The sequence below is a fragment of the Pseudomonas sp. HMSC066A08 genome, from assembly GCF_001813025.1.
GTDB lineage: Bacteria > Pseudomonadota > Gammaproteobacteria > Pseudomonadales > Pseudomonadaceae > Pseudomonas > Pseudomonas aeruginosa.
Map to the genome: position 1 here is coordinate 111,310 of NZ_KV811348.1, position 57,231 is coordinate 168,540.

The following is a 57,231-nucleotide window of genomic DNA, read 5'->3' on the forward strand; positions in this document are numbered from 1 at the left end:
GCTGGAAGCGGTAGGCGTCGGCGAGGATGCCGTGCTCCTCGAGGATCAGGGCAACGATCCGCGGCACCGTGAGGTGCTGGAAGATGCGCTGGTTGTTGCGCTGCGCGAGGTAGGCCAGTTGCGGCACGAGGGTGAGGCGATAGCGGGTCAGGCGCTTGCCCGCGTCGGCCTGGGCGGCGCCGTAGATCAGCCCGTGGACACCCTGGCCCTGCGGGGTGAAGGCGAGGAAGGCGGGTCGGTGCATGAGCGCTTCGAGGTCGAGGCCGGCGCGCTCGCTGACCAGTTCGAGTTCGAAGCGGTAGGGCCGGCTGATGCCTTCGTGGCCGCTGAATTCGAGGACCTGCAGGTCGTGACGGAGGCCGTCGAGGCTGAGGCTGAAGTGGGTCTGGTTGGCCGGGTTGAACATCCGCTGTCCCCTGTTTCTCGAAAAACCTGCACGGCTGGCGTCCCTGTTCGCCGTGCTCGATCCGAAGTGCGTGATCGCGCGGATGCTACGTCAAAAAAACTGTGCAAATTGTTGCGCACATCGCCGGAAAACCGCGGCGCGCCTGACCCTCGACAGTATGTAACAAAACATTTCAGAGAAATCCGACGAGCGAAGGACCGCCCCCGACCCGGGCCGGCCCATGCGCAATCAGCCTTGCAGACGCTGCGCCAGACGCTCCTGAAGTTGTGCGAGCACTTCCCGGTCGCCCTGCTTCGCCGCATGGATGCCGAGGTTCTCGCCGCTGAAGCGCGGGATGACGTGGAAATGGATGTGGAAGACCGTCTGCCCGGCGGGAGCGCCGTTGAACTGGGCGACCTGCACGCCGTCCGGCTGCACCTCCTCGACCAGGGCGCGGGTCAGGCGCTGGACCACGGCCATGACCTTGGCCAGGTTCTGCGCATCGATCTCGAGCAGGTTGCGCGCCTCGGCGTGCTTGGGAATCACCAGGGTATGCCCGTAGGACTGCGGGAACAGATCGAGGAAGGCGAGCACGTCCTCGTCTTCGTAGACCTTGTAGCAGGGAGCTTCGCCGCGAATGATCTTGGCGAAGATGTTCTGGGAATCGTAAACGCCGTGCAGACTCATGGAGGCTTTCCTTGAACGAACCGGAATAGACCTGCGCACCATACCGGCTCGCTCCCCGCTCGTCACGACGTGATGCGTCGCGCGCTCCACACACTTCGAAAGAAATTGTCACAAGCCCGTCATCACCCTTCCCTACTTTCGTAGCACTCGCCGGATGGCCCCGCCGTCTCGCACAGTCACCTCCTCAACATAGGGAAATGCGTCATGACCCCAGGTTATCCCCTCGCCCTCTCTCTTGCCGTCTCCATGGCCGTGCTCGGCAGCGCCTTGCCGGCCCAGGCGCGCCAGGACGATCCGTCGCTGTTCAACCGCCAGGCCCGTGGCGAACTCAGCGAATACGGCGGCGCACGACGCGTCGAGCAGGACCTGACCCAGGCCCTGAAGCAGTCGCTGTCGAAGAAGAAGGCGAAGAACGTGATCCTGCTGATCGGCGACGGCATGGGCGACTCCGAGATCACCGTGGCGCGCAACTACGCGCGCGGCGCGGGCGGCTACTTCAAGGGCATCGACGCGCTGCCGCTGACCGGCCAGTACACCCACTACTCCCTGCACAAGGACAGCGGCCTGCCGGACTACGTGACCGATTCCGCCGCCTCCGCCACCGCCTGGGCCACCGGGGTCAAGTCGTACAATGGCGCGATCGGCGTGGATATCCACGAACAGCCGCACCGCAACCTGCTGGAGCTGGCCAAGCTCAACGGCAAGGCCACCGGTAACGTCTCCACCGCCGAGCTGCAGGACGCCACCCCCGCCGCCCTGCTCGCCCACGTCACCGCTCGCAAGTGCTACGGTCCCGAGGCCACCAGCAAGCAGTGCCCGAGCAATGCCCTGGAGAACGACGGCGCCGGCTCGATCACCGAGCAGTGGCTGAAGACCCGCCCTGACGTGGTCCTCGGCGGCGGTGCCGCGACCTTCGCGGAAACCGCCAAGGCTGGCCGCTATGCCGGCAAGACCCTCCGCGCCCAGGCCGAAGCCCGCGGCTACCGGATCGTCGAGAACCTCGACGAACTGAAAGCCGTGCGCCGCGCCAATCAGAAGCAGCCGCTGATCGGCCTGTTCGCGCCAGGCAACATGCCGGTGCGCTGGCTCGGTCCGACCGCCACCTACCACGGCAACCTGAACCAGCCGGCGGTGAGCTGCGAGGCGAACCCGAAGCGCACCGCCGACATCCCGACCCTGGCGCAAATGACCAGCAAGGCCATCGAGCTGCTGAAGGACAATCCGAACGGCTTCTTCCTGCAGGTCGAGGGCGCGTCCATCGACAAGCAGGACCACGCCGCGAATCCGTGCGGCCAGATCGGCGAGACCGTCGACCTCGACGAAGCCGTGCAGAAGGCCCTGGCCTTCGCCAAGGCCGATGGCGAGACCCTGGTGATCGTCACCGCCGACCACGCCCACTCCAGCCAGATCATCCCGCCGGAAACCGCCGCGCCAGGGCTGACCCAACTGCTCACGACCAAGGACGGCGCGCCGCTGGCGATCAGCTACGGCAACTCCGAGGAAGGCTCCCAGGAGCACACCGGCACCCAGTTGCGCATCGCCGCCTACGGCCCGCAGGCCGCCAATGTCACCGGCCTGACCGACCAGACCGACCTGTTCTTCACCATCCGTCGCGCACTGAACCTGCGCGACTGATCGGACCAGAACGAAAAAGGCGCGCCGGTTTCGACCGGCGCGCCTTTTTCATTTCGCGCGGTACCCCTGGAACTAGCCCTCGACCTGGCTCCACTGCTTGGCCAGGCGCTTGTCCGAGACCGGCAGCCGGGTCCCCAGTTGCTGGGCGAACAGCGAGACCCGGTACTCCTCCAGCATCCAGCGATACACCTGCAACTCGGCGTCGCGCTTGCCTTCCTGGGCGTGCTTGGCGAGGCGCGCCTGGTATTGCGCCCAGAGTTCGCCCAGCTCGCCGCTCCACACCCGGTCGCGCTGGACCTGGCCGGCGACCTTGTCCAGGCGCTGCTCGATGGCCTTGAGGTAACGCGGATACTCCTTCAACCACTCCAGCGGGGTGGCGCGGACGAACCCCGGATACACCAGGTTGGCCAGCTGGCCCTTGACGTCGTTCAGCGGCACCGTCATGGCCAGCTCGACCTTGCCCTTGAAGCGCTTCTGCAGGCCGTGCCAGAGCTTGAGGATATCCAGCACCAGGCGTGCCAGGCGCTCGGCGTGCTCGTTCCAGGCAGCGCGCTTGCGCTCGGCCAGCGCGGCCAGGGCGGCGCCGTCGCGCGGCAGGCTTTCGCCCTGCAGCACGCAACTGTCGAGACTGGCCAGGAGGATGTCCTCGACCAGCGCCTCGACCCGTCCCAGCTCGCGGTACAGCAGGCCCATCTCGGTCTGCCCCGGCAGCTTGGCGCGCAGGTACTTGGCCGGCTCGGCCAGTTGCTGCAACAGCAGTCGTTGCAGGGCGCGGCGGTGTTGGTAGTCGGCCTCGGCCTGGGTCGGGAAGCGCCCTTCCTTGACCTCGCCCTGCTCCTCCACCAGCGCCGGGTATACCGTCATCGACAATCCGGCGACCTTCTGCTGGGCCTTCTCGGCGACGCTGGCGAAGGCCTTGGCCTCCACCGGACGCTGCTGTTCCTTGTCGGCCTGGGGAATCGCCAGGGCCGCCTGGCTGGCTTCGGCGAAACGCGCGGTGAGTTCGGCCAGGTCGCGGCCCTCGCCGAGGAACTTGCCCTGGGCGTCGACCACCTCGATGTTCATCCGCAGGTGATCGTCCAACTGCGTCGCCGCCTCGGCCCAGGCCTCGTCGGCTACCCGCACGCCGGTCATGCGCTGAAGCTCGCGGCCCAGCGCCTGCGGCAGCGAACCTTCGCCGAAGGTGATGCGCTCCAGGGCGGCACGGACGAAGTCCGGTACCGGCACGAAGCTCTTGCGGATCGCCTTCGGCAGGTTGCGCACCAGCGCCACCGCCTTGTCGTAGAGCAGGCCGGGCACCAGCCAGTCGATGCGTTCGGCCGGCAATTGCGGCAGCAGCGGCGCCGGTACCCGCACGGTGACGCCGTCGCGCGCGGTGCCGGGCTCGAACTGGTAGCTCAGCGACAGGTGCAGATCGCCCAGGCGCAGGCGATCCGGGTACTGCGCCGCAGTGACTTCGCTGGCTTCGCGGGCCAGCACGTCTTCCTCGCGCATCAGCAGCAGGTCCGGCTGGTTCTGTCGCTCGCGGGCGTACCATTTCTCGAAACTGGCGGTCTGGTAGATATCCGCCGGCAGGCGCGCGTCGTAATAGGCGAACAGGGTTTCCTCGTCGGCCAGGATGTCGCGCCGGCGTGCCTTGGCTTCCAGCTCGTCGAGCTTTTCCAGCAACTGCCGGTTGGCGCTCAGGCACTTGGCGCGGCTGTTGATCTCGCCGCGCACCAGGCCTTCGCGGATGAACAGCTCGCGCGCCACCGGCGGGTCGATCGGACCGTAGTGCACCGGACGCCGACCGATGACGATGAGGCCGTAGAGGGTGACCTGCTCGAACGCCACCACCTGGCCGCGACGCTTCTCCCAGTGCGGCTCGAAGTGGTTGGTCTTGATCAGGTGCCCGGCCAGCGGCTCCAGCCAGTCCGGCTCGATCTTCGCGACCATTCGGGCGAACAGCTTGGTGGTCTCCACCAGTTCCGCGGCCATGATCCATTGCGGGCGCTTGCGAGCGATGCCGCTGGACGGATGGATCCAGAAACGTCGCTGGCGAGCGCCGAGGTAGTCGCCTTCCTCGGCCTTCTGCCCGATCTGGCTGAGCAGGCCGGACAGGATCGCCTTGTGGACCGCCGCGTAATCGATCCCCGGTACCACGCGTTCGTTGTCGGCCGACGCGCCTTTCTTCGCCTCCGGCTTGCGCGCCTCGGCCTTGGCCGGGCGCCCGAACGGCAGCTTCAGTTCGCGGCAGATCAGGGTCAGTTGGCGGTGGGCGTCGCGCCACTCGCGCAGGCGCAGGTAGTTGAGGAAGTTTTTCCGGCACCAGCTGCGCAGGGCGTTGGAGCCCAGCGCCTGGCGCTGCTCCTCGAAGCCACGCCAGAGATTGATCAGCGCGGCGAAGTCGGAATCCGGATCCTTCCATTGCGCGTGCGCCTGGTCGGCGGCCTGCTGCCGCTCCACCGGACGCTCGCGCGGGTCCTGCACGGACAGCGCGCTGGCCACCGTCAACACTTCCTCGAGGCTACCCTGCTGGGCCGCCTCCAGCAGCATGCGGCCGAGCCTCGGGTCGATCGGCAGGCGCGCCAGTTGGCGCCCCAGCGGGGTCAGCTGGCCTTCGCGGTTGACCGCCGACAGTTCCTGCAGAAGGGTGAAGCCGTCCTTGATCGCCTTGCCGTCCGGCGGCTCGATGAAGGGGAACGCCTCGATGTCGCCGAGGCGCAGGTGCAGCATCTGGAGGATCACCGCGGCCAGGTTGGTGCGGAGGATTTCCGGGTCGGTGAAGGCCGGACGCGCGTTGAAGTCCTCCTCGCTGTAGAGACGCACGCATATGCCCGGCTCGACCCGTCCGCAACGGCCCTTGCGCTGGTTGGCGCTGGCCTGCGATACCGCCTCGATGGGCAGCCGCTGGACCTTGGCGCGGTAGCTGTAGCGGCTGATCCGCGCGGTGCCGCTGTCGATCACGTAACGGATGCCCGGCACCGTCAGCGAGGTTTCCGCGACGTTGGTGGACAGCACGATCTTGCGTCCCGGGCGCGGCTGGAAGATCTTCTGCTGCTCGGCCGGGGTCAGTCGCGCGTACAGCGGCAGTACCTCGGTGTGGCGCAGGTTGGCCTTGCGCAGCATCTCCGCGGCGTCGCGGATCTCCCGCTCGCCGGGGAGGAACACCAGCACGTCGCCGGGCCGCTTGCCGACCTCGCGTTCGTGGGCGGCGATCTCGTCGAGGGCGGCGAGGATGCCCTGGTCCACCGACAGGTCGTCCTCGACCCGGTTGCCCTCCTCGTCGGTTTCCGCCGCCAGCGGCCGGTACCAGGTCTCCACCGGATAGGTACGGCCGGAAACCTCGATCACCGGGGCGCCGTCGAAATGCCGGGAGAAACGCTCCAGGTCGATGGTCGCCGAGGTGATGATCAGCTTCAGGTCCGGACGCCGGTGCAACAGGGTCTTCAGGTAGCCGAGAAGGAAGTCGATATTCAGGCTGCGCTCGTGGGCTTCGTCGACGATCAGCGTGTCGTAGCGCTCCAGGTAGCGGTCGTGCTGGGTCTCGGCCAGGAGGATGCCGTCGGTCATCAGCTTGACCAGGGTGCTGTCGTCGCTCTGGTCCTCGAAGCGTACCTGGTAGCCGACCAGCGCGCCCAGCGGCGTGCCGATCTCTTCCGCGACCCGCGTCGCCACGCTGCGCGCCGCCAGCCGACGCGGCTGGGTATGGCCGATCAGGCCGTGGATGCCGCGACCCAGCTCCAGGCAGATCTTCGGCAACTGGGTGGTCTTGCCCGAGCCGGTCTCGCCGGCGATCACCACCACCTGGTGGGCGGCGATGGCGGCCTTGATCTCGTCGCGCTTGGCGGCGATCGGCAGGCTGTCGTCGTAGCGGATCACCGGCACGCTGGCGCGCCGCGCCTCGACCTTGGCGCAGGATGCCTGGAAGCGCTCGACCCACTGCGCCAGGCGCGCGTCGTCGGGCTGCTTGCGCAGTTCGTGAAGCTGCCGGCGCAGGCGGTGGCGGTCGCTGATCTGGGCCTGGTCGAGGCGCCGGACGAGTTGGTCGAGGGAAGGAGTCTGGTCGGTCATCTAGGCTTTTCGAATGCTGTGAGCGTGCCGCAGTCGCGGAGGACGGAAAGAAGCTCCGGCCACTGCCGAGGCGAAAAATATTCGGAATTGTCGCAGATTTGAGCGGAAGAGGACGAATCCCGGTTAACGCTCGCTGCCGCGATACGGCCGAGGCTGCTGGTGGGCGATGGCCCTCTCAGCGCCCCAGTCGCTTGAGCACCTCGGCCACTCGCAGCCATTGGCGCTCCACCTCGGGGCCGGCGCGATCCAGCAATGCCTCGATCAGTTCCAGACGCCGGCTGATCGGCAGACGGCGTATTTCTTCGGCCAGGGCAGGATCGAGGCGGGCCATGGGGTTTCCTCCGACAGGTGATGCGCTACAGGCATGCCCCCACAGGCCCGCTCCCCCCGCAACCGACTGCCTGCAACGAAGAAGCCCCGCATCGGCGGGGCTTCTTCAGGCAACGGCGGACTTACTTCTGGCCCGCTTTCTTCAGCTCTTCGTCGCGCAGTTCGCGGCGCAGGATCTTGCCGACGTTGGTGGTCGGCAGGCTGTCGCGGAACTCCACGGCCTTCGGCCGCTTGTAGCCGGTCAGGTTGTCATGCATGTGCTGCATGACCTGTTCCTTGGTCAGGGTCGCCCCCGGCTTGACCACCACGAAGACCTTGATCGACTCGCCGGACTTCTCGTCGGGGATGCCAATCGCGGCGCACTGCAGGACGCCCGGCAGGGTCGCCAGCACGTCTTCCAGCTCGTTCGGGTAAACATTGAAGCCGGAGACCAGGATCATGTCCTTCTTCCGGTCGACGATGCGCATGTAGCCGTCTTCCTGGATGATCGCGATATCGCCGGTCTTCAACCAACCATCGGCGTCGAGGATCTCGTCGGTGGCTTCCTGGCGCTGCCAGTAGCCCTTCATCACCTGCGGACCCTTCACGCAGAGTTCGCCGCGCTCACCCAGGGGCACTTCCTGGCCGTCGTCGCCGATCACCTTGCACAGGGTCGAGGGCACCGGAATACCGATGGTGCCGACCTGGATGTTCTGGAACGGGTTGACCGATACCACCGGCGCGGTCTCGGTCATGCCGTAGCCTTCGCAGATGGCGCAGCCGGTGACTTCCTTCCAGCGCTCCGCGGTGGCCAGTTGCAGCGCCATGCCGCCGGAGAGGGTCAGCTTCAGCGCGGAGAAGTCCAGCTTGCGGAAGGTCTCGTTGTTGCACAGGGCGACGAACAGGGTGTTCAGGCCTACGAAGCCGGTGAACTTCCACTGGCCGAGGTCCTTGAGCATCGACGGCAGGTCGCGCGGGTTGGTGATCAGGATGTTGTGGTTGCCGGTGAGCATCATCGCCATGCAATGGAAGGTGAAGGCGTAGATGTGGTACAGCGGCAACGGCGCGATCAGGATCTCGCAGCCCTCGTTGAGGTTGGCGCCCATCAGCGCCTTGCACTGCAACATGTTGGCCACCAGGTTGCGGTGGGTCAGCATGGCGCCCTTGGCGACCCCGGTGGTGCCGCCGGTGTATTGCAGCACGGCGACGTCGTCGGCCTGCGGCGCGGCTTCCTGGAACGACTTGCCGGCACCCCTGGCCAGCGCGTCGGTCAGCTTGGTGGCTTGCGGCAGGCTGTAGGCCGGCACCATCTTCTTGATGTGCTTGACCACGAAGTTGACGATGAAGCGCTTCAGCGGCGGCAGGATGTCGCCGACTTCGGTGACGATCACCTGCTTGACGCCGGTCTTGGGCAGTACGCCCTCGACCAGGTGGGCCATGTTGGCCAGGCAGACCACCGCCTTGGCGCCGGAGTCGTTGAACTGGTGTTCCAACTCGCGCGCGGTGTACAGCGGGTTGGTGTTGACCACGATGAGGCCGGCGCGCATGGCGCCGAAGACCACGATCGGGTACTGCAGGACGTTGGGCAACTGGACGGCGATGCGGTCGCCGGGCTTGAGATCGGTGTGCTGCTGCAGGTAGGCGGCGAAGTCGCCGGACAGCTTGTACAGCTCGCCGTAGGTCAGGGTCTTGCCCAGGTTGGTGAACGCGGGCTTGGTGGCAAAACGTTGGCAGGACTCCTTCAGTACCGACAGGATGTTCGGGTACTGGTCGGGATTGATCTCGGCAGCAATACCCGCTGGGTACTTGTCCTTCCAGAAGTTTTCGATCATGGAAGCCCACTCCTAAGCAACAGCTAATCTTCACCGCTCATGGCGGCATCTTGTTGTGATCTGCTCGCTAACCCTGGACCCAGGGCTATTAGGCGCGCCGAGATTATCAGCTTTGCCAGAGGCAGACCAGCACCAAACATGACCTATTCGGTCAAAAAAATGACCGAGACATTAGTCTCGGTCACGGTCTTTCCTGTCCCCGGCAAATGCCCGTTTCAGAGCCTTGTAAGGCTATCAGGCGATTTCGCGCAGCTCACGACGGAGGATTTTACCCACAGGCGTCATCGGTAATGCATCCTTGAGCACAATCTGTCGCGGAATTTTGTATCCGGTGAGGTTTTCCTTGCAGTAGGCCTTGAGTTCCTCGACCGACAGGCTGGGGTCGCGGGCCACCACGAACAGCTTCACCGCCTCGCCGGACTTCTCGTCGGGAATGCCTACCGCCGCGCAACTGGCCACCTTCGGATGGGCCATCACCACGTCTTCGATCTCGTTGGGGTAGACATTGAAGCCGGAGACCAGGATCAGGTCCTTCTTGCGATCGACGATGCGCACGAAGCCGTCCTCGTCGATCACCGCGATGTCGCCGGTCTTCAGCCAGCCTTCGGCATCGAGAATCTCCTCGGTGGCCTCGGGACGCTGCCAGTACCCCTTCATCACTTGCGGACCTTTCACGCAGAGTTCGCCACGTTCGCCGACAGGCAGCTCGTTGCCCTCCTCGTCGATCACCTTGAGCGCCGTGCCCACGACCGGAATCCCCACCGTACCCAGGCGTGCCTGCTCGCCGTAGGGGTTGGTGGTCACTACCGGCGAGCATTCGGTGAGGCCATAGCCTTCCACCACGGTGCAGCCGGTGACACCCTTCCAGCGCTCGGCGGTGGCGCTGACCAGTGCAGTGCCGCCGGAGTTGGTGAGCTTCAGGTTGGAGAAATCGACGTCCTTGAACCCGGGGTGCTCCATCAGCGCGACGAACAGGGTGTTGAGGCCGAGCAGCGCGGAGAAACGCCACTTCTTCAGTTCCTTGACGAAACCGGGGATGTCGCGCGGGTTGGTGATCAGCACGTTATGGTTGCCGCTGACCATCATGCACATGCAGTTCGCGGTGAAGGCATAGATGTGGTAGAGCGGCAGCGGCGCGATCATCACCTCCTGCGCCTCCTTCATCAGCGGCAGGCCATCCTTGCCGAGCTGGGAAAGCTGGGCGTGGACCTGCAGCATGTTCGCCACGAGGTTGCCGTGGGTGAGCATCGCCCCCTTCGAGACCCCGGTGGTGCCGCCGGTGTACTGCAACACGGCGACATCCTCCAGGCCGACCCTGACCGGCTGCAGGGCATGGCCCTGGCCTTGCTTCAAGGCCTGCCTGAACGGCAGCGCCTGGGGCAAGCGATAATCGGGGACCATCTTCTTCACCGACTTCACCACGCTGTTGACCAGCCAACCCTTCAGCGCCGGCAACAGGTCGCCCATGCGCGCCTCGATCAGGTACTCGATCCGCGTATCCGGAAGCACTTCCTCGACCAGCTTGCCGAACACGTTCAGGTAGACCAGCGCACGCACGCCGGCGTCCTTGAACTGGTGGCGCATTTCGCGGGCGGTGTACAGCGGATTGGTGTTGACCACCACCAGCCCCGCGCGCAAGGCGCCGAACACCGCGATGGGATATTGCAGGACATTGGGCATCTGCACCGCGATGCGGTCGCCGGGCTTGAGATCGGTCTGTTTCTGCAGGTAGGCGGCGAAGGCGGCGGACAGACGATCGAGTTCGGCGTAGCTGAGCGTCACGCCGAGATTGCTGAAGGCCGGGCGGTCGGCGAATTTCTTGCAGGAGCGCTCGAAGACCTCGACCACGGAACGGTAGGCGGCGAAGTCGAGACTGTCGGGTACGCCGGCCGGGCGTTTGTCGTTCCAGAATTCAGGTTGCATTTATTCTTGTCCTCTTACCTGAGCGGGTCTGGCCCGCATGTGCGGGGCATCGGGCAACTTAGCAGTTGCGTCGGACAGCGCAAATACTCCTCCTGCCCTTATTGATAGTGTGAATCTCCAGCCTGTCACTCTTCGCCGTCCGCCATTCCAGAGCGACCTATGCCCAAGGTTGGCGCTTTTCCGGGACGAAACCGCGCACGCTGCTAGAATGCGCCGGAACGCGTCCGCCCGGCACAAGGAACGAACATGCCCGCCGCTGCCTACTGGCTCCCCGCCAGCGACGAAACCCCGCTGTACACCCGCCACTGGCCGAGCGCAACGGCCGTCGGCGCGGTGATGCTGTCCCACGGCATGGCCGAGCACGCCGGTCGCTACGAGCGTCTCGCCGCCGCGCTGAACGCTGCCGGCTACCACTTCTATGCGATCGACCAGCGCGGCCACGGCCGGACCGCAGAAGCCGAAGAACTGGGCCACTTCGCCGACCAGGGCGGCTGGGGCAAGGTGGTCGGCGACCTGGCCAGCCTGAACCACCATATCCGCCAGCAGCACCCGGAACTGCCGATCTTCCTGCTGGGCCACAGCATGGGCAGCTACATCTCCATGGCCTACCTGCTGCACCACAGCTGCAGCCTGCAAGGGGCAATCCTTTCCGGTTCCAACTACCAGCCGCAAGCGCTCTACCGGGTCGCCCGCCTGATCGCCCGCTTCGAGCGCTGGCGCCAGGGGCCGCTGGGCAAGAGCGCGCTGATCGACTTCCTCTCGTTCGGCTCGTTCAACAAGGCGTTCAAGCCCAATCGCACGGCCTTCGACTGGCTCAGTCGCGATGCGCAGGAAGTCGACAGGTACGTGGCCGACCCGCTGTGCGGCTTCCGCTGCAGCAACCAGTTGTGGGTGGACCTGCTCGGCGGCCTGGCCGATATCACCCCGCCCACCCACCTGCGGCAGATCGATGCCGACCTGCCGCTGCTGGTCATCGGCGGCGAACGCGACCCGGTCAGCCAGGGCAAGCGCCTGGGCGACCTGGCCGACGCCCTGCGCGGCGCCGGGCTGCGCCAGGTGACCCTGAAGACCTATCCCGAGGCCCGTCACGAGCTGTTCAACGAGAGCAACCGCGACGCGGTCACCCAAGACCTGATCGACTGGCTGGAACAGGCCCTGCGCCACCGCCGGGATCATTCGACAAAGGAGAGAACATGAGCCAGGTCCAGAACATTCCCTACGCTGAGCTAGAGGTCGGGCAAAAGGCCGAGTACACCAGCAGCATCGCCGAGCGCGACCTGCAGTTGTTCGCCGCGGTCTCCGGCGACCGCAACCCGGTGCACCTGGACGCCGCCTACGCGGCCACCACCCAGTTCAAGGAACGCATCGCCCACGGCATGCTCAGCGGCGCCCTGATCAGCGCGGCGATCGCCACCGTGCTGCCTGGCCCAGGCACCATCTATCTCGGCCAGACCCTGCGCTTCACCCGTCCGGTCAAGCTCGGCGACGACCTGAAGGTCGAACTGGAAGTCCTCGAGAAGCTGCCGAAGAACCGCGTGCGCATGGCCACGCGGGTGTTCAACCAGGCAGGCAAGCAGGTGGTCGACGGCGAAGCGGAAATCATGGCGCCGGAAGAGAAGCTCAGCGTCGAGCTGGCCGAACTGCCCCCGATCAGCATCGGCTGAGCAGCCTTCCCTGCCGTCGGGCCATGCGGCCCGGCGGACTTGCCGGGCCGCCGCGCGCTGCTCTACCCTGTCCGCTGTCTTACCTCAATCACCAGGGATAACCGAAGGCACTCCAGCGCCCGAAACCCCTTACCGGGAATCGGAGCCGCCATGGACCTTCGCTTGCTGTTGCTATCCCTGACCACCTTCGCCGCCGGCCTGGCGGAAAGCATCCTGATCGGCATCCTGCCGCCCCTGGCCGAAGACCTGCGGGTTTCCATCAGCCTGGCCGGCCAGCTCACCACCCTGTTCTCCCTCGGCTTCGCCCTCGCCGCACCGCTGCTCGGCTGGCTGACCCGGCGCATCGAACGCCGCCGCCTGCTGCTGGCGACCCTGCTGCTGTTCGCCCTCGGCAACGCGCTCGCCGCCCTCGCTCCGGGCTATCTCGGCCTGCTCCTGGCTCGCCTGGGAATGTCGGCCTGTTGCGGGCTGCTGATCGTCCTCGCCAGCCTGCTCGCCGCCGAGCTGGCCGCTCCGGCCCAGCGCGGCCGGGCGATCGGCCTGATCTTCATGGGCATCAGCGGTTCGCTGGTGTTCGGCGTGCCACTGGGCGTACAGATCAGCGACTGGTTCGGCTGGCGCTGGATCTTCGCCGGCATCGCGGCCTATTCGCTGCCCTTGTGCCTGCTGCTCTGGCGCTACCTGCCGCAACGCCAGGCCGGCGACCTGCCCGGCCGCGAAGGCTACCTGCGGCAGTTGCGCCAGCCCGCGCTGTGGCTCGCGCAGCTGGTATCGATCCTGTTGCTCGGCGGGCACTTCACCCTGTTCGCCTATTTCACCCCGTACCTGGCGAGCATGGCCGGTATTCGCTCGCCCAGCGAGATCAGCCTGATCCTCCTGCTGATCGGCCTGGCAGCGCTGAGCGGCGGCTATATCGGCGGCTGGCTGGCCGACCGCCTCGGCCACCGGCGCGCCCTGCGTCTGGTGCCGGCGGCCTTCGCCCTGGCGCTGGCGGCGGTGCCGCTGAGCCTGGGCAGCATCGGGTTCCTGCCGGTACTGATGGTCTGGAGCGCGATCAGTTGGATGATCTCGCCGGTGGTGCAGAGCTTCCTGCTGCGCAGCGATCCAGCCAGCGGTTCCGCCGGCGTCGCCCTGAACACCTCGGCCATGCACCTGGGCGTGGGCCTCGGCGCGGCGCTGGGCGGCCTGGTGGTGGCGGCACTGGGAGTCGCCGCGACGCCCTGGGTCGGCCTCGCCCTGGTGCTGGCGGCGCTGGCCTGCGCGCTCGCCGCCAGCACGCTGGATGGCGCCACTCAAGCGCTGCCGCTCAGTCCCCCTGCACGGTGACGCTGGCGGTCATCCCGGCGCTCAGGTGGACATCCGCCGGCACCTGGTCGAGGCGGATGCGCACCGGAATGCGCTGCGCCAGGCGCACCCAGTTGAAGGTCGGTTCGACATTGGCCAGCAACTGGCCGTCCGGCGTCGAGTTGCGGTCGGTGATACCGCTGCTGATGCTCTCCACCGTGCCGTCGATCGGCTGGTCGCCGCTCATCAGGCGGACCTGGGCGCGCATGCCGACGCGGATGCCGGGCAGCTTGGTTTCCTCGAAATAGGCGACCACATAGAAGGATTGCTGGTCGACCAGTGCCATCACCGCCTGGCCCGCCGTGGCGTAGTTGCCCTGGGCCAGGCGCAGGTTGGTGACCTGGCCGTTGCGCGCGGCGCGCAGCTCGCTGCGCTTGAGGTTGAGTTCGGCGATCTTCACCTGGGCCAGCGCCTCCTGGTACTCGCTGCGAGCGATGGCGGCATTGATCTGGGCGTTTTCCTTGTCCTCGGCGCTGATCGCGCCGATGCCCAGGCGGCTACGCCGGGCCGCCTCGTTCTGGCGCAACAGGTATTGCTGGTGACGGGTCTCGGCGACGGCGCGGGCCTGCTCCAGGTTGGCCTGGTAGCGTTCCTGGTCGATGCGCATCAGCACGTCGCCGACCTTGACCATCTGGTTGTCCTTGACCTCCAGGTCGGTCACCCAGCCGGACACGTCCGGCGCCACCACCACCACGTCGGCCCGCACCCGGGCATCGCGGGTCCAGGGCGAGAGCATGTAGTAGCGCCAGAGCCAGATGCCGGCGAGGACAGCGGCAACGACCACCAGCAGGGTGACGACGACGCGAAGCGATGCACGCATGCGAATCTCCTTCTCGGGGCGACGGATTCAGGTCGTGGCCGCCCAGGTAATGCCACTCAACATCAAAATGAACAGGGCGCAGTCGAACAGCGCCTCGTGCCAGACCCAGCGACGCAACGGCGTTTTCTGGATCAGCACCCGCAGCGCGGCGGTGGCCGCCAGCGCCAGCAGCGCATAGACGAACAGCGGGCTGAGGTAGACGCCGCCCCAGGCCGATTCATGCAGACTCATGGTTTTCCTCCTGATGGCACCACTGCTGCCAGGTGAACAGCAGTTGCGCCAAGGCCGCGCGCGCCAGGCGGCTGGCTTCGTCGTCGTGGCGAGCGTCACGCTCCAGGGCTTCGCGCAACGGCAGGCTGATCCGTTCCAGGCGGTCGCTGCGCGGATCCACGGGACCGGCCTCAAGCAGCTCGCCCAGCTCCCCGAGGAAGCGGTCGCGCGCCTTGCGCAGGACGCCACGGGCGCCTTCCAGGCAGGCCCGCAGGTGGATCAGTTCGTTACCCAGGTCGAGCGCCAGGAGGCCATCGTCCCAACGCCGCCGCTCCTGTTCCGGTAACAGGTTGGCGTGCCGCGCCAGGCGCAACAGGCGGTCGGCCATGCGCCCGCCGAACCAGTTCTCCGCCTGCGCCAACGGGCGCCGGGTGAGGCGGCCGAGATCCACGCAGGTGGCGTCCAGCAGGCGTCGGGTCAGCCAGCCCGGACGCAAGGTCAGCAAGCGGAAGATCACCACCGCGAAGCCGACTCCGATCAGCACGCCCTGGGCGGAATTCAGCAGGGTCGCGAGGTTGTAGTCCATCTGGTTGCGCGGCGCGACCAGGACGATGAAGTGGATCGCGAACGAGGTGGCGGTGCCGGCGGTGACCGGTACGGCCATGCCCAGGGTGGCGAAGAACAGCGGCACGCCCATCGCCAGGCAGAGCAGCGGGAAGCCATTCCACTGCGGCAGCAGCCACTGGCTGACCAGCATCGCCGCCGGGATCGCGTAGACGATGCCGCGCAGGAAGCTCAGGCCGATGGCCACCGCGTTGTCGCGGTTGGCGAACAGGCTGCACACCACCGCCGCCAGCAGCATCGCGCCGGACGCCGCCGGCCACGCGGTATAGATCCAGTAGACCGACAGCCCGAGCAATGCCAGGGCGCTACGCGCACCGTAGAACAGCGCCATCTGCAGGTCGCGGTGCCAGGACAGGGTGCCGGCGCTGCCCACCCGCCCCTCGACCTCGCCGCTGGCCACCGCGCGCATGCCCTTCTCGGCATTCACCGCCTTGAGCAGCAGCACCGAGCAGCGGGTCAACAGGTAACGCTGGTCGTTGCTCCACTGCGGCTCGACCGCGACCTGCGCCAACTCCTCGCGCAGCGCCTGCATCGACGCCGGATCGGCCCCTTCCAGGGCGGTGGCCAGCGCGGCCAGCCAGCGCTCCACCTGGCGCTCTTCCTCCTCGCTCAGCCGCGCCCGTTGCCGGGCCACGCCGCGCGCGGTGCGCAACAGGCTGAGCAGGTCGCGCGAGAGCAACGCCAGGGCACCGGCCCGGCGCCGCCCGCGCTCGCCTTCGAACCAGGCATGGTCGCGCTGCGCATCGACCTCGACGATCTTGCTCAGCGCGTTGAGCAGTCCCTGCGGCTGCCGCTGGCGCGGGTCGATCTCGCCGCGCGCGGCCTGCATTCCCAGCAGCCAGGTGGCGTGGGCCTGCTTGTCGAGGTTCTGCTCGACCCGCTGCGGCCAGAGGATCGCACTGACCGCCGAGGCGCAGATGATCCCCAGGCAGATCTCGGTACAACGCGCCACCGCCTGCTCGAAGACCAGCAGCGGCTGGTCCACCGCCGGCAGGCCAATGATCGCCACCGTATAGCCGGAGAGTACGAAGGCATAGGAAACGTGGTTGCGCAGGGAGGTCGAGGCCGCCGTGCAGAGCCCCAGCCAGAGCGAGATGGCCAGCAGGAACAACCACGGCGCCTGGGCGAACAGCGCGATCATCAGCACCGACATCGCGGTGCCGACCAGGGTGCCGAGCAGGCGGAACAAGCCCTTCGCCACCACCATGCCGGACAACGGCTGGGACACGATCAGCACGGTCATCAGCGCCCATTGCGGCTGCTCCAGGTCGAAGCGAAAGGCGCACCACAACGCCAGGCCGCCGGCCAGGAGCGTCTTGATGGCGAACTTGAGCGCCAGCGTCGAGGGTGCCAGGAACGGCTTCCAGTGAATGGGCACAGTGTCTTCCGAAACGGGGTCTACATCAGCATAGATAGCCGGCGAACGCCGAGGCGATATGTGCAGCCTATATTATTAGGCTGCTAACAATATCGTCCAGCGACATTCGTAGTATCCCGATCGCTGCGCCGGTGTTTTTCCAGGCGCAAAAAAACGGGCGACCGAAGTCGCCCTAAGTGCCTTGCGTGCTCTGTGTATCCGGGAGGATCAGCCTTTGCGGCTATGGGAATCCTTCCAGATGAAGTAACCGACCCCACCGAAGAAAGCGACCATGAGGCCTACCGTAAGAATCCCTGCGAGAACCACTTCGTCGATGAACATGTTGATGGCCTCCAGTTGCCGGTTGGGTGTTGCTCGATGGGCTCAGATTAGCGAGGCGCGGCGGCGCAATATTGACCTGGATCAATCGCCCGGACGGGCTTTTTCGGCCAGGTGCATGACACTGACCCAGGTCAAGTTTCGCAGGAGGGAGAATGCGGTCGGACGCCGCAGATAACCGGGAAAAACCTGCCCGATCGCCGCACGTTGCCCGCACGAATGCGCCGCCGGCGAACGCGGCGGCGGAGGCTTCAGCGCTTCTTCGGCTTGCCTTTCGGCTTCTTCCGCGGCTTGCCCAGCGGCAACACCTGTTCGAAGGCCTTGCGGACCTCCTGCAGGCGCTTCTCGTGCACGTCGTGGATGCGCTTGTCGCGCTCGGCGCTGAGGTCGATCACCTTGTCGTCGTCGTTCATGGCTGGGGGTACACCAGGCGGAAGGTCAGGTTCAAACGGGGCATGCAGGAGCGGCGGGTCTTCGCCACCTGATGTTGCCAATGATGCTGGGTTGCGCCGCGCATGACCAGCAGGCTGCCATGGGTCAGTTCCAGGGAATGGGCGATGCGGGTCTGGCCCTTGCGCCGCAGGTCGAAGCGGCGGCTGCCGCCGAGACTGAGCGAGGCGACCAGCGGATCGCGGCGCAGCTCTGGCTCGTCGTCGCTGTGCCAGCCCATGGAGTCCTGGCCGTCGCGGTAGTAGTTCAGCAGCACGCCGTTGACCCGCTGGCCGACCTCGCGCTCCACGCGCTCGCGAATCTCGCCGAGCAACGCGGTCCATGGCAGCGGCCGGTGGACCTGGCCGGAATAGCGGTAGGCGGCTTCCGGGTCGCCGTACCAGGCCACCAGGCGCGGGGTCGGATGCTCCTCGCCATGGATGCGCAGGACCGGCTGTTCCCAGGGCGTTTCCTGTTCCAGGCGCAACAGCCAGGCGCTCGCCAGCGGCGCATCCAGCCAGTGCGGGAGATAGCGCAGGTCGGCGTCCGGCAGGGTCAGGGGAGCGTCGGCGAACAGGTCCATGGGCCGCAGGTTACTACGCCGCAAGGCCGCTGCTGAAGCCTGGAAAACCAGGGTTACACTTCGATGTCGATCAATTGTCCCTTGCGTGGCGGCTCGTCCGCCTGGGCGCTCTCCCCCGCCTCGTCAGCCGGCGCCTCGTCCCCCTCGTCGCTCCGCGCATGCGCCTCGCCGCCCTGGCGGCGCTGGCGACGGCGGTACTCTTCTTCCAGCCAGCTTTCCTCGTCGCGCTCCTGGCGCAAGGCGACGCCATCGCTGCCCGCGCCAGCCTGGGTCGGCGCGACCGGCGGCGTGGCCGGACGTGGCTTGGGCGGGTCCTGCTGGACGGTGACCGGGATCAGGCCCTGGGGGATCGGCGGAAGCATGCAGGCAACCTCTCTGGGTAGTGCCGCGTCATGGGTTCTCGCAGCGTGCCGGTTTGCGGCGTTCTTCTACAAGGGTTATCGGTCGACCCGCCGCTCGACTTGAGAACCAGCCGCCAGGCGGTAACTCCCGTACCGACGGACGGCTCTCCGACGAAGCCGTGGCGCAACACGCAATCCATCGCCAAGCGTCGCTCAACGCCACGCGTTGCGGTACCATACCCGGCTTTTTTGGGAGGTGGACATGGCGCAGTATCAACCGGGGCAACGCTGGATCAGCGACAGTGAAGCGGAATTGGGCCTGGGGACCATCCTGGCCCAGGATGGCCGCCTGCTCACCGTGCTCTATCCGGCGACCGGCGATACCCGCCAATACGCCTTGCGCAATGCGCCGCTGACCCGCGTGCGCTTCGCCCCCGGCGATGAAGTGACGCACTTCGAAGGCTGGAAGATGACCGTTCGCGAGGTCGAGGAAAGCGAAGGCCTACTGGTGTACCACGGCCTCACCGCGCAGAACGAGCAGCGCACCCTGCCGGAAACCCAGCTCTCCAACTTCATCCAGTTCCGCCTCGCCAGCGACCGCCTGTTCGCCGGACAGATCGACCCCCTGCCCTGGTTCTCCCTGCGCTACCACACTCTCGAACGCCGCAGCCAACTGCTCCAGTCGTCGCTCTGGGGCCTCGGCGGCGCCCGCGCCCAGCCGATCGCCCACCAGTTGCACATCGCCCGCGAAGTCGCCGACCGCATGGCGCCGCGCGTCCTGCTGGCCGACGAGGTGGGCCTGGGCAAGACCATCGAGGCCGGCCTGATCATCCATCGCCAGTTGCTCTCCGGCCGCGCCGGGCGGGTGCTGATCCTGGTCCCGGAAAACCTCCAGCACCAGTGGCTGGTGGAGATGCGCCGGCGCTTCAACCTGCAGGTGGCCCTGTTCGACAAGGAGCGCTTCGCCGAAAGCGATGCCAGCAATCCCTTCGAGGACACCCAGTTGGCCCTGGTCGCCCTGGAGTGGCTGAAGGAAGACGAACGCGCCCAGGACGCCCTGTTCGCCGCCGGCTGGGACCTGCTGGTGGTCGACGAAGCCCACCACCTGGTCTGGCACCAGGACCAGGTCAGCGCCGAATACGCGCTGGTCGAGCAACTGGCGGAGATCATTCCCGGTGTCCTGCTGCTCACCGCGACCCCGGAGCAACTCGGCCAGGACAGCCACTTCGCGCGCCTGCGCCTGCTCGATCCGAATCGTTTCCACGACCTCGAAGCATTCCGCCGGGAGAGCGAGCAATATCGCCCGGTCGCCGAAGCGGTACAGGAACTGCTCGACCACGGCAGTCTTTCCGCCGACGCGCGCAAGGCCATCCACGGCTTCCTCGGCAGCGAGGGCGACGAGCTGCTGGCCAGCGTCGAGGGCGGCGATGAAGAAGCTCGCTCGCGCCTGGTCCGCGAGCTGCTCGACCGCCACGGCACCGGCCGCGTGCTGTTCCGCAACACCCGTGCTGCCGTGCAGGGCTTCCCCCAGCGCGAGTTGCACGCCTATCCGTTGCCGATGCCGAGCCAGTACGAGGAATTGCCGGCCGGCGAACACCCGGACCTGTATCCGGAAGTGAATTTCCAGCAGCAGTGGGAAGACGGCGACGACAACAACCGCTGGTGGCGCTTCGACCCGCGCGTCGAGTGGCTGATCGATACCCTGAAGATGCTCAAGCAGTTCAAGGTCCTGGTCATCTGTGCCCACGCCGAGACCGCCCTCGACCTGGAAGACGCCCTGCGCCTGCGTTCGGGCATCTCCGCCACGGTGTTCCACGAAGGCATGAGCATTCTCGAGCGCGACCGCGCCGCCGCCTACTTCGCCGACGAAGAGTTCGGCGCCCAGGTGCTGATCTGCTCGGAAATCGGCAGCGAAGGCCGCAACTTCCAGTTCGCCCACCACCTGGTGCTGTTCGACCTGCCGGCCCACCCGGACCTGCTCGAGCAGCGCATCGGCCGCCTCGACCGGATCGGCCAGCGACACACCATCCAACTGCACGTACCGCACCTGGAGAACAGCGCCCAGCAGCGTCTGTTCCAGTGGTACCACCAGGCGCTGAACGCCTTCCTCAATACCTGTCCCACCGGCAACGCCCTGCAGCACGAGTTCGGCCCGCGCCTGCTGCCGCTGCTCGACGGCGGCGAGGACAAGGCCTGGGACGCGCTGCTCGCCGAAGGCCGCGCCCGTCGCGAAGCTCTCGAAGCGGAGCTGCACAGCGGTCGCGACCGCCTGCTGGAGCTGAACTCCGGCGGTGCCGGCGAAGGCGAGGCGCTGGTGGAGGCCATCGAGGAACAGGACGACGACTTCGCCCTGCCGATCTACATGGAGCGCCTGTTCGACGCCTACGGCATTCACAGCGAAGACCATTCGGAAAATGCCCTGATCCTCAAGCCGAGCGAGAAGATGCTCGACGCCGGCTTCCCCCTCGGCGACGACGAAGGCGTGACCATCACCTACGACCGTGCCCAGGCGCTGGCCCGCGAGGACATGCAGTTCCTCACCTGGGAACATCCGATGGTTCAGGGCGGCATGGACCTGGTGCTGTCCGGCTCGATGGGCAACACCTCGGTGGCGCTGATCAAGAACAAGGCGCTGAAGCCCGGCACCGTGCTGCTCGAACTCCTGTTCGTCAGCGAGGCCGTGGCACCGCGCGCCCTCCAGCTCGGCCGCTGGCTGCCGCCGCAGGCCCTGCGCTGCCTGCTCGACGCCAACGGCAACGACCTGGCCGGCCGGGTGTCCCTGGAAACCCTCAACGACCAGCTGGAAAGCGTGCCACGGGTCAGTGCCAACAAGTTCGTCCAGGCCCAGCGCGATGTGCTGGCCAAGCAGTTCGACGTGGCCGAGGGCAAGATCGTCCCGCGCCACGAGGAACGCGTGGCCAGGGCCAAGCAGCAGTTCGCCGCCGCGATGGACGAGGAACTGGCGCGCCTGACCGCGCTCAAGGCGGTCAACCCGAGCGTCCGCGACAGCGAGCTGGACAGCCTGCGCAGCCAACGCGAGGAAGGCCTGGCCCTGCTCGACAAGGCATCCCTGCGCCTCGAGGCGATCCGCATCCTGGTCGCCGGCTGACGTCCGGCAACGGCTGCGCGAGACGGGAAGCCATGGGGGATGCCCATGGCTTCCTTCATTTCATTTCCAGCGAAGGCCGCAACGGTGGCTAGCCGCGCGGCGACCGTTCGCCCCGCTCCTCCGACACCCGCCGGGCCGCAAGTCGGGCGTCGCAGCGGAATCGCGACGGTCGCCCTGCGACTTATTGACCTCCGGCAAAGGTCCGCAGGCCGCGAGGGTCTACAGTGTCCTTGAAGTTTCAAGAACGCCCGGCGGGCGGACACTCACTCTGGAGGGACACCCTATGTACGATCGCATTCTGGTAGCCGTGGACGGCAGCCCGGTCTCCGACCGCGCCCTGGAAGAGGCCATCAAGCTTGCCGGCCTCAGCGGCGGCAAGCTGCGCGTCATCACCATCGTCGACAGCCCGCTGCGCCACCTTCCCGACTACGCGGTGTACTACAACCCCGAACCGCTGCGCGAAGCCGCGCTGAAAGCCGCCGATGACGTCCTGGCCAAGGCCCGCGAGAAGGTCGAGGCGAGCAACGTCGAAGGCGCCACCTTCGATCGCGTCTGCCAGGAGCGCGCCAGCGAGGAAATCGCCGAGCGCATCGAACTCGAGGCCCAGGCCAGCGATGCCGACGTGGTGGTCATGGGTACCCATGGTCGTCGCGGCATGCGCCGCCTGATGCTCGGTAGCGTGGCGGAAGGCCTGATCCGCGTGGCTTCGCGTCCGGTCCTGCTGGTCCGCGACAAATAAGGCGAAAGCCGACGAAAAAGGCCGTGGGGGGAATCCTCCACGGCCTTTTTTTCTTTCAGCCCCCGTCGCTCACTGGGCTGCCCTGGGCGCGCGGCAACTGGCGAAGATGTCCAGCGCCGGCTGGTACAGCGAAGTCTGTACGTCCAGCAGGCCGAGCACCGAGTGGAACAGGTTGTCGTGGCTCAGGTCCTTGTCGTCGCGCTTGCCGTCCAGGCAACTGCGCTGGATTCCCCAGTTGCCCAGCGCCTGCGGGGCGAACCACATGACCATCGGCACGTGGATCTGCGCCTGGGGCGCGATCGAATAGGGCGCCGCGTGCAGGTAGACGCCATTCTCGCCCAACGACTCGCCGTGGTCGGAGACGTAGATCATCGCCGTATCGCGCTTGTCGGCATTCCGCTTGAGCAATTCGATCACCTTCGTCAGGAAGTGGTCGGTATAGAGGATGGTGTTGTCGTAGACGTTCACCAGCTCTTCCTTGCTGCAACTGCCGAGCTGGTTGGTCCGGCATACCGGCTGGAAGCGCTCCATCTCCTTCGGGTAGCGCTCGTAGTACTCGGGACCGTGGCTGCCATCGGAGTGCAGGACGATGATGGCGTCGTCCTGCAACCCGTCGATGTACTCCTGCAGGCCTACCAGCAACGACTCGTCCAGGCAGTTCTTGCCGTCGCAGAACGGACTCGGCTGGGTCTTCGGGATGTCCCGGTTGGGCACCCGCAGGCAGGTGCCCTTGCAGTCGCTGTTGTTCTCCAGCCACAGCACCTGCACGCCGGCACGCTGGAGAATGTCCAGCAGGCCTTCGTGGGTCTTGGCCTTCTTGTCGCTGTAGTCCTCGCGCGGGTACTGGGAGAACATGCAGGGCACCGAGACCGCGGTGGAAGTGCCGCAGGAACGAACCTGGGTGAAGTTGACGATGTCCTGCTTGCTCAGCTCCGGGTTGGTCTCGCGGGCGTAGCCGTTCAGCGAGAAATGGTCGGCACGGGCAGTCTCGCCGACCACGAACACCAGCAGCGATTTCTTCTGTCGCTGCAGCGCAGCCGGCGCCTGGCGGGCGTCCAGGCCGATCGGCTCGACCACCAGGTGCTCCTTGATCACAAGGCGCTGCTTGGCGTACTTGCCCACCGCGTAGATGTAGTTGGTCGGGTTGATGAAGTGGGTCAGCTTGTCTTCCTCGCGGAAGATCGGCGCGTAGGTGGAATAGAAGCTGCCTACCATTACCGCGACGATCAGCAGGCAGCCGAGCAGCGTCAGGATCTTGTTCAGCAGGCCGCGGAAGAACGGCCGGTAGCGTACCGGCCAGAGCCAGATCAGCAGCGAAGGCAGGACACCGAGCAGCAGCAGATAGCCGAGCAGGGTCGGGTTGACCAGGTCGCCGGCCTCGGTGGCGTTGGTCTCGAAGACGTTCTGCACCATCACCGTGTCGATGCTGATGCCGTAGCTGCCCATGAAGTAGGTCGCGCCGGCCGAGCACAGGGCGACCAGGGTCAAGGCCGGCTTGAGCAGCGGGCGGAAGGAAACCAGGGTCAGCAGGAGCGTGAAGGCGGCCCACAGGAACGCCGCGAACGAGGCGAAGAACGCGAAGCCCTTCAAGCCTTGCAGCGGCACCAGCCCATGCAGGGCCTTCCAGGTCGCCGCGTTGTAGAACACCACCAGAACCAGCGCGAACAGCATCACCAGCCGGGTCGAACCGATAGCCGGCAAGAAACGCTTGATACCCCCACCCATTGACGCAACTCCTGAAACGTAACGGACCGCCGCCACCCCCCGTGGCGGGCGCCCGAACTCTATCGGGCGCCTGGTCAAAATTTCGTGAAGCCTCGCGAGCCCTCGCGGGCGCAGCGATCATGCCCATGGCGATGGAGCCGGAACAAGCTCAGCTATGCCTTTTTTCCCTGGGAAAATGCCGAAACCGGCCGTATGTCGGCGGCCAGCGACTTCCTTCCGTGCCGACCTTGCAGGCGGCTCCCGCTATCTATACTGGAAGCACAATGCCACCCCCAGCCCGCGCCGTCCGCGGGTTTTCCGTGTCCAGGGAGACACCGCTATGGATTGGCAAGGCCTGCGCTTCCTCGGAGAGTCTCCCGTCGACGGCTACGTGCTGCAGAACTGCACCTATTCGCCGTCGCTGGTAGCGCTCGCCTTCCTCGTCGCCTGCCTCGCCGGGTACACGGCGCTGGACATGGTCGAGCGGGTCGGCAACAGCCTGAACCACCCGCGCCGTTGGCAATGGGTCGGGGCGTTCTGCCTGGGCAGCGGCATCTGGGCCACGCATTTCGTCGCCATGCTCGCGTTCCACGCGCCGATCGCCCTGCGCTACGACCTGCCGATCACCGGCCTGTCGCTGCTGATCGCCGTCGCCGCCTCGTACCTGGCGATGTACATGACCGCCCGCCCACGCTTCGGCCTGCTGCCCTGCCTGCTCGCCGCCTGCTGCATCGGCCTGGGCATCGCCACCATGCACTACACCGGGATGGCGGCGATGCGCTCGGTGGCCACCCAGTACTACCAGCCATCGCTGTTCGCCCTTTCGGTACTAATCGCCATCGGCGCCGCCTTCACCGCCCTCGCCGCGGTCCCCTACCTGCGCGGCCGGCGCAGCGCGCGCTACCGCTACATGAAACTGATCGCCAGCCTGCTGCTAGCCGGCGCCATCGCCGCCATGCATTTCACCGGGATGGCCGCGCTGGTGCTCAGCGTACCCGCCGGCACGCCGCTGGAACTGCAAGCCAGCACCGACTCGCTGCGCCTGGGCTGGCTCACCGGAGTGCTCGCCAGCGCGATCGCCGCCTGCGGCATCTGGGCCGCATGGTCGGAGAAACAACGGGAGCGCCGGCTCAGCGAAAACAGCCGGGTCAACGCCCTGCTCAACCAGCTCGACCACGCCCACGCCTCGCTGCGCCAGATGGCGCGCTACGACAGCCTGACCGGCCTGCAGAACCGCACGGCATTCAACGAAGTGTTCGTCCAGCACCTGGAGAACTGTCGCCTGAGAGGCAAGGGGCTGGCGGTGATGTTCCTCGACCTCGATCACTTCAAGCGGATCAACGATTCCCTCGGCCACGACTCCGGCGACCAACTGCTGAAGATCGTCTCCGAACGTATCCGCAGCGTGTTGCGCGATAGCGACGTGGTGGCACGCTTCGCCGGCGACGAGTTCTGCGTGCTCGCCGACCTCGCCCAGGACCACGAGGCGCACATCCTCTCGCAACGCCTGATGCAGAAGATGAAGGAACCCATCGCCCTGGACGGGCGCACCCTGGTGATGACCGCCAGCGTCGGCGTCAGCCTCTACCCGAACGACGGCGAGCAGTGCGAGGAGCTGCTGAAGAACGCCGGCCTGGCCCTGCACCAGTCCAAGGCCTGCGGGCGCAACAACGCGCAGTTCTTCAGCCGGCAACTGCTGGTGCGGGCGACCCAGGAACTGCAGATGGAGGAGGAACTGCGCCAGGCCCTGCGCGACGACCAACTGGAGCTGCACTACCAGCCGATCCTCGCCCTCGCCGACGGCGAGGTACACCAGTTGGAGGCATTGGTGCGCTGGCGCCATCCGACCCAGGGCCTGCTCGGTCCGGACCGCTTCATCGGCCTGGCCGAAGCCAACGGCATGATCGACCAGCTCGACGACTGGGTGCTGCGACGCGCCTGCCGCGACCTGCGCAGCCTGCACCTGGCCGGCCACGAACGGCTGCGGGTGGCTGTCAACTGCTGCGCCAGCAATCTCGGCCGGGCCAGCCTGGTCGACGAAGTCCGCCATGCGCTGGAGCAGGCCGGGCTGGCGGCGTGCTTCCTCGAACTGGAGGTGACCGAGGACGCGCTGATGTACAACATCGACCAGACCATCCCGCTGCTCGAACGCCTCCGCGAGCTGGGCGTCAGCCTGTCGATCGACGACTTCGGCACCGGCTATTCGTCGCTCGCCTACCTGCGGCGCCTGCCGCTGGACGCGCTGAAGGTGGATCGCTCTTTCATCATGGACATCCCCGCCTCGCAGCGGGACATGGAAATCGCCCAGGCGATCATCGCGATGGCCCAGAAGCTCCATCTGAAAGTCGTCGCCGAGGGCGTGGAGACCCCGCAGCAACTGGCGTTCCTGCGGGAGAACCATTGCGAGCTGGTGCAGGGCTACCTGTTCAGCCGGCCGCTGCCGCTGGCGGCCCTGGAAGAGTTCCTCCGCGCCTACCGCTTCGACGCCGCGCCGCCGCTGCGCAGCCTGAACCAGGCCTGAGGTTCACTCGACGGCGGTCCGGTATTGCTCCACCAGGGTCGCCGGATCGCCTTCGAGATAGCCCTGGCTGCCGTGCAGACGCATCAACTGCGCGGCCAACCCGCTCATCGGGGTGGCCGCGCCTTGCTCGCGAGACAGCTTCACCGCGGTGTCGAGGTCCTTGAGCAGGGTCCGCACGTGCCACTTGACCGGCTCGTAACGGCTCTCGGCCATTTGCGGGGCGAGGATCTGCAACGGCTTCGAGTCGGCGAAGCCGCCCGCCAGTGCCGGAGCGACCAGGCTGGCGTCGACCCCGGCCCGCTCCGCCAGCGCCACCACTTCGGCGATCACCAGGGCATTGCAGGCAACGATCATCTGGTTGCAGACCTTGGTCACCTGCCCGGCGCCCACCTCGCCCATGCGTGTCAGGCGCTGGCCGAGCTGCGAGAGGACCGGCCGCAGGCGCTCGATATCCGCTGCGCGTCCGCCGGCCATGATCGCCAGGCTGCCGCTTTCCGCGCCCGGCGTGCCGCCGGAGACCGGCGCGTCGACCCAGCGCACGCCGCAGCGCGCCTCCAGCTCGGCGGCCATCTCGCGGGTGGCGGCCGGCTCGGCGCTGGAGAAATCCACCAGCAACTGCCCGGGCCTGGCGTTCTCGACGATGCCGCCGGCGCCGAACACCACTTCGCGCACCGCTGCGGTATCGGCCAGGCAAAGCATCAGGATTTCCGCGTCGGCGGCCAGTTCGGCCGGGACTTCGACGGCTTTCGCGCCCTCGGCCGCGAGCAACTCGCGTTTGCCCGGCGAACGGTTCCACACCGCCAGCGGATAGCCGGCGGCCAGCAGCCGGCGGCACATGGGCACGCCCATCAGGCCGAGACCGGCGAAGGCGAGGGAAGGCAGGGAAGCGGACATGGCGGACTCCAATACGCAGCGAATGGGCACGGGGAGCGCCATATTACCCGCGAGGCGCCGGCGAGCAACGCCGCTACGGCTGCCCAAGCGGCCCGCGCACCACTATACTCCCCGGGTTTTTTCCGCCATTGAACCGGAGAACTCTCCCATGCTGAAACGCTCCCTGGCGCTCGCCGCCGGCATCGCCCTGTCCCTGTCCGCCGCGCTCGCCCACGCCGAAACCCTGAAAGAACTCAAGGTCTCGGCGATCCCCGACGAGGCGCCCACCGAGCTGCTGCGCAAATTCAAGCCGCTCGGCGCCTATCTGGAGAAGCAACTCGGCATGCCGGTGAAGTTCGTCCCGGTAGCCGACTACGCCGGGGTGGTCGAGGCGCTGGCCGCCGACCGCCTGGACATGGCCTGGCTGGGCGGCTTCACCTTCGTCCAGGCGCGGCTGAAGACCGGCAACGCCATCCCCCTGGTGCAGCGCGAGCAGGACCAGCAGTTCACCAGCAAATTCATCACGGCCGATCCCCAGGTGAAATCCCTGCAGGACCTGAAGGGCAAGACCTTCGCCTTCGGCTCGGTCTCCTCCACCTCGGGCAGCCTGATGCCGCGCTACTTCATGCAGAAGGACGGCATCGTCCCCGAGCAGTTCTTCTCCCGCGTCGCCTACTCCGGCGCCCACGACGCCACCGTAGCCTGGGTCCAGGCCGGCAAGGTCGACGCCGGCGTGCTGAACGCCTCGGTCTGGCAGAAGCTGGTGGACAGCGGCAAGGTCGATACCGCCAAGGTCAAGGTCTTCGCCACCACGCCGACCTACTACGACTACAACTGGACCGTGCGCGGCAACCTCGACCCGGCCCTGGCCGAAAAGATCAAGCAGGCCTTCCTCGCCCTCGACCCGGCGAAACCGGCCGACAAGGAGATCCTCGACCTGCAGGCCGCCAGCCGCTTCATCGAGACCAATCCGGACAACTACAAGGGCATCGAGGAGTCCGCACGCGCCGCCGGCCTGCTGAAGTGAGCCTGAGCCTCGACGGCGTGGACCTGGTCCACGCCGACGGCCAACGCGCCCTCGCCGACATCCGCCTGCGCCTGGCCGCTGGCGAACGGGTGGCCCTGATCGGACCTTCCGGCGCCGGCAAGACCAGCCTGCTGCGGGTGCTCGCCAGCCAATGGCGGCCCAGCGCCGGTCGTGTCGAACTGCTCGGCGAGGAGCCCTGGGCGCTATCCGCCGCCGCCCGCCAACGCCTGCGCGCGCGCATCGGCCTGGTCCACCAGGCGCCGCCGCTGCCGCCACGGCAGCGGGTGGTCAGCGCGGTACTGGCCGGGCGCCTTGGCCAGTGGCCGCTATGGAAGAGCCTGGTCAGCCTGGTCTATCCGCTGGACCGCGCCGGCGCCCACGACGCACTGCAACGCCTGGATCTCGGCGACAAGCTGTTCCAGCGCTGCGACCAGCTTTCCGGCGGCCAGTTGCAGCGGGTCGGCATCGCCCGGGTGCTCTACCAGCGCGCCGAGCTGATCCTCGCCGACGAACCGGTCTCGGCCATGGACCCGGTGCTCGCCGGTCATACCCTGGCCCTGCTCAACCGCGAGGCCGCCGCGCGCGGCAGCACCCTGCTGGCCAGCCTGCACGCGGTGGACCTGGCGCTGCAACACTTCCCCCGGGTGATCGGACTGCGCGCCGGACGCATCGCCTTCGACCTGCCCGCCGGCGAAGTCGACCGCGCCGCGCTGGACGCCCTCTACGCCAACGAACAACTGCAGGCCGAGCGCGCCAGCCCGGTCGGCGAACCCGCCGTGGTGCACATCCCACGATGCTGAACGCCGCTTCTCCACCGCGCGACCCCGCCGCCCTGCCACGCCTGCTGCTGACCCTGGCCGCGTTGCTGCTGCTCTGGCCGGAGCTGCGCCTCAGCGAACTGGATATCCCCGGCCTGTTCAGCGGCGACAACGCACGCACCATGGGCGGTTTTCTCGCCGGCTTCTGGCCGCCGGCGCACGATCCCGGGTTCCTCGCCCTGCTCGGCCGCGCCACCCTGGAAACCCTCGCCATCGCCACCGCCGGCATGGCCCTGGCCTGGCTCCTGGCGTTTCCCGCCGCGCTGCTGGCGACCCGCGCCCTGTCGCTCTCGGCACTGCCGCGCGGCGGCCTGCCGGCCTGGTGGGCACGGGCACTGCGCTGGCCGGTGCGCGGCCTGCTGATCCTCCTGCGTAGCGTGCCGGAAATCGTCTGGGCGCTGCTGTTCGTCCGCGCCGTGGGCCTGGGCCCCACTGCCGGGGTGCTGGCCATCGCCATCACTTATGCCGGCATGCTCGGCAAGGTCTACGCGGAAATCTTCGAATCGGTGGATCCGCGCCCCGTCCGCGCCCTGCTGCTGGGCGGCGGATCGCGGCTGGCGGCGTTCGCCTATGGGGTGCTGCCGAACGCCGCCGGGGAAATGATTTCCTACACTGTCTATCGCTGGGAGTGCGCGATCCGTGCTTCGGTGGTGATGGGCTTCGTCGGCGCCGGCGGCCTCGGCCAGCAGATCGACCTGTCGCTGCGGATGTTCGCCGGCGGCGAGGTTGCCAGCATCCTGCTGACCTTCCTCCTGCTGGTCCTCCTCGCCGACCTGCTGAGCCGCTTCCTGCGCGGGAGGCTGGCATGAGCCGGACCTGGCGCCTGCTGCTCTGGCCGCTGCTGGTGGTGGCCGCGGTGGGCGCCTCGTTCGCCTACCTGGACATGGACACCGCAGGTCTTTTCAGCGGCAAGGGACTGGGCCAGATGGCCGCCTACGCCAGCGGGTTCTTCCCGCCCGACCTGTCCGCTCCGCACCTGCAGGCGATTGGCCGGGGGCTGCTGGAAACCCTGGCCATGTCGGCCATCGGCACCCTGCTGGCGGCGCTGCTCGGCCTGCTCTTCGCGCTGCCGGCGGCGGGTCGCTTCGGCGTACCGGCGCAGAGCCTGGCGCGACTCCTGCTCAATGCGCTGCGCGCGGTGCCGGAGCTGGTCTGGGGCGCGCTGATGGTGCTGGCGGCCGGGCTCGGGCCGAACGCCGGGACCCTCGCCCTGGCCCTGCACACCGGCGGCGTGCTCGGCCGGCTGTTCGCCGAAGCCCTGGAGAACACCCCGGCGCAGCCCGCCGAGGCCTTGCGCCTGGCCGGCAGCGGACGCCTCGCGGCATTCGCCTATGGCACCCTGCCGGGGGTCTGGCCGCAACTGGTGGCCTATACCCTGTACCGCTGGGAGAACAATATCCGCATGGCCAGCGTGCTCGGCTTCGTCGGTGCCGGCGGGCTCGGGCAGATGCTCTATTTCAGCCTGAGCCTGTTCCAGCAGGCCCAGGCCGCCACGGTGATCCTGGCCATGCTGGTCCTGGTGCTCGGGGTCGACAGCCTGAGCGCCTGGGCCCGGCAGCGCTGGGTCAGCCAATAGGAAAACGCGCCGCCGCGCCCGTTCGAGTAAATTTACGAAGCCCGCCGAAGATCGGGCATCATCGGCGCTCGGAGCCATCAGGGAGGCACCCCGCCTCCAGGGGTCCAGGGAGAGGAAGGAACCATGCGCAAACCACTGCTATCCGCATTACTGCTGGGCCTGCTGGCCCTCGCCGGTTGCAGCCTGCCCCAACAGCAGGCCGGCGCACCGACCGAGCAGCGGCTCGGCACCCAATGGGGCGAAGGCGTCGCCTCGCCGGTCACCTCGGTGGCCCTGCGACGTCTATCGGAGCAACCGGTCGATCGCCGCCAGGTGTTCTACAGCGCGAGCCGCTTCGATGGACGTGCCATCAAGGAACTGCCCCTGGCCAAGGGCAGGGTGGGCTTCGCCGTACTCGACGAGGATGGCGGCAAGTTCGACCTCGTGCAGCACCGCAGCACCCTGCAATTGCAGGGTCGTGAAGGCCAGCGCTACCGACTGTGGCTGAACAACCTCGGCAGCGCGACCTACGAGGTGGTCTCCACGGTGGACGGCCTGGACGTGCTCAACGGCCAGCCGGGCAGCCTGAAGAACCGCGGCTATGTGCTGGAACCGGGCGAGAGCCTGGTGATCGAGGGCTTCCGCAAGAGCGAACGGGAAGTCGCGGCGTTCCGCTTCGCCAGTCCCGACGATGCCTACGCCAGCAACAGCGCGGCCGGCGACAGCCGCAACCTAGGCGTGATCGGCGTGGCCCTGTTCGAACTGGACGCTCCGGCCAGCGGTCGCGAGGCGCCGGCCGACGGACCGCAGGCATTTCCCGCCGACGCCCGGAACGGCGGCGGCTACGCGCCGCCGCCACGCTATCGCGACTGAGGCATCTTCGCGAAAACCGCGCGGCGGCGTTCCATCATAAGCAATCCCTCTCACAGGAGCCGCCGATGAACCGCTTTTCACTGCCCCGCCCCGACGCACGCCAGTGCGTCGCCGGCCTGGGTTTCTCCGCCCTTCTGCTGCTGGCCTCCTCGGCCAACGCCGCCGCCTGCCGCGACATCACCAGCGTGCAGCAAAGCGCCGACGCCACGCGCAATACCTCGATGGGCGGCCACGTGACCCAGCACATCTACGGGATGACGCCGCCGTCCGGCTCGTCGCAGAAAGACAAGACCCTGTTCAAGTCGAGAGGCAACTACGACGCGGCCTGGCGCCAGTACGGATACATCGACAATCCGGTGGCCTGCAGCGGTAACAGCAAGTTCCAGGTGGTTTCCCTGGAGAAGCTGCACATGGGCAAGATCGATGCCTACTCCTGCAAGCAGGCCGACGGCCAGGGCGTCTGCACGCGCTGGGATACGTACATGGCCAAGGAGATTTCGTACGGTTTCGTCCTGAAGGACGGCAAGTGGATCCTCAATACCCTCTACCCGGTTCCCCTCGACTAGGGCGCAGGCCGTCCGCGCCGGCCGCCCCATTGCAGGGAGCCGGCGCGGCCGTCCGGGTCAGAAGGTCAGCGTGCCCAGGCCCATGCCCGGGTCGCTGAAGCCGGAGCGACCATCTTCCATGCGACCGCTGAAACGCCGCAGGAAGCTGTCCGCCCCCTGCGCGCTGACGCTGAAGTCGTACCAGTTGCCGCTACTGCGCAGCGAATAGCGGACTTCCCGACGCTGTCCCGGCGGCACGTTGACGGTACGCCGCTCGCCCTGGCGATAGACGTTGTCCTTGACCGTCAGCTTGACCGGATGGCGGCCACGGTTGATCAGTTGCACGCGCAGGTTGCCGAACAGCGGCTCGTAGTCGATCCGCACTTCCGGCAGCGGCGCCTTGCGCTCCGCCAGGTCGCGCCGCAGGTTGCCGCGAAAGACCCGGAGGAACCCGTTCGGACCGTGCACTTCCAGGTGGTAGTCGCCGCTGGCGTCGCCCTGGAAGCTGTCGTGCAGGCGCTTGCGCGCGCCGACGGTGTAGCGTTTCGGCGGGTTCTCGCTGTCGAGCAGGTCGAACACCTGGAACACCGCGCCGGCCTTGCCGGTGTTGGCGAAGGTCAGGCTCAGCGCGTCTCCGCCGCTGCGGTAGCGCGCATGCACGCCCAGCTCGTAGGGCAAGGCGCGGGCCGGACGGATGCCCATTTCCTGCTTGGGCATGGCGGCCACCGCCGGCGGCTTCGGCTTCGGCAGCTTGATCTGGCTGGCGACGATGGCGTCGGCCTGGCTGGTGTCGGGCAGTTCGGGGAACGGCTCGTTGTTCGGGTTGGCGAAGTTGAACGCCGAGGTCAGGTCGCCGCAGACGGCACGACGCCAGGGACTGATATTCGGCTCCATGACCCCGAAGCGCTGTTCCAGGAAGCGGATCACCGAGGTGTGGTCGAACACCTGGGAGTTGACCCAGCCGCCCTTGCTCCACGGCGAGATCACGTACATCGGCACCCGCGGGCCGAGGCCGTAGGGCTGGTTGCGATAACGGATATCGCCCTTGGTGTGCCATTCGAGGGTGGCGTCGGCTGTGGTCTTGCCGCGCAGCGTGCCGTCCTTGTTGAGGCTCGGCGCGGCCGGCGGGGCGACGTGGTCGAAGAAGCCGTCGTTCTCGTCGAACATCACCAGCAGCGCGGTCTTGCTCCAGACCTCCGGGTTGGCGGTCAGCGCGTCGAGTACCCAGGAGGTGTACTCGGCCCCCCAGATCGGGCTGGACGGGCCGGGGTGTTCGGAGTACTTGGCCGGGGCGACGATCCAGGACACCTGCGGCAGGCTGTTGGCCAGCACGTCGCGCTTCAGCGCATCGAGCTTCCAGGTGCTCAGGCCGTTAACGATCAGCGGCGAGTCAGGCGCTGCGGCGCGGTACTGGCGGAAGCCGATCAGCGGGTTGTCGGAGAAGTTGTCGGCCATGTCCTGGTAGACCCGCCAGGTGATGCCGGCGGCCTGCAGGCGCTCGGGATAGGTGGTCCAGGTGTAGCCCTGCTCCACCGGGCCGTTGCTGTCGTGGTCGTTGGTGGTTACCGGACCACCGTGCTGGCCGAGCGGGTCGTTGGTGCCGGTCCAGAGGAACAGCCGGTTCGGGTTGGTGCCGCCCTGGAACGAACAGTGATAGGCGTCGCAGATGGTGAAGGCGTTGGCCATCGCGAACTGGAAGGCGATGTCCTGCTCCTTGTAGTAGCCCAGGGAACGCTCGGTCTTGGCCGGCAACCACTTGTCCATGCGCCCTTCGTTCCAGGCCTGCTGGGCGTCCGGCCAGGTGTGCGGGGTGCCGTCGACGCGCTGGGCGCTGGTGGTGCTGGTGTCGAAGTGGTAGGGGAGGATCTCGCCCTTGCTGCCCTTCTGGTGCCAGACCCGCTGGCCATCGGGCAGCGGGATCGCCATGCGGTCGCCGAAGCCGCGGACGCCCTTGAGGGTGCCGAAATAGTGGTCGAAGGAGCGGTTCTCCTGCATCAGGATCACCACGTGCTCGACGTCCTTGAGGTTGCCATGCCGGCGGTGCGCGGGAATCGCCAGGGCCGCCTGGATGCTCGACGGCAGCATGCTGGTGGCGACGGTGGCGCCGACCGTACCGGCGGCCAGGCGGATGAAGCTTCTTCTGCTTTTCGAAATCATCGGGGGACTCACCAGGTCAGGGTGTGGCACAGGGCTGCCGAGCGCATCCATGACGCCCGCAGGCTCACTCGGCAGCAAGCTGTTCGAACCCCGACGACGCTAGTGAGGGAAAAAGACGCTTTGGTTTCAACACGCTTTGCAACAACTATTCATGCCAAATTCATCACATTTTCAGGTCAAGATTTTGGTCTAGGCCAGATTCCGCTTGACAGCCTTCGCCGGCACTCTCCTCACACTCTTCCCCGCCATTGCAGGAGCAATACCCCCGCCACCACCAGCGCCAGGCCGAGATAGCCCTCCCAGGACAAACGGCGCACCGGGAAACCGGCCCAGCCGAACTGGTCGCAGAGCGCCGAGACCAGCATCTGCCCGGCCACCACGCACGCGATGAAAGTGGCGGCGCCCAGGCGCGGCGCGACCAGGATCGCCACCGTCAGGTAGGCCGCGCCGAACAGCCCGCCGAGCCAGCTCCACCAGGGCGCGCCGCCGAGGCTGGCGGTAGCCGGCAGCGGCACCCGCACCAGCAGCAGGCCCAGGCTGACCACCCCGAGGCTGACGCCCAGCGAAGTCAGGCTGGCGCTCAGCGGATGGCCGAGCAGGCGCCCGAGCAAGGCGTTGCTGCCGGCCTGCAGCACCACCATGCCGCCCACCGAAACTGCCATCAGTACCATCAGATAATTGGGCATGCTGATTCTCCTCCTCCGGCCCTTGCCTCTGGAGCAGAGTTTTTGCTATCCACTTCGCGAATGGAAATCGATAGTTGGTACACCTTCCATGCAGCAGATTCATGACCTACGCCGTATCGACCTCAACCTGCTGGTGGTGCTCGACGCGCTCCTCAGCGAGCGCCACGTGTCCCGCGCGGCACAGCGCCTGGCCATGTCGCAGCCGGCGGTCAGCCACGCCCTCGGGCGTCTCCGCGAACTGTTCGGCGATCCGCTGCTGGTGCGGGTGAAAAGCCGCATGCAGTTGACCAGCCTGGCACTGGAGCTGGCGCCGAAGCTCCAGGCCAGCCTCGACCAGGTCCGCGGGGTGATCGGCGGGCCGGCCTTCGAACCGGTGCGCAGCCGGCGCCACTTCCGCCTGGGCATGTCCGACTACGGTGCCTGGGTGGTGCTGCCGGCGCTACTGCGCCAGCAACAGGCGCTGGCGCCCGGGGTGAGCTTCGGGATAGTCCAGGAACCGCGCCTGGAAACCGCCCGTCAGGTCGCCGAAGGACAGCTGGACTGTGCGCTGGGCGTGTTCCCCCTGCTTCCGGAGGGCGTGCGTGCCAGGCGCCTGTTCGAGGAGCGTTTCGTCTGCGTCTGTCGGCGCAGCCTGTTCGACCGCCCCGACGGCCTGTCCCTCGACCGCTACCTGGCGGCCCGCCACGTGCGCGTCTCGCTACAGGACAACCCGGCCGAGGAAGTCGACAGCGCCCTGGAAAAGCGCGGCCTGCGCCGGCAGGTGGCGCTGACCCTGCCGCACTTCACCGTAGCCCCGGCGCTGCTGGCCGGCACCGACCTGGTACTGACCATCGCCGAACGCACCCTCGAAAGGTTGCGGCTACCCGAGGAACTGGCGGTCTGCGAGCCGCCGCTGGCGATCCCGCGCTTCGACTACGTGCAGATCTGGCGCGGCGACGCCGAGCGCGAAGCGGCCGGCGCCTGGCTGCGGGAACAGATCCAGGCGGCGGCGCGGAAGATCTGAAGAAGAGTCAGGAAGGCTTTTCCAGCTTGCGCAGCATCTCGCCGACACGCTCGCCGAGCATTTCGTTGGCCGACAGCTTGAGGCCGCGCGCCAGTTCCACCTGGACCACGTGTTCCGCCAGCGGACGCAGGCGCAGGAACACCTTGGCCAGTTCCTGCAGGTCCGGCGCCCCGGGCAGCAGGTCGGTGCCGCGGCCGTCCACCAGGTGGGTGACGATCAGGCGGACGATCCCCGCCGCCAGATGCTCGGTGTCGCTGCGCAACTCGCCGAGGTGATCGAGCAGCGCCTCCAGCGGGATGCCGCTGCGGTACAGCTCCAGCCCGGCCTGGAACAGCCGCGGACTGGGGATCTTCATGCGCTCACCGTCGAACAGCAGCAGGCCCAGCGCCTGGGCCTTGTCGATCACCCGGTCGTTCAGTTCGTCGCCGAAGATCGCCTGGAGTTCATCGAAGCCGATGCTGCCGGGCGTCTCCAGGTTCCACTCGCCGATGATCGCCTGGTCCAGGCCGAGCACATGGTCGAGGTCGCGGCCCTGTTCCCAGGCCTCCAGCAGTTCCTTGATGTTGGCGCTGGAATAGCCGCGCTCGAGCAACTGGTTGATCAGCCGCAGGCGCTTGAGATGACTGTCGAAATACACGCCGACCCGGCCGCGCCGCTCCGGCGGCGGCAGCAGGCCGCGGTCCTGGTAGGCGCGTACGTTGCGCACGCTGCTGCCGGCCGCGCGAGCCAGTTCGTCGACGCTGTATTCGCGGGCATCCTCGGCGGACGGCTGCTCGCCACGTTGCAGCAGGCGCTGCAGGAGGGTCAGGGGTGTGCTCATGGAGGCGGATCATAACGAGGCCCGCCGAACGGCCACAACCTCCGGGGGCGCAACGCTCTTTGCCGGCGTCCGGATGCGCGGGCGCCAACCAAAGACTGGACTCGTCGGTCAGCCGCTCCTCCGGCACCACCGCCAAAACCCGGGGGAAACGTCCCGAGCCTTCTGCCCCGGGCCTTCCGGCGCCGGTAGCAAGTGCCGTAACACCGGCGTGAAGAGACTTCCCAGGGCTGGCGCAACGCCTGCTTATGGGCCAGCATCAACCATGACATCAATCAATGTCACAATAACGATAAGCCAGCCTGGAGAGAGCCATGTCCCAAGGCGCCTGGGTACCCACTCCCGACGATCTCGATCACATCCGCCAGGTCCAGCGACTGGCCTATACCTGCTGCGAAACCATCCACGGCGAACTGCGCGCCGGCATCAGCGAGAGGGAAGCCGCGGCGCTGATGAAGAGCTGGCTGCAGGATCATGGCGTCGACGACTGGTTCCACCAGCCCTTCGCCTGGTTCGGCAGCCGCACCTCGTTCAAGGGCTTCGACGGCCTGCGCCATCTCGGTGGCTTCAACCTGGCCTTCTACCCCGGCAAGCAGCGCCTGGAGGAAGGCATGCCGTTCATCCTCGACTGCGCGCCGACCCTCGGCGCCTATACCGCCGACGTCGGCTACTCCGGCGCGCTCGGCCACAACCTGTTGCAGGAGCGGCTGATGGACGACCTGCTGATACACCGACGCACCATCCTCGACCTGATCCGCGAACGGCGCCCCCTGGCCGAAGTCAGCCAGGCGGTCGACCGGCTCTGCGTGATCCAGGGTACCCTGCCACGGCACAAGGCCTATCCCTTCGAAGTGCTCGCCCATCGCGTGGAGAAGCTCGGCAACCGCCGCGGTCCCTCGGTGGCGCGCTTCGGCGTGCGCAACCTGTACACCCTGACGCGCAACGCGCTGGTCACCGGCAAGCGCGAAGGCTGGTCGCCGCTGTGGTCCAGCGGCAAGCGCTCCGAGCACCCGCCGACGCCCGGTCTCTGGGCAGTGGAACCGCACCTGGGGCTACGCGGGGTGGGCGCCAAGTTCGAGGAACTGCTGGTAGTCACCGAAGACGACGCCTACTGGCTCGACGACGACCTGCCGCACGTCCGCCGCTGGCAGGCGCGCGGACTGCTGCCGCAAGCACGGGAGGCCGCATGAACGCGCTCCTCGCCCTCCCCGACCTGCAGCCGGAACGCCTGTTCGTGCAGTCCGGCGACGTGCGCCTGGCGGTTCATTGCTGGGGCGCGCCGGACAACGGCAAGCCGACGCTGCTGATGGTGCATGGCTACCCGGACAACCACGAGACCTGGCTGCCGCTGATCCGCCAACTGGCCGGGCGCTACCGCATCGTCGCCTACGACGTGCGTGGCGCCGGCGCTTCGGACAAGCCACGCTGGAGCCGCGACTACCACCTGCAGCGGCTCAGCGAAGACCTGCAGGCGGTGATCCGCGCCACCAGCCCGGACCGCCCGGTACACTTGCTGGCCCATGACTGGGGCTCGATCCAGACCTGGGAAAGCGTCACCGATCCGCAGTGCCGACCGCTGATCGCGTCCTACACCTCGATCTCCGGTCCCTGCCTGGACCATGTCGGCTTCTGGATGCGCGAACACCTCAGGCAGCGCAGTCCGAAGGCCCTGAAAGCGGTATTCGGCCAGTTGCTCCACTCCTGGTACATCGCCTTCTTCCATACCCCCGTCCTACCCGAGCTGCTCTGGAGCGCCGGCCTGGCCCGGCTCTGGCCGCAGTTCCTGAAGCGCGCCGAAGGCGTCCGCCATCCGCAGGTCAACCCGACCCAGGCCAGCGACGGCCGGCACGGGGTCAAGCTGTACCGCGGCAACTTCATCCGCAGCCTGTTCCGTCCGCGCAAGCGCCACACCGAAGTGCCGGTGCAACTGATCGTACCGACCCGCGACCGTTACGTCGGCGCCCAGCTGTTCCAGCACCTCAGCCTGTGGGCGCCACGCCTGTGGCGGCGCGAGGCGAGCGTCGGCCATTGGCAACTGCTGGCCGAGCCGGAGCAACTGGCCGGCTGGCTCGGCGAGTTCATCGACGCCCAGGAAACCGGCGAGTCGCCGCCAGCCCTGCAACGCGCCCAGGTCCGGCCCGACGCGCGCTCGATGAGCGGCAAGCTGGTGGTGGTCACCGGCGCCGGCGGCGGCATCGGCCGTTCGACCCTGCTCAGCTTCGCCGAGCGCGGCGCCAGCCTGCTCGCCGCCGATCTCGACCTGGAAGCCGCCGAACGCAGCGCCGAACTGGCCCGCGCCCTTGGCGCCACGGCCCATGTCTACCAGGTCGACGTCGGCGATACCCAGGCCATGGAGACCTTCGCCGAGTGGGTGCGCGACACCCTCGGAGTCCCGGATGTGGTGGTCAGCAATGCCGGCATCGGCATGGCCGGGCCGATGCTCGACACCTCGCCCGCGGAATGGGAGCGCCTGCTGCGGGTCAACCTGTGGAGCGTGATCGATGGCTGCCGCCTGTTCGGCCGGCAGATGGTCGCGGCGAACAAGCCGGGACACCTGGTCAACGTCGCCTCCGGCGTGGCCTTCGCGCCGTCGCGCAACTACCCCGCCTACGCCACCAGCAAGGCCGCGGTACTGATGCTCAGCGAATGCCTGCGGGCGGAACTGGCGGGACGTTCGATCGGAGTCACTGCGGTGTGCCCGGGCTTCGTCGATACCGGCATCGTCCAGGCCACCCGCTTCGTCGGCATGGACGCCGAACGCCAGGCACGGCGCCAGGCGAAGATCCAGCGCTTCTACAAGCGACGCCGGCTCGACCCGGACACCGTCGGGGAAAAGCTGGTGCGTGCCGTGGAGCGCAACAAGGCGGTGGTCTCGGTGGGCAGCGAGGTGCACCTCGGCGCCCTGCAATGGCGCTTCGCGCCCTGGGCCACGCGGTTTCTCGCGCGCTTCGACCTGACTTCCTGAGAGCCTGCCATGAGCGAATTCCACCACAAGCTGGTCCAGCGCAAGGTCCGCTTCGACTTCAGCGATACCCCCCTGCACTGGGTTCCCGGCGAAGCGGAAGCGTCCCAGGTGATGAACGTCCTGCACATGCTCCTGCCTTCGGGCGAACTGTGGTTCTGCCGCCTCTACAACAAGGCCTTGCCGCTGGTTAGCGACGCCCGCCTGCGCGACGACGTGCAGGGTTTCATCCGTCAGGAAGCGATGCATTCGCGGGCCCACGACGGCGCGATCCAGCGCTACCTGAGCAGGTTCGACATCGACTCCAAGCCGTTCACCGACAAGATGGATTTCCTTTTCGAACGCCTGCTCTGCGACTACCCGCTGGGCCAGAACCGCCTGACCCGCGCCCTCGACGGCTGGTGGCTGCGCCAGCGCTGCGCGATCATCGCCGCGGTGGAGCATTTCACCTGCGTGCTCGGCAAGTGGGTGCTGGAGGCCCGCGAGCTGGATCGCCGCGGCAGCGACCCGGTGATGCTCGACCTGCTGCGCTGGCACGGCGCCGAGGAAGTCGAGCACCGCAGCGTCGCCCACGACCTGCACGTGCATCTGGGCGGCAGCTTCGTCACCCGGCAACTGACCATGCTGTTGGTCATCGCGATACTGGTCTACCTGCTCGCCGACGGCACCCGCACCCTTCTCGACCAGGACCCGGGCCTGCGCGGCGCCAAGCGCCAGGGATTCCTACGAACCTGGTGGCGGCTCGGCAAGCAGGGCCTGCTGCCGAACCTCGCGCACACCTTCCGCGACGTCGCCCGTTACTTCAATCCCTGGTACCACCCCGAGCACGAGGCGAATACCCAGGAAGCCTTGGAATACCTGGCCAACTCGCCGGCGGCCCGGCGCGCGGCGAACGCCTGAAAACAATTCACTGGAAATACCGGCAAGCGCCGCGGAAGCTGGAACTTTCGCGGCGCTTGTCCATTGCTTACGTCAGGTCGAGTCAAACAAGTCCGGCAGACGGAAGGTCATTTCCGTAAGCCTGAAAAATGGCGCTCTATAGAATGATTGAAAATAACGGGCGCGCGACGTGAGACTTTGCAAAAGCCAGCCACTCTTGCTGATGGCATTTTGAAAGCAAGCAAAATAAAAGTAAGAAAAGTTACCCTATCGATCGGAAATTAAAGAAAGAAAAGCGAGCGAGAAGAGAATCGAGAAATACGCTCTTCGCGCCCGCCTTCGTATTTGTCCGGCCTGCGGAAACTCACTGGCCAGGCAGCGTGATCTCCCGTTCCGAAACGATGATCTTGTTGACCAGGCCGTACTGCACGGCCTCCTCCGCGTTCAGCCAGAAGTCGCGCTCGGTGTCGGCGCTGATCTTCTCCGGCGTCTGCCCGGTGGCTTCGGCGAAGATCCGGTCGAGGCGTTCCTTCATCCGCACGATCTCGCGGCGGTAGATCTCGATGTTGCTCGCCGGCCCCTGGATGCCACCCGACGGCTGGTGCAGGAGGAAGCGGGTATTGGGCAGCGAATAGCGGTTTTCCTTGTCCGCCGCGGCGTAGATCAGCGCGCCGGCGCTGGCAACGCTGCCGGAACCGATCATGATGACCTTCGGAGTGATGAAGCGGATCGCGTCGAAGATCATGTCGCCGGACTCGACGTGGCCACCCGGGGAATTGACGAACATGTAGATCGGATCGTCGCTGATCGAGGCGAGGATATGCAGCTGCTGGACGACGTCCTTGGCCATCTTCTCGTCGACCCCGCCGGTGACGAACACCTTCCTGACCTTGAGCGCGTACTCCATCAGCTTGGCGCCGATGGCGCCGTGGGAGTCGCCGCCTTCGCGGTCCTTGTCATCGGTTTTCATGCAACCTCCTGGAACTGTTGGTAATCCATCCGGCAAACCTTTCAGGGCATGCGTTCGTTGTTCGCCAGGGCGCGGATATATATCCGTTAATGCGCCTCTTCCGAGCGGCCCATTATGCATCAGCCAGAAACTTTCGAAAGGCTCGCTGCAACTTCGAAAAGGCCGGCGAAGGTAATCTCGTGAAGCATAGTCATGCAGGGCCGCGACGCACGTTTCCCGGAACCTAACAGATTTGTAAGTTGCCTCGTAATTACCTACCAGAATTAACAGTTAACAACGCGATTACCCTGCAAGAATTAACAGCTATTTCTTCGAGCCTGCCAAAAGTAATAGTACACCCCGCTCTTGCTTCGGGTGCCGCCGCTTCCCTGCCAACCACGCTGGCTACGGCGCGCTGAAACGTCGACGGGTGGAACCTGTCCGGCGAGGCGTGCGGTGCCCGTGTTCGTCGAACCGATGGATTGTTGAAGAGGACGCAGGGATGGTTCGTTTCGCTCGCTTGCCGCTATCGCCCTACCAACGGGACATCTGGGTCGCCGCCGCGCAGTTTCCGGAACTCGACCAGTACACCATCTTCAGCTACGACCGCTTCACCGGCGAGGTCGATACCCAGGCCCTGGAACGGGCGCTGCTGCAGGCGGCGCGAGACACCGAGGCGTTCCGCCTGCGCCTCGGCGAGACGGACGGTACGCCGTACCAGTGGCTGGATACAGACGCCGATTTCGACGTGCGCCAGGTCGACCTGCGCGCCGACCGCGACCCAGAGGCCGCCGTGCGATCCTGGCTGCGCGACGCCTTCCGCCACGCCTACCCGCTGGACGGCCGCAGCCTGGTGGACCTGGCCCTGCTGCATAGCGACCAGGCGCTCTACGTCTACGTGCGCACCCACCATATCGTCAGCGACGCCTGGGGCCTGCAGCTATTCCTCAGCCGGGTGCGCGCCGGCTACCTGGGCGAGCTAGGCGAGCCACAGGCGCAGATGCCGACGGCTTCCCTCCTGGCGCAGCTGGGGACCGACGACTACTCCGGTTCGGAACAGTACCGCGGCGACCGCGCCTATTTCGCCGAGGCCCTGGAGGGCCTGGAGCCGGCCCTCTTCACCCGCAGGCGCCCGGCCGGGCTGCGCCGCACCGCGCGCCACAGGCTGACGCTGGAACGCGCGCTGCTCGACGCGATCCGCGATCGTGGCGAATCGCCCTTCCTGTTCCTCTCCGCCGCCGTGGCGCTGTACCTGGCGCGAATCCACCAGAACGACGACGTGGTCCTCGGCGTACCGGTGCTGAACCGCGCCGACCGCGCGGCCAAGCAAGTGGTCGGGCACTTCGCCAATACCCTGCCGCTACGCATCCGCACCGCGCCGGAACAGACCATCGACGAATTCCTGGCGCAGTTGCGCGAGGCGACCCGGACGCTGCTGCGCCACCAGAAGATGCCCCTCGGCGACCTGTTGCGCGGCGCCTCGCCACTGTTCGACACCACCCTTTCCTACATGCGCTGGCCCGCCGCCCAGGCGATCCCGAACGCCAGCGTCGAGACCGTGGCGCAGACCCACGCCCATGACCCGGACGCGCTGGCCATCTGGGTCTCCGAGTTCGACGGGCACAGCGACGCGCAGGTGGATTTCGAATACGCCTGCGATGTGTTCGACGCCGACTTCCCCATGGACGCCGCGGCGCGGCATATCGAAACCTTCCTGCGCGCCCTGGTGGAGGGCGGCGAGCGCCGCCTCGGCGAACTCGATCCGCTGTCGGCCGCCGAGCGCGAGGAACTGATCCACACCCGCAACGCCACCGACCAGGCATTCCCCGAGCAGGCTACCCTGCCCACGCTGTTCGCCGAGCAGGTGGCGCGCACCCCGCAACGCACCGCGCTGCTGGAAGCCGACGGCGGCACGCTCAGCTATGCCGAGCTGGACGCCAAGGTCCAGGCCGTGGCCGACGCCCTGCGCGCAGCGGGTGTGAGGACCGACGAGCGGGTAGCGCTACTGGTCGCCCGCGGTCCGCACCTGCTGCCGGCGATCCTCGGCGTGCAGCGCGCCGGCGGCGCCTATGTGCCGATCAATCCCGACCATCCCCTGGAGCGCGTCCGCCTGCTGTTGGAAGACTGCGGCGCCCGCGTGGTGCTGGTGGACGAGCGCGCGGCGACACTCGGCGAGAGCCTGGGCGAGACGCGCGTGCTGCACCTCGAACGCCTGCCGCAGGGCACCGGCGACCTGCCGGCGGCCAACGTGGCGCCCAGCGACCTGGCCTATGTCATCTATACCTCCGGCTCGACCGGCGTGCCCAAGGGCGTGATGGTCGAACACCGCTCGGTGGTCAACCGCCTGAACTGGATGCAGCGTCGTTATCCGATCGGCGAACGCGACGTGCTTCTGCAAAAGACTCCGGTGACCTTCGACGTATCCGTCTGGGAGCTGTTCTGGTGGAGCTTCACCGGCGCCCGCCTGTCGCTGTTGCCGCCCGGCGCCGAGAAGGACCCGCGGGAAATGCTGCGGAGCATCCAGCGCGACGCGGTCACGGTCATCCACTTCGTGCCGTCGATGCTGACGCCGTTCCTCGACCTGCTCGACGGCGACCCGACCGCCCGCGCGGCGGCAAGCTCGCTGCGCCTGGTGTTCTGCAGCGGCGAAGCCCTCGCGCCGTTGCAGGTCGCGCGCTTCCGCCGGCTGTTCGGCGAGGCCGTGCGACTGGTCAACCTGTACGGACCGACCGAAGCCACCGTCGACGTGTCCGACCATGAATGCGCCAGCGACAACCCCACGCGGGTCCCGATCGGCCGGCCGATCGACAACCTGCGCCTGTACGTCCTCGACCGCGCGCTCAGGCCGCAGCCCCTCGGCGCCGTCGGCGAGCTATATATAGGAGGCGTCGGCGTCGCCCGCGGCTACCTGAACCGGCCGGAGCTGAACGCCGAGCGCTTCCTCGCCGACCCCTTCGTCGCCGGCGGCCGTCTCTACCGTACCGGCGACCTGGCCCGCTGGCTGGCCGACGGCAACCTCGAATACCTCGGCCGCGCCGACGACCAGGTGAAGATCCGCGGCAACCGGGTCGAACCCGACGAAGTTCGCGACCGCCTCGCCGCGCTTCCCGGCGTACGCGACGCCGCGGTCGTGGCACGCGATTCGGCGGTACGCGGCACGCACCTGGTCGGCTACTACGTGGCTGCGGCGGAACTCGACCCCGGTCAATTGCGCGCCGGACTTTCGGCGACGCTGCCGGACTTCATGCTGCCGGCCTTCTTCGTGCGCATCGACAGCCTGCCGCTCAGCGCCAACGGCAAGCTCGACCGCCGGCAACTGCCGGCACCGCCGGAACAGGTGGCGGCGGTTGCGCCGCGCACGGCGACCGAGGCCGAACTGGCGGCAGTGTGGGCCGATGTCCTCGGCGTGGCGGAGGTCGGCGTGCACGACGACTTCTACGCCCTCGGCGGCGACTCGATCCTGATGCTGCGCATCCGCGCCGCCGCACAGCGGCGCGGCCTGGGCTTCGAACTCGCCGACCTGATGCGCAACCCGACGGTGGCGGGCCTCGCCGAGCGCCTGGTGCGTCCGCTCGCGGAGCGAAGCTACCAGCCGTTCGAACTGGTTTCCGAAGTCGACAAGCCGCGCCTGGAAGGGCTGGAGGACGCCTTCCCGACCAGCCGGCTGAGTCTCGGCCTGCTCTTCCATAGCCGCCAGCGCCCCGACTCGTCGGTCTACCACGACGTGTTCCACTACCGCTTCGACCTGGCCTGGGACGAAGCCGCGTTCCGCCACGCGCTGGACCGGGTGGTCGCCGCCTATCCCGCGCTGCGTTCGTCGTTCGACCTCAGCGGCGCATCCGAACCGCTGCAACTGGTGCATGCCCAGGCACGCAGCGAGCCGCTGATCCTGGACCTGCGCGGCAACCCGGAGGCCGGGACGGTGCTCGACGAGCACATCCGCCAACGCCGCTTCCATCGCTATTCGCTGCAACAGCCCGGGCTGTTCCTGTTCGCCGCGTTCGTCCGCGAGGACGGCCTGGACCTGGTGTTCAGCTTCCACCATGCGATCCTCGACGGCTGGAGCGTGGCCAACCTGATCGTCGCGCTGGTCGCCGCCTACCGTGGCGAGCCGCTGCCGGGCCCGGCGCCGGCGCTGGCCTGCCATGTCCGCGAGGAGCTGGCCGCGCTGGCTTCGCCGGCCGCCGTGGGGTACTGGACCGGGCTGCTGGAGGGCGCGAGGATGACCCGCCTCGACGGCTTCGGCGCCCACGAGCCGCAAGCCGCGCAAGGTCCGGCCAGCCATCGCGAAGCGCTGCCGGACGGGCTGCTCGAGCGACTCAAGGCCACTGCGGCGCAACGCGGACTGCCGTTGAAATCGCTGCTGCTCGCCGCCCATTGCCTGACCCTGCATCTGTTCTCCCGCAGCGACAGCGTGGTCACCGGCGCGATCAGCAACGGCCGCCCCGAACTGCCCGACGCCGACCGCATGGTCGGCCTGTTCCTGAATACCGTGCCGGTCCGCTCGGAGATTGCCGGGCATAGCTGGATCGAGGTAGCCGATGCGCTGTTCCGCCAGGAGCGCGACGGACACGCCCATCGCCGCTATCCGCTCAGCGCCATCCAGCAGATCGTCGGCGACGAACTGAGCAGCGCCTTCAACTACGTCAACCTGCATGTCCTCGAACCGCTGTGGCAACTGCGCGACTTCCGCGTCTGGGAAGAAACCAACTTCGCCCTGCTGGTCAACGTGATCGCCACGCCCAGCGACGGCATGTACCTGCGCATCGACAGCGACGGCCGCGGCATCAGCCGCAGCCAGGCCGCGCTGATCGGCGCGACCTTCGTCGAGCTCCTGTGGCGCCTCGCCGAGCATCCCGACGAAGCCGCCGACTTCGCCTTCCTCGCCCCTCGCCGCGACGCCGCTACCCGGCCCGAGCCGCTGGTCGACGTCGTCAGCCTGTTCGAACGCCAGGTCGAGGCGCTGCCGGGCAGCGCCGCGCTGGCCTTCGAGGAGCAACGCTGGACCTATCGCGACCTCGACCATGTGGCGCGCTGCGTGGCCACCCGCCTGGTCCGCGCCGGCGCACGCCGCGGCGATGCGATCGGGGTGGCGCTGAACCGTTCGCCGGAGATGATCGCGACGATCTGGGGCATCCTGCGCGCCGGCCTGGTCTGCGTGCCGCTGGACGTCAGCTATCCCGCGCAGCGCCTGGCGCTGATCCTGGAGACCGCGCAGCCGTTCCGGGTGGTCGCGCATCCCGAGCACGCCCATGTCGCCGCGGCGGAACGGGTGCTGCCGGTAGAGGAACTGGTCGCCGACATCGAGCCCGAAACCTTCGCCGCGCCGCAGCTCGACGAGCTGGCCATGCTGCTGTTCACCTCCGGTTCCACCGGGCGGCCGAAGGGCGTCGAGCTCAGCCACCGGATGTGGGCCAACTACACCCAGTGGCAACTGCGCGTCGCCAGCGGCGTACCGGGGCTGCGCACCCTGCAGTTCGCGCCGCTGAGCTTCGACATGGCCTTCCAGGAGATCTTCTCCACGCTGTGCGGCGGCGGCGAGCTGCAACTCATCTCCAACCGCGAGCGGATGGACCCCTCCGCGCTGCTGCATGTCCTCGAACGCCGCCAGGTCCAGCGCGTGCTGTTGCCCTTCGTCGCCCTGCAACGCCTCGCCGAGGCCTCCAACGCGCTGGGCGTACGCCCCGGCGCCCTGCGCGTGGTGGTGTCCTCCGGCGAGCAGTTGCGCATCACCGAAGACGTCCGCGCGTTCTGCGCGGCGATGCCCGGGCTGCTGCTGGAGAACCAGTACGGCCCCACCGAGACGCACCAGGTCACCTACCACTCGCTGAGCGGCGACCCGGCGCACTACCCGGACCTGCCGCCGATCGGCCGGCCGCTGGACGGGGTCGAGGTGCAGGCGCTCGACGCCGCGCTGCGCCCGGTACCGGTCGGCGTTACCGGCGAGCTGTACTTCGGCGGCGACTGCCTCGCGCGCGGCTACCACCGCGCCCCCGAACTCACCGCCGAGCGCTTCGTCGAACATCCCTGGCGACCCGGCGCCAGGCTCTACCGCACCGGCGACCTCGGGCGCATCCTCGGCAACGGCGAGATCGTCTGGCTCGGCCGCGCCGATACCCAGGTCAAGGTCCGCGGCTTCCGCATCGAGCCGGCCGAGGTCGAGCTGGCGATCATGCGCCAGGCCGAGCGCCAGCCGGGCCTGCGCGGCGCGGCGGTGGTGGCTCGCGAGCGCCAGGGCAACGATGCATTCCTCGCTGCCTTCCTGCTCGGCGAGCCCGAGGCGGTGGATCTCGCCGAACTGAAGCAGGCGCTGCGCAGCGAACTGCCGGAACACATGGTGCCGGCGCACTTCGCCTGGGTCGACGGCTTCGCCCTCACCCCCAGCGGCAAGCGCGACGACGCCGCCCTGCGCGCGCTGCCGCTGGAGCACGGGTCGAACATCGAGTACCTGGCCCCGCGCGACGACTACGAGCGCACCCTGGCCGGACTCCTCGGCGAGTTGCTGGATCGTCCCCGGGTAGGCATCCGCGACAGCTTCTTCGACCTCGGCGGCACCTCGCTCAGCGCGATGCGCTTCATGCTGCTGATCGAGAAGCGCTATGGCGTCGACCTGCCGATGGCCGCGCTGATCGAGACGCCGACCGTGGAGGGCCTGGCCGAACGCCTGCGGGAGCGCTCGGCGGTGCGCGCCTTCGACCCGCTGGTACCGATCCGTGCCGGCGGCAGCCGCCCGCCGCTGTTCCTCGTCCACCCGCTCGGCGGCCACGTACTCTGCTACCTGCCGCTGGTCCGCGCACTGCCGCCGGAGCAGCCGGTATATGCCCTGCAGGCGGCCGGCACCGGCCAGGGCAGTACGCCGCTGGCGGTCCTCGAGGACATCGCCGCCAGTTACCTCGCGGCGATCCGCCGGGTGCAGCCGGAAGGCCCCTATTACCTCGGCGGCTGGTCGTTCGGCGGCTTCGTCGCCTACGAGATGGCCCGGCAACTGCGCGCGCTCGACCCACAGGCGGTCGCCCAACTGATCGTGCTCGACTCCATCACCGTCGACCGCAACCACGCCGGCAGCGCCAGCGACGAAGCCCTGCTGCTGTTCTTCTACTGGGAACTGGTCTGGTTCGAGCGCAGCGACGAGGAGGTCGAGCCGCTGCCTGAAGGCGCGAGCCTGGAGCAGAAGCTCGACCACATCGTCGAACGCGCCATCGAGGCCGGCGTGCTTCCCGCCGGCACCCCGCGCGCCACCGTGCAACGGCTCTACGAGCTGTTCCGGGCGAGCTGGCAGGCACTCATCGGCTATCGCCCGGAGGTCAGCGACCAGGACATGACCCTGCTGCGCGCGGACGGCCCGCTGCCGCTGGCGCTGAAGCCGATGCACGACGCCGCCGGCACCCACTACGGCGATCCGAAGAACGGCTGGCAGCACTGGACCAGCGGCCGCCTCGATGTGATCGACGTACCCGGCGACCACCTGGTGCTGATGAAAGAACCCTATGTCGAGACGGTCGCGGCAGAGATCGCCGCGTTGCTCGAACCCTCCACCACCAGCGAACGGACCCGCCCATGAGCAGACACCCCCTGAAGATCGTCATCGCCGGCGCCGGCATCGGCGGGCTCGCCGCGGCCGCCTGCCTGAAGGCCGCCGGCTTCGAGGTCGAACTCTACGAGCGGGCCAGGGAGCTGCGCGCGGTCGGCTCGGCGCTGTCGCTGATGCCCAACGCGTTGACCGCCCTGGAGAGGGTCGGCGTGCGCCCTGACCTTACCCGCGCCCAGGCCTTCGACTCGCTGCGGTTCCTCACCCGGCGCGGGCGACCGATCCGCGCCATCGACTTCGGCGGCCTGGCCCGCCAGCTCGGCCAGCCGAGCCTGGCGATCCATCGCGCGAGCCTGCAGCAGGCGCTGCTGGAACAGGCCCGTGACTGCCGCATCGAACTGGGCGTGAGCGCCACCGGCTACCTGCGCCACGCCGACGGCGAAGGCGTCACCGTGCTCTGCAGCGACGGCCGCGAAGTGCACGCCGACGTGCTGATCGGCGCGGACGGCTTCAACTCGGCGATCCGCGCCACCATGACCGGCCCGGAGCGTCCCACCGACTGGCACTACGTGATCTGGCGCGCCACGCCGGCGTTCCGCCATCCGAAGGTGACGCCGGGCTACGTCGCCCATTACTGGGGCCGTGGGCAGCGCTTCGGTCTCGCCGACATCGGCGAAGGCAACGTCTATTGGTGGGGCACCCGCAACATGCCGGCCGAGCAGGCGAAAGACTGGCGCGGCGGCAAGGCGGGCATCCAGCGCCTCTACGCCGGCTGGGCCGACGAAGTGCAGGCGGTCATCGAGGCGACCCCGGAGGCCGACATCAGCAGCCTGCCGGCCCAGGACCGACCGTTCCTGGAGCGCTGGGGCGACGGCCCGGTGACCCTGCTCGGCGATGCCGCGCATCCGATGCTGACCAGCCTCGGCCAGGGCGCCGCCATCGCCATCGAAGACGCCGCGGTGCTGGCCCACTGCCTGGCCACCATCGACGACCCGCAAGCCGCCCTGCGCGCCTACGAGAACCGCCGTCGCGACCGCGCCAGGGCGATGGTCGAGACCTCGCGGGCGCTGAGCCGCATCGAGCAGTTGGAGCATCCGCTGCGCACCGTCGCCCGCGATCTCTACTTCCGCTTCGCTCCGGAGCGAACCTTCGCCCGGCAGAACGAACTGGCACTGACCTTCCCAGGAGTCGAATGATGGCCGAGATACGACGCCCGCTGTCCGCGGTGGAACGCTGGTACTGGCTCAGCGACCAGTTCTCCGCGCTGAACGTGATTTCCCGGGTGCGGGTCCATGGCCAGTTGTCCATCGACGACCTGCGCCGCGGCCTCGACGCGCTGCAGGCGCGGCATCCGCTGCTGCGCGCGCGGATCGAGCACGATGCCGGGCTCGACCCGCGCTGGGTGCCCTGCGAGCGGCCCATCCCGCTGCGCGAGGTGCGCGGTGGCGGCGAGGACCGATGGCTACGGGAAATCAACGAGCGCGAATTGCCGGAACGCATCGATCCGGACAGCGGGCCACTGATCCGTACCGTGGCGATCGCCACCGACGCCGGCGCCCACGACCTGCTGGTCGTGGTACCGCACATCATCGCCGACGGCACTACCGTGCTGACCCTCGCCGAACAATGGCTGACCCTGGCCGCCGACCCCGCCGCGCAACCCTGGAGCGCCAGCGCCCTGCCGCCGGCGGAGGATCTGCGTCCGCGCCGCTTCACCGGCGACGAAGGCGCGGCGCGCCTGGCCGAGCAGACCGCCCAGGACGAAGCGCTGGTCGGCCGCCACCGCCCGGGCCGGATCGAGCCGAGCAACCCGGTGCCGCTGGAGGCACGGCGTACCCGCCTGCTGCACCGGGAACTGGACGGCGCACAGCTGGAACAGCTGCAACGACGCGCCCGCGAACACGGCACCACGGTACACGGCGCGCTGACCGCGGCGCTGGCCATCGCCGCCGGCCACGACCACCAGCGCCGCCCGAGCCACATCGCCATCGGCTCGCCGATCGACTTCCGCGACGAACTGGAGCCGCCGGTGCGCCCCGACGAAGTAGGCACCTACGTCGCCACGGTACCGGTGGTGCTGGACATCGCCCGGCCGTTCTGGGAGGTCGCCCGCGCGCTCACCGACGACCTCGGCGAACGCCGTCGCCAGGGCCATCATTTCAACCTGGTCACCCTGGTCGCCAGCGCTGCGCCGCGCTGCATGGCCGACGCGCGGCCATTCATGACCTTCATGGAAGCCGAAGGGCCGATCAACCTGTGCTCCTCCAACATCGGTCGCTATCCGTTCCCCGAGCGGATCGGCGCCTTGCGCCTCTCCGACGCGCAGTTCCTCACCGGCATCTCGGTGAACGGCTACTTCGTGGCCGCCATCAACTCCAGCCATGGCCGGCTGTTCTGGAACTTCACCTATATCGACGAAGCGGTCCCCGGCGAACGCGCCGAACGCCTGGCCGAAGATTGCCTGGGCACCCTGCTGTCGGCGATCCACGCCCCCCAACGATCCGCCCTCGAGGAGCAATGACATGTTATTCACCAGCAAACCTCTCTCGCCCCAGGGCCGCCACGTACTGATCACCGGCGCCTCCAGCGGCCTCGGCCGGGAAACTGCGCTGCACCTGGCCGAACAGGGTTTCCAGGTGATCGCCGGGGTGCGCCGCCAGGAGGATGGCGAGCGCCTGGCGAACGCCTGTACGTCCGGTCGGATCAGCACGCTGCTGATCGATGTCACCGACGAGGAATCCATTGGCCGGGCCGCCGCGCAGGTGGCGGAGAAAGTCGGCGATACCGGGCTCTGGGGCCTGGTGAACAACGCCGGGATCTGTATTTCCGCGCCGCTGGAATGTGTCTCCAGCGACCTGCTGCGGCGCCAGCTGGAAGTCAACCTGATCGGCCAGCTCGCGGTGACCCGGGCGATCCTGCCGCTGCTGCGCCGTGGCGGCGCGGCGCGCCTGGTGAACGTCACCTCGGGCCTCGGCTCGGTTGCCATTCCCTACCTGGGCGCTTACTCCGCCGCGCAGTTCGCCAAGGAAGGAGTGAGCGACGCCCTGCGCCGCGAGCTGGCGCCCATGGGCATCCAGGTCTCGGTGGTCAGCCCCGGGGCGATCTGGACACCAATCTGGGGCAAGATCGCCAGCGAGGGCGAGCGCGCCCTGGCCGACGCCCCCGACGCCGTCGCCGACCTCTATCGCGATACCTACCTGCGCTTCCTCCAGGCCAACGAGGACGGCGCGCGCAACAGCGCGACCAAGCCCGCCGACGTCGCCGCCGCGGTGCATGCCGCGCTCACCGCGGCCAAGCCGCGGACCCGTTACCGGGTCGGCGCCGACGTGCGCCGCGGCACCCTGCTCGCGCGCTTGCTGCCCGATAGCGTGATCGACGGGATGTTCCGCCCCATCGTCACCGCCGCCCCGGCGGCGAAGGAGGAGCAACGTGCCTGATCGCAAATTGAGACTGGGCGAGGAACTGATCTCGCCACTGCACGCGCTCTACGACGGCCTGCAGGTGGACGGCGCGCCGCGTCCCGCGCACCGCGCCGCCGAGCATCCGGTGTGGGTGGTGACGCGCTACCGCGACGCGCGCAAGGTCCTCAACCATCCGGGCGTCCGCCGCGACGCCCGGCAGGCCGCCGAACTCTACGCGAAGCGTACCGGCAGCCCGCGCGCGGGTATCGGCGAGGGACTCAGCCACCACATGCTCAACCTCGACCCGCCGGACCATACCCGCCTGCGCTCGCTGGTCGGCCGCGCTTTCACCCCGCGCCAGGTGGAACGCCTGCAACCGCATATAGAACGGATCACCGAGCAATTGCTGGACGCCATGGCCGGCCGCGAACAGGCCGACCTGATGGCCGACTTCGCGATCCCGCTGACTATCGCGGTGATCTTCGAGCTGCTGGGTATTCCCGAGGCCGAGCGCGAACACGCCCGCCAGTCCTGGGAGCGCCAGGCGGAACTGCTGTCGCCGGAAGAGGCCCAGGCCCTGGCCGATGCGCAGGTCGACTACCTGCGCGTGCTGCTCGAGGCCAAGCGCCGGCAGCCGGCCGACGACGTCTACAGCGGGCTGGTACAGGCCGCCGACGAGAGCGGCCAACTGAGCGAGGCGGAACTCGTCTCCATGGCCCACCTGCTGATGATGAGCGGCTTCGAAACCACCATGAACATGATCGGCAATGCGCTGGTCACCCTGCTGGTCAACCCGGAGCAACTGGCGTTGTTGCGGGCGCGGCCGGAACTCCTGCCCAACGCCATGGAAGAACTGGTCCGCCACGACAGTCCGGTGCGCGCCTCGATGTTGCGCTTCACCGTGGAAGACGTGGAACTGGACGGGGTCACCATTCCCGCCGGCGAATACATCCTGGTCTCCAACCTGACCGCCAACCACGACGCCGAGCGCTTCGACGATCCCGACCGCCTCGACCTCACCCGCAACACCGATGGCCATCTCGGCTACGGCTTCGGCGTGCACTACTGCGTCGGCGCCTCGCTGGCCCGGCTGGAGGGGCGGATCGCCATCCAGCGCCTGCTCGCGCGCTTCCCCGACCTCCAGTTGGCAGTGCCCCACGCGGAGCTGCAGTGGCTGCCCATCACCTTCCTCCGCGCCCTGATCAGCGTGCCGGTGCGTACCGGATGCAGCGCCCCGGCGAACCCCGCCTCCCACGCCAACCCGATCGAGAGGATCGCCCAATGAATGCCAAGGAAATTCTCGTCCACAGCCTGCGCCTCCTGGAAAACGGCGATGCCCGTGGCTGGTGCGACCTGTTCCATCCGGAAGGCGTACTCGAATTCCCCTACGCCCCGCCGGGCTGGAAGACCCGCTTCGAGGGCCGCGAAACCATCTGGGCGCACATGCGCCTGTTCCCCGAGCACCTGACCGTGCGCTTCACCGACGTGCAGTTCTACGAGACCGCCGACCCCGACCTGGCCATCGGCGAATTCCATGGCGACGGCGTGGCCACCGTTTCCGGCGGCAAGCTGGCGCAGGACTACATCTCGGTGCTGCGCACCCGCGACGGACAGATCCTGCTCTACCGCGACTTCTGGAATCCGCTGCGGCACCTCGAGGCCCTGGGCGGGGTCGAGGCCGCCGCCAAGATCGTCCAGGGAGCCTGAGCCATGCCGCGCGCCGCCGTGGTCTGCGGCCTGGGCAGCTACCTGCCCGAGGCCGTGCTCAGCAACGACATGCTCGCCGCCGAGCTGGACACTTCCGACGCCTGGATCAGCAGCCGCACCGGCGTGCGCCAGCGGCATATCGCCGGCGACCTCGGCAGCGGCGACCTGGCCCTGCGGGCGGCCTCCGCCGCGCTCGCCTCGGCGGGGCTGGAGCGGGTCGACGCGGTGGTGCTGGCGACCAGCACCGGCGACTTCTGCTGCCCGGCCACCGCGCCCAGGGTCGCGGCGCGCCTGGGGTTGGTCGGCGCGCTCGCGTTCGACCTGTCCGCCGCCTGCACCGGCTTCGTCTACGGCCTGGCCAGCGTCGGCTCGCTGATCAGCGCCGGGCTGGCGGACAGCGCGCTGCTGGTCGGGGTGGACACTTTCAGCCATACCCTCGACCCCGCCGATCGCTCGACCCGCGCACTGTTCGGCGACGGCGCCGGAGCGGTGGTGCTGCGTGCCGGCGATGCCGATGAAGAAGGCGCGCTGCTGGCCTTCGACCTCGGCAGCGACGGCCACCAGTTCGACCTGCTGATGACCCCCGCCGTCAGTCGCGCCGAACGCAGTTCCGGACAGGCCTCCAACTACTTCCGGATGGACGGCAAGGCAGTGTTCGGCCAAGCGGTGACGCAGATGAGCGACTCGGTGCGGCGGGTGCTCGACCGGGTCGGCTGGCAAGCTTCGGACCTTCATCACCTGGTTCCGCACCAGGCCAACACGCGTATCCTCGCGGCGGTCGCCGACCAGCTCGACCTTCCCGTCGAGCGAGTGGTGAGCAACATCGCCGAGGTGGGCAATACCGTCGCCGCCTCGATTCCCCTGGCCCTGGCCCACGGCCTGCGCCAAGGCATCCTGCGCGACGGCGGCAACATGGTCCTCACCGGTTTCGGTGCCGGACTGACCTGGGGTTCGGTCGCCCTGCGCTGGCCGAAGATCGTTCCGACAATGGACTGAAGAGGGAAGAACAATGCCCAACGACATGGAAGACCATCTCCTCACCGTGCTCAGCGTCGCCAGCGGCGTGCCGAAGGAGGAAATCAGCCGGGACAGCAGGATGGAAGACCTGGCTTTCGATTCGCTGGTGGTCAGCGAGCTGTCGCTGAAGCTGCGCAAGGAGTTCGGCGTCACCGGGGTCGACGACGAACTCGACCTGCTGGAAACGGTGGACGAACTGTTCCAGCTGGTCGAGAAGCACCGCGCCGCCTGAGGCCAGCGAACGCCGGCGTTCCGTCACTTCTCTGCCAGGCGAAGGCGGTGCCGGGACATGGGAACGCGCATCGCCTTCGATCAACCAACACCAGAGCGACATTCGCTGGAGGAAGAGGTGAGTCAGAACATGGATCTCACGATCGGGACGCATCGGGAGTCGGCTTTCTACGAGCTGGAGTTCGGACCGAGGACGATAATGACCCTGGCCAACTTTCCGGACGACGTGCTGCCGTTGTTGCAAATGGAAAGCCTGATGACCTTCGAGGCGATGGCCTACCTGCGCTGCGACGCACTGGTCGAGCTAGGCTGCTACGACGGCCGGGCGCTGGAAATCGCGCGCCTGCTCAATGCCCGCTATCTCGGCGTCGACCTCGACCAGCGGGCGATCGAGACGCTGCGCACGCGGATCGAGCGCGAGGGCATGAGCGATCGCGCGGACACGGTGGTCGACGACATCCTCAACCACACCAGGCGCGGTGCCTCGGTCGGCTCGCGCGCGCTGTACCTGCTGCCGTTCAACCTGCTGGGCAACTTCCGCGAGCCGAAACGGCTGCTCGACTCCCTCGCCGAGCGCAGCGTGGCGGCGGTGGTCTCGGTGTTCGGCGACAGCGCCGAGGCCACCCGCGTCCGCCAGAGCTACTACCGCCGTTGCGGGGTGCAGGGCCTGGAGTTGCACACGCGGGACGACGGCACCGTGTTCACCGGCAGCGACGGCTTCTACTCGCGCTCGTATTCGCGCGCCTGCCTCCACGCCCTGCTCGCCGAGTGCGGGCTGACCGTGGTGCGCAGCGCTTCGAACCTGTTCGCCCACTGCGTGACGGTGCTGCCCGAAGGCGCCGACCAGGGCTTCGGTTCGTCGGCGGCATGAGTCGCCGTCGTGCATTCATCGCGCGGCCACGGCACGGGCAGGTCGCCGTGGCTCGCTTCATCGTCGTCTGAACCGCTCGGGAGCTGGAAACATGCCTTTGATTGTCTACGTGCTCGGTGCCGCGATCTTCGCCCTGACCACCAGCGAATACATGGTCGCCGGACTGATGCCGGCGCTGGCCGCCGAATTCGGCGTGTCCTTCGCCGCGATCGGCTACCTGGTCACCTTCTACGCCGGCGCGATGGCCGTCGGCGGCCCGCTGTTGACCACCGCCCTGCTCCGCGTGCCGCGCAAGAACGCCCTGCTCGGCCTGATCGCGCTGTTCGTGGTCGGCCAGGTCATCGGCGGCCTGGCGCCGGGCTATGCGGTGATGGTGGTGGCGCGACTGGTCACCGCGGTCGCCGCCGCGGCCTTCTTCGGCGTGGCGCTGACCGCCTGCGCCGAACTGGTCGAAGGCAACCAGTTCGGCCGCGCGTCGTCGCTGGTGCTCGGTGGCCTGATGGTCGGCACCGTGCTCGGCCTGCCCGTCGCCACCTGGCTGGGCGAATGGTACGGCTGGCGCGCGAGCTTCTTCGCGGTGGCGCTGGTGGCGGTGCTGGTCGGCCTGCTGGTGTTGCAACTGATGCCGGCGATCCCGGGGTCGGCGGGCAGCGGTTCGCTGCGCGAGGAACTGAAGGTGTTCAGGAACGCCCATCTATGGTGGGTCTACGCCACCAGCCTGCTG

46 protein-coding genes (1 of these 46 only partly in view) are annotated in these 57,231 nt (G+C 67.8%); 27 read left to right on the top strand and 19 right to left on the bottom strand.

Annotation, left to right across the window (positions count from 1 at the left end; genetic code table 11):
- Positions 1-406 (bottom strand): contractile injection system protein, VgrG/Pvc8 family (locus tag HMPREF2886_RS24335; protein WP_256562575.1); only part of this gene is annotated, 406 nt, incomplete at its 3' end.
- A 228-nt stretch (positions 407-634) separates the two neighbouring features.
- Complete coding sequence (locus tag HMPREF2886_RS24340; protein ID WP_070748550.1) at positions 635-1,072, bottom strand: HIT family protein; 438 nt, start codon at positions 1,070-1,072, stop codon at positions 635-637.
- Positions 1,073-1,276: 204 nt separating this feature from the next.
- On the opposite strand from HMPREF2886_RS24340, the gene phoA reads away from it, so the two are divergent.
- Positions 1,277-2,707 (top strand): alkaline phosphatase, encoded by a 1,431-nt coding sequence (phoA, locus tag HMPREF2886_RS24345; protein ID WP_033968628.1) that lies wholly within the window; start codon positions 1,277-1,279, stop codon positions 2,705-2,707.
- Positions 2,708-2,779: 72 nt separating this feature from the next.
- Here the strand turns inward: phoA and hrpA are convergent, their stop codons facing one another.
- The 4 genes from hrpA to fadD2 form a co-directional block, all read right to left on the bottom strand.
- Positions 2,780-6,760, bottom strand: a complete 3,981-nt coding sequence (gene hrpA, locus HMPREF2886_RS24350; protein WP_070748552.1) for an ATP-dependent RNA helicase HrpA — start codon at positions 6,758-6,760, stop codon at positions 2,780-2,782.
- Positions 6,761-6,935: 175 nt separating this feature from the next.
- Complete coding sequence (locus HMPREF2886_RS34645; protein WP_162978839.1) at positions 6,936-7,091, bottom strand: hypothetical protein; 156 nt, start codon at positions 7,089-7,091, stop codon at positions 6,936-6,938.
- Positions 7,092-7,212: 121 nt separating this feature from the next.
- The gene (gene fadD1 / locus HMPREF2886_RS24355; RefSeq protein ID WP_003091643.1) at positions 7,213-8,901 is read right to left on the bottom strand and encodes a long-chain-fatty-acid--CoA ligase FadD1; all 1,689 of its coding nucleotides are present in this window, start codon (positions 8,899-8,901) and stop codon (positions 7,213-7,215) included.
- Between the two features lie 234 nt (positions 8,902-9,135).
- Positions 9,136-10,824, bottom strand: coding sequence for a long-chain-fatty-acid--CoA ligase FadD2 (gene fadD2, locus HMPREF2886_RS24360; protein WP_033968624.1), 1,689 nt, complete (start codon positions 10,822-10,824; stop codon positions 9,136-9,138).
- A gap of 246 nt (positions 10,825-11,070) precedes the next feature.
- Between fadD2 and HMPREF2886_RS24365 the strand changes: the two genes are divergently transcribed.
- The 3 genes from HMPREF2886_RS24365 (at position 11,071) to HMPREF2886_RS24375 (ending at position 13,814) form a co-directional block, all read left to right on the top strand.
- Positions 11,071-12,021 (top strand): alpha/beta hydrolase, encoded by a 951-nt coding sequence (locus tag HMPREF2886_RS24365; protein ID WP_039027787.1) that lies wholly within the window; start codon positions 11,071-11,073, stop codon positions 12,019-12,021.
- Complete coding sequence (locus tag HMPREF2886_RS24370; RefSeq protein WP_003091647.1) at positions 12,018-12,488, top strand: MaoC family dehydratase; 471 nt, start codon at positions 12,018-12,020, stop codon at positions 12,486-12,488. Before HMPREF2886_RS24365 ends, HMPREF2886_RS24370 begins: the two co-directional genes overlap by 4 nt.
- Before the next feature lie 150 nt (positions 12,489-12,638).
- Positions 12,639-13,814 (top strand): MFS transporter, encoded by a 1,176-nt coding sequence (locus tag HMPREF2886_RS24375; protein WP_033975476.1) that lies wholly within the window; start codon positions 12,639-12,641, stop codon positions 13,812-13,814.
- On the opposite strand, the gene HMPREF2886_RS24380 is transcribed toward HMPREF2886_RS24375, so the two are convergent.
- The 7 genes from HMPREF2886_RS24380 to HMPREF2886_RS24400 all read right to left on the bottom strand — a co-directional run bounded on the left by HMPREF2886_RS24380 (position 13,795) and on the right by HMPREF2886_RS24400 (position 18,556).
- Positions 13,795-14,652: an efflux RND transporter periplasmic adaptor subunit gene (locus HMPREF2886_RS24380; protein WP_033968619.1), complete on the bottom strand. Its 858-nt coding sequence runs from the start codon at positions 14,650-14,652 to the stop codon at positions 13,795-13,797. The two genes, HMPREF2886_RS24375 and HMPREF2886_RS24380, sit on opposite strands and share 20 nt — an antisense overlap.
- A gap of 27 nt (positions 14,653-14,679) precedes the next feature.
- Positions 14,680-14,883: a DUF1656 domain-containing protein gene (locus HMPREF2886_RS24385; protein WP_003091655.1), complete on the bottom strand. Its 204-nt coding sequence runs from the start codon at positions 14,881-14,883 to the stop codon at positions 14,680-14,682.
- Positions 14,870-16,864 (bottom strand): FUSC family protein, encoded by a 1,995-nt coding sequence (locus HMPREF2886_RS24390; protein ID WP_033975477.1) that lies wholly within the window; start codon positions 16,862-16,864, stop codon positions 14,870-14,872. The genes HMPREF2886_RS24385 and HMPREF2886_RS24390 overlap by 14 nt, the downstream gene beginning before the upstream one ends.
- 207 nt (positions 16,865-17,071) lie before the next feature.
- The gene (gene ccoM, locus HMPREF2886_RS35210; RefSeq protein ID WP_003091657.1) at positions 17,072-17,185 is read right to left on the bottom strand and encodes a cytochrome c oxidase subunit CcoM; all 114 of its coding nucleotides are present in this window, start codon (positions 17,183-17,185) and stop codon (positions 17,072-17,074) included.
- Positions 17,186-17,433: 248 nt separating this feature from the next.
- The gene (locus tag HMPREF2886_RS34650) at positions 17,434-17,595 is read right to left on the bottom strand and encodes a hypothetical protein (protein ID WP_003091659.1); all 162 of its coding nucleotides are present in this window, start codon (positions 17,593-17,595) and stop codon (positions 17,434-17,436) included.
- Positions 17,592-18,194, bottom strand: coding sequence for an alpha-ketoglutarate-dependent dioxygenase AlkB family protein (locus HMPREF2886_RS24395; protein WP_057388509.1), 603 nt, complete (start codon positions 18,192-18,194; stop codon positions 17,592-17,594). The genes HMPREF2886_RS34650 and HMPREF2886_RS24395 overlap by 4 nt, the downstream gene beginning before the upstream one ends.
- 53 nt (positions 18,195-18,247) lie before the next feature.
- A complete protein-coding gene (locus HMPREF2886_RS24400; RefSeq protein ID WP_003122428.1) occupies positions 18,248-18,556 on the bottom strand; it encodes a hypothetical protein in 309 nt (102 codons plus the stop codon).
- A gap of 235 nt (positions 18,557-18,791) precedes the next feature.
- On the opposite strand from HMPREF2886_RS24400, the gene rapA reads away from it, so the two are divergent.
- Positions 18,792-21,644 carry an RNA polymerase-associated protein RapA gene (gene rapA / locus HMPREF2886_RS24405; RefSeq protein ID WP_371915126.1) on the top strand — a complete coding sequence of 951 codons (2,853 nt, stop codon included), beginning with the start codon at positions 18,792-18,794 and terminating at the stop codon, positions 21,642-21,644.
- Positions 21,645-21,927: 283 nt separating this feature from the next.
- Positions 21,928-22,383 (top strand): universal stress protein, encoded by a 456-nt coding sequence (locus HMPREF2886_RS24410; protein WP_003091672.1) that lies wholly within the window; start codon positions 21,928-21,930, stop codon positions 22,381-22,383.
- A gap of 69 nt (positions 22,384-22,452) precedes the next feature.
- Here the strand turns inward: HMPREF2886_RS24410 and HMPREF2886_RS24415 are convergent, their stop codons facing one another.
- A complete protein-coding gene (locus HMPREF2886_RS24415; protein ID WP_003091675.1) occupies positions 22,453-24,108 on the bottom strand; it encodes a phosphoethanolamine transferase in 1,656 nt (551 codons plus the stop codon).
- Between the two features lie 319 nt (positions 24,109-24,427).
- On the opposite strand from HMPREF2886_RS24415, the gene HMPREF2886_RS24420 reads away from it, so the two are divergent.
- Positions 24,428-26,608 carry a putative bifunctional diguanylate cyclase/phosphodiesterase gene (locus HMPREF2886_RS24420; RefSeq protein WP_033968614.1) on the top strand — a complete coding sequence of 727 codons (2,181 nt, stop codon included), beginning with the start codon at positions 24,428-24,430 and terminating at the stop codon, positions 26,606-26,608.
- Between the two features lie 3 nt (positions 26,609-26,611).
- On the opposite strand, the gene HMPREF2886_RS24425 is transcribed toward HMPREF2886_RS24420, so the two are convergent.
- A complete protein-coding gene (locus HMPREF2886_RS24425) occupies positions 26,612-27,502 on the bottom strand; it encodes an NAD(P)-dependent oxidoreductase (protein WP_033968613.1) in 891 nt (296 codons plus the stop codon).
- Between the two features lie 148 nt (positions 27,503-27,650).
- On the opposite strand from HMPREF2886_RS24425, the gene HMPREF2886_RS24430 reads away from it, so the two are divergent.
- From HMPREF2886_RS24430 to HMPREF2886_RS24455, 6 genes are all read left to right on the top strand, one after another.
- Entirely contained in the window at positions 27,651-28,508 is an 858-nt protein-coding gene (locus HMPREF2886_RS24430; protein ID WP_003113155.1) for a putative selenate ABC transporter substrate-binding protein, read from the top strand.
- A complete protein-coding gene (locus tag HMPREF2886_RS24435) occupies positions 28,505-29,308 on the top strand; it encodes a phosphonate ABC transporter ATP-binding protein (protein WP_033975480.1) in 804 nt (267 codons plus the stop codon). Before HMPREF2886_RS24430 ends, HMPREF2886_RS24435 begins: the two co-directional genes overlap by 4 nt.
- A complete protein-coding gene (locus tag HMPREF2886_RS24440; RefSeq protein ID WP_070748554.1) occupies positions 29,302-30,135 on the top strand; it encodes a PhnE/PtxC family ABC transporter permease in 834 nt (277 codons plus the stop codon). Before HMPREF2886_RS24435 ends, HMPREF2886_RS24440 begins: the two co-directional genes overlap by 7 nt.
- Positions 30,132-30,902: a phosphonate ABC transporter, permease protein PhnE gene (phnE, locus tag HMPREF2886_RS24445; RefSeq protein ID WP_057388506.1), complete on the top strand. Its 771-nt coding sequence runs from the start codon at positions 30,132-30,134 to the stop codon at positions 30,900-30,902. Before HMPREF2886_RS24440 ends, phnE begins: the two co-directional genes overlap by 4 nt.
- 123 nt (positions 30,903-31,025) lie before the next feature.
- Positions 31,026-31,754: a hypothetical protein gene (locus tag HMPREF2886_RS24450; protein WP_033968604.1), complete on the top strand. Its 729-nt coding sequence runs from the start codon at positions 31,026-31,028 to the stop codon at positions 31,752-31,754.
- 65 nt (positions 31,755-31,819) lie between these two features.
- Positions 31,820-32,320, top strand: coding sequence for a hypothetical protein (locus HMPREF2886_RS24455; RefSeq protein WP_003091690.1), 501 nt, complete (start codon positions 31,820-31,822; stop codon positions 32,318-32,320).
- Between the two features lie 57 nt (positions 32,321-32,377).
- Here the strand turns inward: HMPREF2886_RS24455 and HMPREF2886_RS24460 are convergent, their stop codons facing one another.
- Together HMPREF2886_RS24460 and HMPREF2886_RS24465 are read right to left on the bottom strand one after the other, a co-directional pair.
- The gene (locus tag HMPREF2886_RS24460; protein ID WP_003113149.1) at positions 32,378-34,456 is read right to left on the bottom strand and encodes a phosphocholine-specific phospholipase C; all 2,079 of its coding nucleotides are present in this window, start codon (positions 34,454-34,456) and stop codon (positions 32,378-32,380) included.
- Between the two features lie 230 nt (positions 34,457-34,686).
- Entirely contained in the window at positions 34,687-35,142 is a 456-nt protein-coding gene (locus tag HMPREF2886_RS24465; protein ID WP_023517851.1) for a DMT family transporter, read from the bottom strand.
- A gap of 88 nt (positions 35,143-35,230) precedes the next feature.
- On the opposite strand from HMPREF2886_RS24465, the gene HMPREF2886_RS24470 reads away from it, so the two are divergent.
- Positions 35,231-36,145, top strand: coding sequence for a LysR substrate-binding domain-containing protein (locus HMPREF2886_RS24470; RefSeq protein WP_033968600.1), 915 nt, complete (start codon positions 35,231-35,233; stop codon positions 36,143-36,145).
- A gap of 7 nt (positions 36,146-36,152) precedes the next feature.
- Here the strand turns inward: HMPREF2886_RS24470 and HMPREF2886_RS24475 are convergent, their stop codons facing one another.
- Complete coding sequence (locus HMPREF2886_RS24475; RefSeq protein ID WP_016562146.1) at positions 36,153-36,965, bottom strand: MerR family transcriptional regulator; 813 nt, start codon at positions 36,963-36,965, stop codon at positions 36,153-36,155.
- A 311-nt stretch (positions 36,966-37,276) separates the two neighbouring features.
- Here HMPREF2886_RS24475 and HMPREF2886_RS24480 point away from each other — a divergent pair, with 311 nt between their 5' ends.
- Genes HMPREF2886_RS24480 through HMPREF2886_RS24490 form a run of 3 tightly spaced genes read left to right on the top strand, consistent with a single transcriptional unit; the run spans position 37,277 to position 40,824 of the window.
- Positions 37,277-38,152, top strand: coding sequence for a M24 family metallopeptidase (locus HMPREF2886_RS24480; protein WP_070748556.1), 876 nt, complete (start codon positions 37,277-37,279; stop codon positions 38,150-38,152).
- Positions 38,149-39,927: an SDR family oxidoreductase gene (locus HMPREF2886_RS24485; RefSeq protein ID WP_070748558.1), complete on the top strand. Its 1,779-nt coding sequence runs from the start codon at positions 38,149-38,151 to the stop codon at positions 39,925-39,927. The genes HMPREF2886_RS24480 and HMPREF2886_RS24485 overlap by 4 nt, the downstream gene beginning before the upstream one ends.
- 9 nt (positions 39,928-39,936) lie before the next feature.
- Positions 39,937-40,824, top strand: coding sequence for a metal-dependent hydrolase (locus tag HMPREF2886_RS24490; RefSeq protein ID WP_039027794.1), 888 nt, complete (start codon positions 39,937-39,939; stop codon positions 40,822-40,824).
- Positions 40,825-41,167: 343 nt separating this feature from the next.
- Here HMPREF2886_RS24490 and HMPREF2886_RS24495 read toward each other — a convergent pair whose 3' ends face one another.
- Entirely contained in the window at positions 41,168-41,773 is a 606-nt protein-coding gene (locus tag HMPREF2886_RS24495; protein ID WP_003091706.1) for an ATP-dependent Clp protease proteolytic subunit, read from the bottom strand.
- Between the two features lie 481 nt (positions 41,774-42,254).
- On the opposite strand from HMPREF2886_RS24495, the gene HMPREF2886_RS24500 reads away from it, so the two are divergent.
- The 10 genes from HMPREF2886_RS24500 to HMPREF2886_RS24545 all read left to right on the top strand — a co-directional run.
- Positions 42,255-49,313, top strand: a complete 7,059-nt coding sequence (locus tag HMPREF2886_RS24500; RefSeq protein WP_070748560.1) for an amino acid adenylation domain-containing protein — start codon at positions 42,255-42,257, stop codon at positions 49,311-49,313.
- Positions 49,310-50,476, top strand: coding sequence for an FAD-dependent oxidoreductase (locus tag HMPREF2886_RS24505; RefSeq protein ID WP_003091709.1), 1,167 nt, complete (start codon positions 49,310-49,312; stop codon positions 50,474-50,476). Before HMPREF2886_RS24500 ends, HMPREF2886_RS24505 begins: the two co-directional genes overlap by 4 nt.
- Entirely contained in the window at positions 50,473-51,801 is a 1,329-nt protein-coding gene (locus tag HMPREF2886_RS24510) for a condensation domain-containing protein (RefSeq protein WP_079385231.1), read from the top strand. Before HMPREF2886_RS24505 ends, HMPREF2886_RS24510 begins: the two co-directional genes overlap by 4 nt.
- A 1-nt stretch (position 51,802) precedes the next feature.
- Positions 51,803-52,717 carry an SDR family NAD(P)-dependent oxidoreductase gene (locus tag HMPREF2886_RS24515; protein ID WP_033968592.1) on the top strand — a complete coding sequence of 305 codons (915 nt, stop codon included), beginning with the start codon at positions 51,803-51,805 and terminating at the stop codon, positions 52,715-52,717.
- Complete coding sequence (locus HMPREF2886_RS24520) at positions 52,710-53,966, top strand: cytochrome P450 family protein (protein ID WP_033968591.1); 1,257 nt, start codon at positions 52,710-52,712, stop codon at positions 53,964-53,966. Before HMPREF2886_RS24515 ends, HMPREF2886_RS24520 begins: the two co-directional genes overlap by 8 nt.
- On the top strand, positions 53,963-54,388 hold the full coding sequence (locus HMPREF2886_RS24525; RefSeq protein WP_003091711.1) for a nuclear transport factor 2 family protein: 426 nt from the start codon (positions 53,963-53,965) through the stop codon (positions 54,386-54,388). Before HMPREF2886_RS24520 ends, HMPREF2886_RS24525 begins: the two co-directional genes overlap by 4 nt.
- A 3-nt stretch (positions 54,389-54,391) precedes the next feature.
- Entirely contained in the window at positions 54,392-55,384 is a 993-nt protein-coding gene (locus tag HMPREF2886_RS24530; RefSeq protein WP_033975491.1) for a beta-ketoacyl-ACP synthase III, read from the top strand.
- A gap of 13 nt (positions 55,385-55,397) precedes the next feature.
- The gene (locus HMPREF2886_RS24535; RefSeq protein ID WP_003106204.1) at positions 55,398-55,637 is read left to right on the top strand and encodes an acyl carrier protein Acp3; all 240 of its coding nucleotides are present in this window, start codon (positions 55,398-55,400) and stop codon (positions 55,635-55,637) included.
- Positions 55,638-55,754: 117 nt separating this feature from the next.
- Positions 55,755-56,507 (top strand): SAM-dependent methyltransferase, encoded by a 753-nt coding sequence (locus tag HMPREF2886_RS24540; RefSeq protein WP_003119643.1) that lies wholly within the window; start codon positions 55,755-55,757, stop codon positions 56,505-56,507.
- A gap of 91 nt (positions 56,508-56,598) precedes the next feature.
- Positions 56,599-57,231: the 5' portion of an MFS transporter gene (locus tag HMPREF2886_RS24545; RefSeq protein WP_058173264.1), read on the top strand. It continues 534 nt past the right edge of the window; 633 of the gene's 1,167 nt are visible here — the first part of the coding sequence; the start codon lies at positions 56,599-56,601; its stop codon lies off the right edge, out of view.

Coding starts and splice junctions, on each gene's coding strand:
- HMPREF2886_RS24340 (WP_070748550.1), bottom strand. CDS start 1,072: ATGAGTCTGCACGGCGTTTACGATTCCCAGAACATCTTCGCCAAGATC.
- phoA (WP_033968628.1), top strand. CDS start 1,277: ATGACCCCAGGTTATCCCCTCGCCCTCTCTCTTGCCGTCTCCATGGCC.
- hrpA (WP_070748552.1), bottom strand. CDS start 6,760: ATGACCGACCAGACTCCTTCCCTCGACCAACTCGTCCGGCGCCTCGAC.
- HMPREF2886_RS34645 (WP_162978839.1), bottom strand. CDS start 7,091: ATGGCCCGCCTCGATCCTGCCCTGGCCGAAGAAATACGCCGTCTGCCG.
- fadD1 (WP_003091643.1), bottom strand. CDS start 8,901: ATGATCGAAAACTTCTGGAAGGACAAGTACCCAGCGGGTATTGCTGCC.
- fadD2 (WP_033968624.1), bottom strand. CDS start 10,824: ATGCAACCTGAATTCTGGAACGACAAACGCCCGGCCGGCGTACCCGAC.
- HMPREF2886_RS24365 (WP_039027787.1), top strand. CDS start 11,071: ATGCCCGCCGCTGCCTACTGGCTCCCCGCCAGCGACGAAACCCCGCTG.
- HMPREF2886_RS24370 (WP_003091647.1), top strand. CDS start 12,018: ATGAGCCAGGTCCAGAACATTCCCTACGCTGAGCTAGAGGTCGGGCAA.
- HMPREF2886_RS24375 (WP_033975476.1), top strand. CDS start 12,639: ATGGACCTTCGCTTGCTGTTGCTATCCCTGACCACCTTCGCCGCCGGC.
- HMPREF2886_RS24380 (WP_033968619.1), bottom strand. CDS start 14,652: ATGCGTGCATCGCTTCGCGTCGTCGTCACCCTGCTGGTGGTCGTTGCC.
- HMPREF2886_RS24385 (WP_003091655.1), bottom strand. CDS start 14,883: ATGAGTCTGCATGAATCGGCCTGGGGCGGCGTCTACCTCAGCCCGCTG.
- ccoM (WP_003091657.1), bottom strand. CDS start 17,185: ATGTTCATCGACGAAGTGGTTCTCGCAGGGATTCTTACGGTAGGCCTC.
- HMPREF2886_RS34650 (WP_003091659.1), bottom strand. CDS start 17,595: ATGAACGACGACGACAAGGTGATCGACCTCAGCGCCGAGCGCGACAAG.
- HMPREF2886_RS24395 (WP_057388509.1), bottom strand. CDS start 18,194: ATGGACCTGTTCGCCGACGCTCCCCTGACCCTGCCGGACGCCGACCTG.
- HMPREF2886_RS24400 (WP_003122428.1), bottom strand. CDS start 18,556: ATGCTTCCGCCGATCCCCCAGGGCCTGATCCCGGTCACCGTCCAGCAG.
- HMPREF2886_RS24410 (WP_003091672.1), top strand. CDS start 21,928: ATGTACGATCGCATTCTGGTAGCCGTGGACGGCAGCCCGGTCTCCGAC.
- HMPREF2886_RS24415 (WP_003091675.1), bottom strand. CDS start 24,108: ATGGGTGGGGGTATCAAGCGTTTCTTGCCGGCTATCGGTTCGACCCGG.
- HMPREF2886_RS24420 (WP_033968614.1), top strand. CDS start 24,428: ATGGATTGGCAAGGCCTGCGCTTCCTCGGAGAGTCTCCCGTCGACGGC.
- HMPREF2886_RS24425 (WP_033968613.1), bottom strand. CDS start 27,502: ATGTCCGCTTCCCTGCCTTCCCTCGCCTTCGCCGGTCTCGGCCTGATG.
- HMPREF2886_RS24430 (WP_003113155.1), top strand. CDS start 27,651: ATGCTGAAACGCTCCCTGGCGCTCGCCGCCGGCATCGCCCTGTCCCTG.
- HMPREF2886_RS24440 (WP_070748554.1), top strand. CDS start 29,302: ATGCTGAACGCCGCTTCTCCACCGCGCGACCCCGCCGCCCTGCCACGC.
- phnE (WP_057388506.1), top strand. CDS start 30,132: ATGAGCCGGACCTGGCGCCTGCTGCTCTGGCCGCTGCTGGTGGTGGCC.
- HMPREF2886_RS24450 (WP_033968604.1), top strand. CDS start 31,026: ATGCGCAAACCACTGCTATCCGCATTACTGCTGGGCCTGCTGGCCCTC.
- HMPREF2886_RS24455 (WP_003091690.1), top strand. CDS start 31,820: ATGAACCGCTTTTCACTGCCCCGCCCCGACGCACGCCAGTGCGTCGCC.
- HMPREF2886_RS24460 (WP_003113149.1), bottom strand. CDS start 34,456: ATGATTTCGAAAAGCAGAAGAAGCTTCATCCGCCTGGCCGCCGGTACG.
- HMPREF2886_RS24465 (WP_023517851.1), bottom strand. CDS start 35,142: ATGCCCAATTATCTGATGGTACTGATGGCAGTTTCGGTGGGCGGCATG.
- HMPREF2886_RS24470 (WP_033968600.1), top strand. CDS start 35,231: ATGCAGCAGATTCATGACCTACGCCGTATCGACCTCAACCTGCTGGTG.
- HMPREF2886_RS24475 (WP_016562146.1), bottom strand. CDS start 36,965: ATGAGCACACCCCTGACCCTCCTGCAGCGCCTGCTGCAACGTGGCGAG.
- HMPREF2886_RS24480 (WP_070748556.1), top strand. CDS start 37,277: ATGTCCCAAGGCGCCTGGGTACCCACTCCCGACGATCTCGATCACATC.
- HMPREF2886_RS24485 (WP_070748558.1), top strand. CDS start 38,149: ATGAACGCGCTCCTCGCCCTCCCCGACCTGCAGCCGGAACGCCTGTTC.
- HMPREF2886_RS24490 (WP_039027794.1), top strand. CDS start 39,937: ATGAGCGAATTCCACCACAAGCTGGTCCAGCGCAAGGTCCGCTTCGAC.
- HMPREF2886_RS24495 (WP_003091706.1), bottom strand. CDS start 41,773: ATGAAAACCGATGACAAGGACCGCGAAGGCGGCGACTCCCACGGCGCC.
- HMPREF2886_RS24500 (WP_070748560.1), top strand. CDS start 42,255: ATGGTTCGTTTCGCTCGCTTGCCGCTATCGCCCTACCAACGGGACATC.
- HMPREF2886_RS24505 (WP_003091709.1), top strand. CDS start 49,310: ATGAGCAGACACCCCCTGAAGATCGTCATCGCCGGCGCCGGCATCGGC.
- HMPREF2886_RS24510 (WP_079385231.1), top strand. CDS start 50,473: ATGATGGCCGAGATACGACGCCCGCTGTCCGCGGTGGAACGCTGGTAC.
- HMPREF2886_RS24515 (WP_033968592.1), top strand. CDS start 51,803: ATGTTATTCACCAGCAAACCTCTCTCGCCCCAGGGCCGCCACGTACTG.
- HMPREF2886_RS24525 (WP_003091711.1), top strand. CDS start 53,963: ATGAATGCCAAGGAAATTCTCGTCCACAGCCTGCGCCTCCTGGAAAAC.
- HMPREF2886_RS24530 (WP_033975491.1), top strand. CDS start 54,392: ATGCCGCGCGCCGCCGTGGTCTGCGGCCTGGGCAGCTACCTGCCCGAG.
- HMPREF2886_RS24535 (WP_003106204.1), top strand. CDS start 55,398: ATGCCCAACGACATGGAAGACCATCTCCTCACCGTGCTCAGCGTCGCC.